This window comes from Vibrio sp. Vb0304, assembly GCF_033338995.1.
GTDB classification, from domain to species: Bacteria; Pseudomonadota; Gammaproteobacteria; order Enterobacterales; family Vibrionaceae; genus Vibrio; species Vibrio alginolyticus.
In genome coordinates, this window is sequence record NZ_JAWOTT010000019.1 from 1 (window position 1) to 57,671 (window position 57,671).

The following is a 57,671-nucleotide window of genomic DNA, read 5'->3' on the forward strand; positions in this document are numbered from 1 at the left end:
GCTTAGCGGAAAGTTCTTTTACCCTCAGCCGAAATGCCTGCCGTTGCTAGACATTGCCAGCCAGTGCCCGTCACTCCCACTCGAATATCAACGGGCACAAAATACATCGAAATAACAGCTAGTTAGAAATGTCACCTTTCTCGATACCATTATCTATACCATGCGCAGAATTTTTTTGATTTTTTGCTACTCGTCTACGTTTTAGTTCTGCTTTGGCCCAGGCAGAGGATTCTTGCATATCACGACGAAGCTCTTGTATCTCTTCAACACTAAGCCGTCGCGGACCTGAGGTAATTCTATCCATATTGTTCCTCCAACTTGTCGCAGTACATTTTTAAAACGCATCAAAACATGAGTTACCAGCAAGAGACCTTAGGGATATTTTTAGATTGTTTTTCATACACATCTTGAAAGCCATCAATACCGCCCAAAGGTTATACAACGAGGAATAACCTCGTTAAATAAAAGGATCAAATCATGGGTTTGAAACCAGGGCCAAAACCAATAGCCAAGTCGACTGGTAAACCAGATCAACGTCGACGTGACAACAAAAAAACTCCAGGAAACACTCCGGGCTTAAAGCCGAGTAAATCCTCGACCAAGTAACTCATCCCTAATGCCGAGTCAGTGTAAGTGGTACTGACTCTTGTTCTAAATATTTTTATACCAAAACAGCTTCTAACATTACAACTTTGACGCGATACAGTTGTCATCAGTTAACCAACTTCGTGCAATAATCAATCATGCCCCTAGCCCAAATAAAATACTTTTAATACAATTACTTAAAAAGGGAAACCAAAAATAGCTCAATAAATAATGTCAAACTCTAGCGTCTATACGCGCTCTAACACCTATTGATTGAGAGTATGATATGCTATGTATGGAGTAGTGTATTGATTTCAAATAAGTAATATTTTGCTAAGGGGTGGCATAGTGAGCATTCTTGTTGACAGAGTTCGCATCAGCGGATTTAGAGGTATATCGAATTTAGAACTTTCATTACCGAAAACGGCTGTTCTTATTGGTATGAACAATGCCGGTAAAACTTCAGTAATCAAAGCATTACAGCTATCCCTTGGCGACTACTCTCGCTACCTTACCGATGAAGACTTCCATATAGATTCGAATGATAAACGCTCCGATGCAATTGTAATAGATATCAGGATTATTCCTGTAGATACTTCGGGGAAAAGAGAGACAATATTCGACGATATATGGTTAGAGGAATTTGGAGAAAAGATTCAACAAGAAGCAGCTGGGAATCAGTTTTTTGCAATGAGAACAATCGCCACTCAGGATACAGTACGGGGTGGTTTCCAGCTCGAAAGGTACTCTCTAGAGCAATGGGTTGCAGAAAACTGGATAAATGAAGCTGTTGCAAATAAAAATAAAATAAGAAACCGTATACGCTCTATGCCATATGTACCCATAGATGCTCAGCGAGATTTACATAATGAGTTGAAAGAGCGCTCTTCATTTGTTGGAAAGGTATTATCAAGCGTTGAGTACAACCCTGAGGATGTCGAAGCACTCGAGGAACTTATATCAGAAGTAAACCAACAAGCCATAGATAAAAGTCAACCGCTAACAACTTTAAAAGGACATCTAGACTCTCTGAGTCAGTCTTTTGATGGCAAAGGAAAAGCAGAACTGTCACCATTTCCTAAAAAAATTAGAGATCTATCTAAAAGGTTCAGCATCCATTTCGGAGAAGAAGGCGGCAACTCATATTCAATGGAGTATCACGGCATGGGTACTCGAAGTTGGGCATCAATGCTTACAGTAAAAGCAATGGTTGAGCTGATGGCAAAAAGTCATGAAAACGAAGCCGAACCATTTTTTCCAATAATAGCAGCTGAAGAACCCGAAGCTCACCTTCATGTTAATGCTCAGAGAACACTATTTCAGCAATTATCTGAGATTGATGGTCAAGTTATCGTAAGTACACACTCACCATACCTCGCATCTATGTCTGAACTTTCTGATCTAAGAGGATTATATCGGTCAAGGGGAGCTATATATTCAACCCAATTAATTAGCGGCTTAGATAGAGAAGATATAAATATCTTACGTAGAGAGGTTATGAGAGTCCGTGGCGATATACTATTTTCCAAGGCTATAATCCTTTTCGAAGGTGTTTCCGAAGAACAACTAATACCTGCAATGTTTGAGAAACACTTTGGCTACTCACCTTTCTCTGTTGGAATAAGTTGTATAAGTGTTGCTGGGAAAAATTATAAGCCATTTTTGAAAATGGCGTGCAGTTTTGCTATACCGGTGTTTATCGTTAGTGATAATGACGGAACTACAAAAGATGAAGTTGAATCTCAATTAAATAAAGTTCGAGACGAAACACCTATAAAGCTGACCGCAGATCAATTTGGCATTAGTTACTTAAATGAAGGGAATGATATTGAGGCTGAACTTGTTAGCCTCGATATGCGCGAAGAAATTAACCGTGCAATGGTACTTGCCGAAACTAGAGGCCGTGATATACCAGGCTGGGTAGCCGCAAAAACTCAAGAAATTTCATCATTAGATTCAAATCAAATTATTGAAAAAATGAGGGGTTCAAAAGCTTCTTACGCTGGTTTTTTATCCGAAGTTATCTCTTCCAATCCAAATGGTAAGCAGTCTGAACAACTAATTCCTCAAGCAGTTATCGATGCATTTAATAAAGTTAAGGAGTGGGCACTAAATGATTAATCTTTCATCCGCACAATCAGAAGTTGTACAAGCTCCTATTAATTCTGCACTTCAAGTTTTAGCGTCCGCAGGTTCTGGAAAAACTAGGGTTTTAACAGAAAGAGTTCGTTTTCTACTAAATAGCTCACCCAAAGGAAGTGTAATAGCCTTAACTTTTACTAATAAAGCAGCTGAAGAAATGCAGCAACGTCTGTCAAACTGCGATTTGGCAGAGAATAGGACTTGGATATCTACAGTTCATTCAGTAGCACAGCGTATTTTAGAACAATATGGGCATACTATTGGCTTACCAAGTGAACTACATATTTATGAGAGAGATAAAGATCGTATGGAGGTCTTTCTCCAGTCATTACGTGAAGATGGCATCGATATCGATAATTACCTTAATGTTTCCGACCAAAAAGAATTGAAGAGCAGAGAACAAGTTCTATCTAATTACATGGAAGCTTTTTCGATTATAAAAAGAGAGTTGATGACGGAGGATGAAGCCAATAATCGATTTTCAAATAACGTAAGTATATGGAAGTACTTTGAAGATTATCAACGAGCTTTGTTAAACAGTAATGGCATTGATTTTGATGATATTCTTGTTTACGCACATAGAATATTATTAACTCAAGATTGGGTTGGTAAGATATATAGAGCAAAGTATAAATACGTTTGTGTTGATGAAGCTCAAGATCTTAACAGAGCTCAGTATGAGTTTATTAAGGCCTTCTGTGGCGATCAGATAAAAAGCGTGATGATGGTTGGTGACCCTCACCAAATGATTTATGGATTTAATGGTTCATCATCAGATTATTTAACAAAATACTTTGTTAACGATTTTTCTCCTCTCAGATTAGAACTAAAAGAGAACTACAGAAGTACAAAAGCTGTCATTGAAGTTGCAAATAGGCTTAAGCCAGGAACACAAACTGTAAATAATTTAGCTCTGAACGGTATATTTCAAATTCAACGATTAAGTGATGAGAATGAAGAAGCTCAATGGATAGTTGATAATATCAATAACCTCTTAAACCTAAAGAATCATCCTGAGATTGAAGGCGAAATATCGCTGAATAGAATTGTAGTTATAGCTAGAAATAGATTTGTATTCAAAAAGCTTGAAGAAGTTCTTGTTGGCGAGAATATTGACTATCATCTAAGAAAGAGCGAAAGAGGGAATGAGCCAACATCATTATTTGGTAAAGTTCTAGATTACTCTATAAGACTAAAATTAAACTTCAAAGATTGGGTTGACGGAAATAAGCTTTGTAAAATTTTAAACGTAGAAGCTCCTAATAACTGGGATAATAAAGAAATTCTAACATCCCTATCAGAAAAGGTAATATCTGGAAAATTACATAACAAAGATCTATTATATCTAGTTTTGAAAGAAGTTTCTTCTCTTGATGTATCCGCTCCTAATATACGAAAACTTGTCAGAGATTTGGGAGAAAAAATCCAAGATATTGCGAAAAAAGAAAGCAATAATAGTGCTAAAATTGAGGATCTAAAACTAAGCATGGAGGAATTAGAAGAGTTTCGACATTCTTGGACAAAATTCAAGAAAAAGGGGTTGGGAGAAACATTATTAGCATATAGAAATGCAGTATCTCTTGGACAAATAACAGAAGAACATGAAAAAACAGGACTAACATTAAGTACAGTTCATACAATGAAAGGTCTAGAGAAAGACATTGTATTTCTCATGGGAATGTGTGAAGGCGTTTTTCCCGATTACAGAGCAAATTCCGAAAAGAAAGTAAATGAAGAACGAAATAGTGCATTTGTTGCTGTAACAAGGGCTAAAAGATGGCTTTATGTAAGCTATCCTCAATATAGATTAATGCCTTGGGGAGATACAAAATACCAAGCGCCATCTAGGTTTATTAAAGAAATGCAAGGATCGTGAACATATTGGCGACTGGACTTCACGGCGGGCGAAACCTACAGGGCGACTTCCTGGTCGATGAGCTCTAGGACGGCCAGCCTGATAGCTGCCTGACGCATTGCTTGCTGAACTTCGATATTATATGTGGTTGTCATGTGTCAACTCTCTGACAGGTGGTATGTGAAAATGCGGGCTGGTGCACCATCACCGGCCCGTGTGCTTTCTAACTACTTGTGTCGGCCAAACCGCCAGCGTCTCATTTTGTCGATTTGATCGATCGATCTCGTCATGTCCTTGTAAGCACGCCCGGCCAACCTGTTTTGGAATACCTCCATTTTGTCGGCAATGGCTTTCATCTTCGGGCCGTGTCCGGTGCTGTGCAGCCACTGCCCAAAAAAATAGAAGGCCAGCATCACAATGAACATCACTGCGAAGAACCCAATTACCTCCGCAAGGTTTTGAGGTGGAAAGTTAAACTCCATAATCAGTAATCCTTATTTAGTTAGGCCATGCGACCTTTTTAACAAAGCTGGCAACCTCTTCGTTACGCTCCTGCTGGCGTTCCTGGGCATATGAAACGTAGTCCTCAACATCGAAGGTGTGCTTTTCCGGATCGCGCTCTTGCCATTCTACGTGTGCTTGACGGGCTTCTTCCTGGTCCTCACTGGATAGGTCATCAAAGCCGCCGGTTTGATTCATCCAGCCAGTACCGCCACCGCCTAAGCTATCGTTGTCAAATGCAGGTGAAGCGTCGTCAGTCGCCCTCCTGGTCATCACTATCCCCGTCATCTTTCGTATTGTTTCTGATCGAGCTGGCTAAACGGCCTCCGGTAGTGCCACTGATTCTATCCCCGGCTATATCACCCATTCCCTTCATCAAATTCGCACCGGTATCCGCTGCAATACGCCCCGCTTTTACAGCGCTGCCTTTAAAGCCGCCAGAGGATTCGCCACCACTAGAAGATTGACCGGAAGCTTGGGAAAAGGAGCCAGCTTCATCAGAATCGCTGCCACCGCTAAATGCTCCGCCCAGGCTCGACATAACGTCAGTATTGTTCGCTACGTTCTCACCCGCTTTTGCAAATGCAGCTTGAATAGCAGACGCACCGCCGGCGGTAGCCATTGCTGCACCGGCAGCCATACCGCCAGTGGCAACAGCCGCTCCGGCCATCGCTCCGGCACTGATACTGCCAGCACCTGCCGCCGCGCCGCCTCCAGGAACTAGGCTGGCGACCACATTGGGAACCGAGTGAATGAGCATCACAAGAACCAGTGAAACGACAAAGATCACCAGCAGTTCACGCATAGGGGCATCATTGGATAGATCGGCATAGAAACCGTCCATGATCGACATGGCAATGCCAATGAGCAACGTCATTGTCATCAACTTCAAAGCAACGCCCAATACGCTTTTGAAGTAGTTGATTGCTATATCTGAAGTCCAGCGCGAACCACCAAAACCCAGTACGAAGACACCGGCATAGATCAATATCCAAGCCGTCACCAAGGCCAACAACACATTGGCCGCCACTACCGCCATACATGCCAAAATTGCCAACGTGATTAAGAAGATAGACAAGTTATCTATCGGGCTTGTGATGCTGTAGGACTCACCAGCTTTCACAATAATGTCGAACGCAATACTAATAGGCTCTGACGGGGTTAGATCTCTCGGAAGGCCACCGGCTTGAGCACCGATCATTCTCAACGAGTCGATGATTGATGTCGCAAAATCTGGGCCGTTTCTGAGCAACCAGAGAAAGAAGCCAAACGTCAGGATGAAGCGCACGAACTCGGCAAAGAACTCTCTTATATCCGCTTGTTTAAGGATTAAGGTCCCGCCAGTCCAAACAAGGGATATAGTACCCAGCGTCCAGAACAGCCAGGCGGCATAGTTTGTAATTACCGTGCCCCAAGTAGCACTGGCCGTCATGAAACGCACGGCCACTTCATCCAAGACACCATTAGGCTCAATGGCCGCTGATGCTGTTTTCGAAGTCAGTAAAACGATCAGAGTCATCACAAGTCGAATGAATACCTTGCTCATGATTAGAACCCCTTGTTCTTGGAGCGGTCAGTGGGTTCGCCCATATCCCAAAAGCAATGTCCTTCTTCCCTCCGCTCTTTCGTTAGGTTTGGGTTGTCACAGTTGATCGTTGCAGGCTTTGGCCCGTCATCTTCACCGCACCCCACCAGAACGAAAGAGGCCAGCGCACTAACGATAAAAACTCGGGTGATATTCTTCATGATTAAAACCCCCTGTTTTCTGAGCGGTCGGTTGGCTCGCCCATATCGAACAACCTTTCACGGGACGCTTGATATTGAGCTTCGCGGTCAGCATCCGCCTGCATTCGAGTGCCAACGGCATTCTGCTGAGCAATCAGCAGGCTACGGATTTGAAGGAGCTGGTTAGCCTGGTTGCTGGCGAGCTGATTGGCGTAGCCAATAGCGGCCAGTTGGCCGTCTGCGCCCTGGGCAGCAGATTGCAGGCGGTTAAGTTGTCGGGCGTCAGCTTCAAGATTGTCTTGCTGCTGCTCCAGTCCCTTAAACAGCGCGTCGTTGGCCTTCTTCTGCGATTCAGACGCCAGGCGACGGTTCTCAGCCATCGCGGCTCGTTCGGCATCACTGCATCCCACCGCCGAGAAACAAGGAGAGCTGCGGTAATAGGCCACGTCCTGGAACTTGCCCAGGTAAGCATCGAGGCTGCCAAGCTGGTTCTGGTAATAGGCGAGCGTGTTGGTCGCCTGGTTCAGATCGTTGATGGTGCGCTGCGCCTGGTCCCAAATATAAGAAGCCGGGGCCATTGAGTTTTGCAGCATATTTTCGTACTGCTGCAACTGGGTTTGATATTGCTGAATTTGTTTAGCAGTCTGTGTAACAGCTTCCATTGCCGACATTATGTTTTGTACTAAATTCGTACCGTCAGCAACCGGAATCCCCGCATATACAGGATTGGAAAAGTTTAACGCCAAGGAGATAGCAAGCACGGGAATTTTAGCCGCTAAAATTTTTCGTTTTAGCATAATCAATTACTCTTAGTTGTTATGACTAAAAGTTGCATTCACCAACCTGTAGGGCTCGATCCCTACTCCTGCCGTTTCCAGCGGTGAATGTGGGCCTTTTCAGAGATAGCTCGCCACTTACTATCCCGGCGCCCGACCTGCGCGACACCGTAAAACGCGCGGCCAAATAGGGTTAAACATCGGTGTTATTACCAACCGAAGCGGTTAGGGCTTCCGTCGATTCCTTTGCCATCACATCAACGTGATCGGCTCTTATGTTGTCGTTTCGCCTTTTTAGCAGCCTGCTCAGCTTGGAGCTTAGCTTTACGCTGCTCTAGTGCTGGCATGACCACAGCTTTTTCAGGTACAGGACCTGACTGTATCGCTAAGACCTCTAACTGAGATAGGTTTTGCAACCAGCCACGGCGTGAAGGTGGCACTTTGCCAATCGGTAACACGCCAAGCTTATCAGACCGCTTGGCCCTGTTATTCTGGGCCATTAATGCCTGACGACGGCGTTCAAGTCCTTGATCGGCAAATTTGATAGACAGATTGCCATCTACCGCCGCCTTGATTACTCGCGCCTTGAACTCAGGCGAACCATTCACGGTAATACGATTACCGTAACGCTCTATTGCTACCTTTAGTGCAGCTAAGACACAGGTTTGGTTGGAAGCCGTCAACACTTGTAGACGCTCACCATCATCACGCACGGCGCTGTTACCTGCTCGATAAATAATGGTGCCTTTTTTCGTAATCGTATCGACCGTTGCTTTGAGATCTGCCTGAACTGCATCCCCGTTCAGTGTGTTGCCTTTAAGCTTTTGTGCAGCCTCTCGGCTACGTAGCGCTTTGAGGGCTTCTCTATCTCCCTGTAATGCCTGGCTCTTTAACCAATCCGCCCAGGCTTGGCGTTTATTGCTTTGATATATCGTTTGCCGTTGCTCTTGGTAACGCTTGTGAATGCGCTCAAGCTCGCTTTTCAATGCATTGCTGGCCTGTTTGTACAAAAGCTTCTTTGTAAGCTTATTGCTACCGGTTAACTTAATCGCTGCGCGACGGCCACGCCCTTTCCTCTTGGCGTTATCAACCTGTCGATCTTTATCACGACGAGCCTGTTCAAGGGCTTGCGTTTTACTCTCTTCGGCACGTTTCTGCTCTGCTTGATAACGGGCATATAGCTCGGTGGTATTCACCTTCAAGCGAACAGGTCGGTGTGTATATTGGCGGCTCGGCTTAACAGAATCCGATGCAGTCGCTTCAAAGGGACCAAGGCGCGCTTCGAGTTTGGGTTTAGAAAACTCACGTCCCAAGGTGCTTGCTTTGATGATCGCTTCACCGTCGGCAACGATCACTAGACCATTTCCTCTGGTTCTTAACTGCAAACCATTGTCCTGCATGACCTGGTGCAACGCCTGCCAGCTATTGGCTAATTTAATCTCGTCCATGCATTCGCGCTTCACCCACCCCACTAAGCTTTCAATACCCGAATGCCGCTCCATATCCATCGCACGTGATTCGGCCCCGCGCTTGCGCGGTATGTGATTATCCGGCTGCAAACCAAAATCCTGCTCGATGGCCTCGCACATTTCCGCTAGCTTTTTATGTGGGTAATAAGGCTCATGGATTGTATTTCGCGTGGGATGGATTTTATTGATCGCGATATGGATATGTTGATTGTCCGTATCGTTGTGCACAGCACTGACACGCTGATGTTCTCCATAACCTAAGCCTTGGCAAATGAGCTCTTCTATCGCGGCTAAAGTATGCGCTTCTAACTGTTCACCATTAGGGAGGCTCACTATGAGGTGGTAGGTTTTATCACTCTTCGCTCGGGTGTTCGCGAATTGAGTTGCTAACACTTCGCTGATCGCATCGCGCACGGTTGTCGCTTCACAGTTATTTAAACGAACGTTACCAAGTCGATGCTCTTTGCTCTGGTGATCGGTGATGTAATTCACCAAGCCCGCAAAGTCAGACTTACCTTGCGAACGCATCGGTACATGCTTGGCGATCATTGGTCCGCCCCCGGGCGAAGAATAGACTCCATAAGTGAACTCATTTGATCTTGCGTCGCCTCGATACGATTAAGCACTGCCAAGACCGTATTGGCCCCAACATGTGCCACCTTGGCATCATTACTAAGCCATAACTTCAGCAATCCACCCAGACGTCCTAAGTCACCATTAACCCGCACTAACTCGCGTACATGCTCTGCATCGGTAATTCCCTGGATACGATAGCCTTGGCCGACTTCGCGCAAATAGGTCGAAGCACTGAGCCCTGCCTGTGCTGACATGGATTCGATCAACGCACGCTCTTCCGGTAAGCAATAGACCTTAATCGGTGGGCTATTCTTTCGAGTGATCTTGTTCGTGTTGTTCGCCATGCTTGTCTCCTCTTTCAGGCCCCGCAGGGCAGGATCAACGTTGAGTGCCGAAGGTGCGAATAAGTCATAAGTGAAGAGGCTTCGCCATGCTTGCATGGAGGGCCTACTTCACACATCCTGCCCGCATTTCAACTTTGGTTTTATCACGGAAAGTTATGCATGCCCTTGTGCATTTCTCTGCATTTAACTGTTTATTCCCGTGTAAACCATGTTTACCCGATAAGTCCGATACTTATAGCGATATGACAGCGCACTTATAATGATTCAATAGCGCTAAAATAGCGGTCTACAGCGATTTATGCGTGTTGGCTTTACTCCAATATCACGACACAGAAAAACACAGCTTTCCTAACACTTTCCGCTCTAGGCTAAATTCAAAGCCTTCGTGTTTAACTGCCCCTCAAGTGTCAATGAATGTTTAGACGCCAAGAAAAAAAGAATAAAAAACATTTTATTTTCATGTAATTGAAAATACATAACTTCCCAAAAAATGATTTCATTGACAGTTTTAAGCAGTTTATTTTTATAAATCTTATCCACAATATTTGTTTGCTTAACTACAGGTTAATTTTTATATAGGTATACCTACAGGAAAGTACTATAGGGAGTTCTACAACCACCTGTTATTAAAAAACTTTTTGGCACTTTGCGGGACAGAACATGCGCACTCCGGGACAAAACATGCGTAAGCCGGGACAGAACATGCGCAAAATACCCCCTTTAAAGCGGGACAGAACATGCGTGGATAACTTTCTAAATACCCAGGCTTAATAACATCTAGAATGGTGCGTACATACTGTTTCATACCGTTCACTCTATCGCTTTGTCCGTCGAGGTACTTGTGGAGCACTTGGTTTCAAAAGCAATCCTTTTTCGGTTGAAGTAGCATCTAGCTCTGGCCATGCATACTGAACCTTTTTAAGCCCATCGAGAAACCGTTTTCTGAAATCTCGATGTCCCTGAGGAGTATTAGGGTAATTGGCTCCTATTTGGTCCATTAGTCCTTCCCAGGGAATGACTGTTGAACGTTTTAAATAGCTGACTCGGTATGTTGCCCAGCAATATATATCGAGAGCCATAGGAGAACGCTTAATCAACCGTAATACCCTCATATCTAGAGGAACTGGTTTATCTGTTATCAGTTGAAAAAACTTTGGCGACAGATCTACCCAAGAGCCCCATAATGAATTTTGATCTGGATGCTTTGTGCTCCACCATATATGTGAAACATCCGCTACTCTGGCACCAATCTCATCCTCAGAAATATATTCATCACCTTCATTATGTTCCGTAAACATAACGCTAATGGTGGTTTTAAAAAGTTTGCTCATCTGCTCACGCAAACGCGGAATAGAACCATCTTTCCCCCCAGTTCCCGATAACCCTAGTTCGGCCATAAAGCTTCTCTGAGAATTCCCTAATTCAAGCCTACGCGCCTCTGTCTCACCGATATAACCCTTATCCAATCTGGACTTATTTCTTACTGCTTGAGTAGTCATCCAAACCAGAAGCAAACGTGCATAGCAACCATAAGGCAAACCTACCGATGAGGGGGCCATCATGTGCATTGTGAAATTACCATTCTTGCGACTCCACTCATTCGATTTGGGTTTGCTATGCGGAATGGTTGCTTGAATCAAAAGCCGAGCAATAAAGCCGAGTTCATTAGCCTCCTGAGCACTGTACTCCTGGATTGCTATGATGTTGTCGATATATTTCGTGCTTAGCTCTAGCTTACCGGTGGCACCCGAGGCACTTTTTTGCCGAGTGGTTCCCCTAGCCTGAACATCCGTTACATCTTTAAGCGTCATGTGGACTCAGACTTACCAAATAAAACCGGGTCTTGCGGCTTTTAACGCAGACCTGCGCTTTTCTTCTATCCAGTTCTCCACTTCAGCTAGGTCCCAAGCAACACTTCGGCTGGTCAGAACAATACGACGAGGAAACTCACCACGCTGTTCCAGGTTATAGATGGTTCGATCAGACAAAGGGATCATGCTGAGTAAGGTCTTGCGATTTATCAGCGTTTTGTTTGTCATTGATGGATTCATAACCCTCTCCTTTTCAACATTCTTGGGTTGATAATGCCAGGAGCTGCCTGTAGATTAGACTAATCATTGGACAAAAAAGTTGGATATGAAAAGATTTGAAACTGAGGTAGATGCGTCAGAACGACTAGGTCAGTTTTATATCCCTGTATGGGAGAATTCTGACAAGTCTGTGGCAAATGCCATTCGCATTTTTAGGGAGAAATGGCATTCATACTCGAAAGAGTCTAAAAGCCACAACATCATAAACTTGATTAAACAGGTAATTGATCCCGTGATATCGGAATACTTGAGTAGCCTTCCAAACCAGTATTTGTCCTTTTGCCCTATCTCAAGAGAAAAGTGTAACTATAGTGACCTCATCAAGTTGAGAGGTTTTCGTTATACGGCCGACCAAATTCACTTTTATTTACGCGACTTTGTTGATAAGAGTTCCCATACAGAGCAAGACATACTGTTCATATCGACTCAAGATATGCTCAAATCATTGTTTATGATTTGTGAAGGAAAGAAACCTAATAGATCAAAACTAGCGCCTGATATCAGTTTAAAGTCGGATAAAAAAACACGACTGTGTGCCTTGTGTGGAAGCCCAACAGAGTTTTCACAGTTCATGCATACATGGACGAAACACGGATATATTGAGAGAGAAAACAATGATCGTGACAATGATGAAAAAGACGGAAAGAAAAAGCGACCGGATCTGAGTACGAATTACTGTCTAAACCATCGTCCCAAGCTTCATGATGGTTCTTGGAATTCTCTATATAAGCAAGCCAGACGCTCTGCAGAACAATTTGAGCAAGAAGTCTTGAGATTACGACGCCAAATCGCGCATCCAGACCGTCATAACGCTAAGTCCGGAGATAGATTAATTGATGAGTACTTTTACCACTTCATGCTGGACTCTTCACTGGACCCAACTAATGTGCCCGAGCTGCGCAACTTAGCACGCAAGATGGTAGATTCTCGGCTAACGGACAATAAAAAACGCATGTTGGTTCTTCGCAAACAGAACAAATCTAATGAAAATATTGGTATATTGCTGGGTAAAATCACGGGTAAGCCGTTGTCAAATCAAGCTGTTTCGAAAGCGATAAAATCAATTCGAGAAGAGTTTCTACTATCTGGTTCGAAGACCTAAAAGATTTAGCGGCTAAAATCAGATTACATATCCACTCACCCGGTATGACTTAACACTTTGAGATACGCTTCACTTAGTCATGCTTTCTGACTCGAAAAAATGGCGTCTATAGTGATACACTATACAAAACAAAATGTTATCGCATAATTTTATGGCTATCTTTCACTAATGGTAGTATCTCCAAATGAGATACTACCATTAGTGAAAATTATGAGTTGGTTTGGAGGGCTTGTGAGTTATATAAAGGATTATAATGGTGCTAGCTAAAAGGCTTATTGAAGTTCCTCAATCGGAGCGAGGTGGAGAAATAGCTCAAAGAGGGTTTGATTTTCAAGCCTGCTGGGCTCTTTCTCATATGTTTGAATATGAACTACAAGGAAAAGAGTATGTTTTCGTTTTTGAGTATCATGATGACGTACTTATCCTTGACTCTGCAACAAACCCTCAAAAAGCTACCTTTGCTCAGGTTAAAACTAATGAAAAGCCTTGGACATTGAATAAATTAATTACTGCTACTAAGGCAAAACCAATTTCTTTTATCGGTAAACTTTTTGAGCAAAAAAGAAAGTTTGATAATTCAGACGTTGAATTGATGTTTGTGTCTAATGCCTATTTCAGTTTCGATAAGAGAAATCACTTTAAAGCCACTGATCTCAAAAAAGGAGATCAGGATAATTTAATAGAAAAAGTATCTAAACAGTTATCTAGTACCAACAATTTGGAACTGGCCAAACTAACATTCCTAACTTCCGACTTGAGTTTAGAAGGTCACTCTTCGCACTTAAAAGGTAAAATTTGCGATTTTTTTGAAAGTTATTTTGATGATAATATTGAAATTAATCCATCATCATTTGCTAGAACCCTAGAGAGTGCGTGCAGAGATAGAGCTAAAGTAAGATCATCTGATATTAGAAGTTTTGATGAACTTATTAAAAAGAAAGGGTTTACTTCTGACTTCGTAAAAGAAACTCTTGAAAATATCTGCGCTACAAAATCACTACAACCAGATTGGGAAAGTGCTAGACAAATACTGGCAGAAATGGGAAAAAATACCATTCAATTACTTTCTCTAAAATCAATATTTACTCGTATAAGCATTTCAGTAAAATCATCCAATAGTGTTGAAAAGATGTATTTAGATCAGGCTGATTTACTTTTCGATAAGCAAGCAGCAGAAACATCCATGCATGAGTGTATAGTGAATACGGTAAAATCATTAGAACTTTCCATTCCTGATTATTCCTTGGCGTTAACTGGCCCTCAAAAAGAGTGCATCATTATCTACTCGATAATTAAAAATATCGTAGGAGGAGAGCAATAATGAACCTCATACATTTTAAAAGTATATCTATTATTTCAAGAAGAGATAAAAAAGGGTTTAACTTTGAGTTCTCACCTAAGGTTAATATTATTTTTGGTGAAAACGATACAGGTAAATCCAGTCTAATAAAATCTTTATATTTTACATTAGGCGGAGATTGTCGGATTGATAAAGATTGGAAAGATGACGATGTCATTACCAAAGTATGCATAAGCGTTAAGGGTAAATTATATTCATTTATACGACATAATAAAAGAATATCAATATTTTCAAATTCCGAAGACACAAAGCCTATTGTAACATCTAGTCATATGAGTGCGATCGCAAAGAAAGTAAGAGATATTTTTGATTTCAATCTACAGCTTTCTTATAAAAAAACAGGCAAACAAACTCAGGCCAACCCTGCTTGTTTATATTTACCTTTTTATATTGATCAAGATAATGGCTGGCATACTGTATTATCATCATTTACAGGATTAACCATGTATGATGATTGGCAAAAGAATTCTCTTCAATTTCATTCAGGAATAAAACCTAAAGAATACTACGAACTCGTTGGTGAAATAAAAACGATACAACTTGAACTAGAGGAACTGAGCGCAACACTGAAAGTAGTTCTTGCAGCAAAGAAAAGATTTGAAGAATCTTTTGGACGCGTATTGTTTGATATAGATATTGACTATTACCAAGAGTTACTAAACAAATTTTTAGGAAAGTGCCAGGAACTGAATAGTAAAGAATCAGAGTTCAGGTTACAGCTTCTAGAACTACTTAATAATAGAGACTCAATAGCAAGTGAAATAGAAGTATGCAGAGACCTATTAGATAATTTTGGTGATCACACAAATGATGATGCTGTTGAAAAATATCACATGTTCGAAAGTCGAGAGCAGATTTTAGAAATTCTCCCTCAAATGTATGACGAAAAACAAATTTTAGACAATAAAATCAATACAATTAAGGAAGAATTACGTCAATCTCAAGCCTTAAGTTCAGAATTAAATCTAATGATGAAAGAAGTTCGAGGTGAATTGACCCTACACGATGTAATTAAGTCACAAGCAAGTAAGGAAGTAGAATTCACTTTCGATGAACAAATAAAGAACCTCCATGAAAAAATCGGTGCTCAAACTACGGCTTTAGAATCATTAACAAAACAACAAAATGAGTTTACCGATAAAAAAAGAACACAAAGTATAAATGATGATTTTAAATCATTTTTAGCTATAGCTCAGGATAGATTAGGAATAGGTTCACCTATTATTGCCCCTTTAATACAATATGGAAAAATTACTAAGAGTAAGACAGGAAGCCGAAGTCCGAGATCTATTTTCGCATATCATTATGCTTTACTAAAAACAATGGAAAAACACTCTACAGTAAGTATGTTGCCAATTGTAATCGATTCTCCTAAACAACAAGATTTAGACAAAGAAGGTACAGAAAAGTTAATTTCTTTATGTACAGAAGATCTAGGTGTAAATAATCAAGTTATTATTGGAGCTGTATCACTAGAAAGCAATATGCATGGTTATCATCAATTAGAACTTACAGAAAAGTATAGTCTCCTAAAATCAGATGGTTATGAAAAAGCATATGACGAGATAATGCCTTACTATGAAAAAGGATTATTCTACTGAAACCTTAAAAAAAAGTACCTAATAATGGAATAAAACTTAAGCAGTCCACTCGTCAATCATGTCAGCCCAATCCTGCAACATGGCCGCGCGCTGTTCTCGGTACTCGGCTTTGTTGTAAACTGCCCTCACCCCTTTCTGTTCGTGCGCCAGGCATTTTTCTATCCAATCCGTATTGTATCCAGCTTCATGCAGCAGTGTACTCGCTGTTCGTCGCAGGTCATGCGGCCCAAACTTACTTAGTGACTGACCTTCCTTTTGCGCGGCCTTGTATGTCAAATCCATGACTCGGTTCATCGTCGCACTACTCATTGGAGCATCAGAGTCATAACGGGAAGGAAGAATGTAATCAGACCCACCGGCAAATGTCTTCAAGGCGATCAGAATATCCATAGCCTGGCGTGACAAAAATACCAGGTGCGGGTTACGTCGTTTCATTCTCTCCTTGGGGATCGTCCACAGCGCTTCACTGAAGTTAATTTCATTCCAGGTTGCATTTGTTAACTCGCTTTTGCGTACCATAGTCAGCAACAGCAGCTTTACCGAAGCACGAATCGAAGGGGTTGTACCTACCTTTTCCATATAGCGGTACATCAAACCAATCTCAGCCGGTGTTAACGTTCGGTCTCTTGGCTCAAACCGCGCGATACTTGCGGGCCTCACCAGATCTGCCGGATTCTCAACTTTCTGCCCTCTCTCAATTGCCCACCGATACACCTGGAGTACAATATCACGCGTGTGTACAGCCGTTGCGGGCGCGCCACGCTCTACTATCGCATCAGTCAGTGCTCGCAGATCTTCATGGGTGATTTCGGTAAGCTTCTGATTGCCAAATTTGCCCTCTAACTCTCGTGCATAGACTGAGCGACGCATATCCCGGGTAGAATCGGCCATCTGATAGCCACGCAGCCATTTCTGGGCCCAGGCACCAAAGGTTTCAGCATCTTTCGTTCTCGCCTTAGCACGTGCTTTCTCTTTAGCTGGTGACTTTCCATCAGTAACCATTCTCTTCGCTTCATTGAGACGCTCACGCGCTTCTGCTAGCGTGATGCCTCCTACTCCGTAGCGACCAAAGGTAATGGTTTCTTGTCTACCATTGATCGAGTAGTTGTAGCGAAAAGAGATAGAGCCTGCGGTAGTGACAGCAACATAGAGGCCATCACGGTCATTGACCTTGTAAAGTTTATCTTTGGGTTTGAGATTGCGTAGCTTGGTATCAGTCAGCATGTTTCGACCTATTATTCTTGTTTGATACCATGCTGAAAAACCTCTAAAAAAATAGAGATTAATCTTTACAAAACAGATAGATATATAAATTTAATACCATGCCCCATCAAAAACACTCAGCATGGTATCGGGCGTAATCCATGGCATTACCGATGAATCATACCCATCAAAATACCACGGTCAAACCGTGCTTGGCGTTGCCAGACATTGCCAAAAATGACTAAGCCAAAAACAAAAAAAGTCCGCAATTACGCGGACTTAGATATGATTTAGTGCCTGTTAGTGCCAGACCTTGCTTAAAGGAGCATTATTCCCACTCGATAGTCGCTGGTGGCTTACCTGAAATGTCGTAAACAACACGAGAAATGCCATCAACTTCGTTGATAATACGGTTAGATACCTTACCTAGGAAGTCGTATGGTAGGTGCGCCCAGTGTGCCGTCATAAAGTCGATGGTTTCTACCGCACGTAGAGACACAACCCAATCGTACTTACGGCCATCGCCCATTACACCAACAGAACGTACTGGTAGGAATACCGTGAACGCTTGAGATACTTTGTTGTATAGATCAGCTGCGTGAAGCTCTTCAATAAAGATAGCATCAGCACGACGTAGCAAATCACAGTACTCTTTCTTGATTTCACCAAGAACACGAACACCTAGACCAGGACCCGGGAATGGGTGGCGGTAAAGCATGTTGTAAGGCAGGCCTAATTCTAGACCAATCTTACGAACTTCATCTTTGAACAACTCACGTAGTGGCTCAACAAGACCCATTTCCATGTCATCTGGAAGACCGCCCACGTTGTGGTGCGATTTGATCACGTGCGCTTTACCAGTCTTAGATGCAGCTGACTCGATTACATCAGGATAAATCGTACCTTGAGCTAGCCATTTCGCGTTTTTCAGCTTCTTAGACTCTTCATCGAATACATCTACGAATACGTGACCGATAGTCTTACGCTTCTCTTCTGGGTCAGACTTGCCTTCAAGTGCTTTTAGGAAGCGTTCTTCAGCGTCAACCTTGATGATGTTCAAACCAAATTGGTCGCCGAACATATCCATTACTTGTTGACCTTCGTTTAGACGAAGTAGACCGTTATCAACAAATACACACGTTAGCTTGTCGCCGATTGCGCGGTGAACCAGCATCGCAACTACCGATGAATCAACACCACCAGATAGACCTAGGATAACTTCGTCGTCACCCACTTGCTCTTTAATGCGAGCAACCGCGTCTTCGATGATAGATTCCGAAGTCCATAGACGCTCACAGCCACATACGCCAAGAACAAAGTTCTCAAGCATTTGTAGGCCACCTTTTGTGTGTGTCACTTCTGGGTGGAACTGAACACCGTAGTATTTCTTCTCTTCGTTCGCCATCGCAGCGTAAGGACAAGTGTCTGTCTCACCAACTTTTACGAAATCGGCTGGGATCTCTACTACTTTGTCGCCATGGCTCATCCAAACGTCTTGAGTTGCTTCAAGGTCTTTAAATAGAGCACATTCACCAGAAACTTTAACCTGAGCGTAGCCAAACTCACGTTCGTTAGAGCCCGCTACTTTGCCTCCTAACTGTTCCGCCATGGTTTGCATGCCGTAACATACGCCAAGCAAAGGAACACCGGAATCAAACACATATTGAGGCGCGCGTGGAGAGTTCTCTTCCGTTACGCTTTCTGGACCGCCAGATAGGATAATGCCATCTGGGTTGAATTCGCGAATATCCGCTTCTTCTACATCCCAGCTCCATAGTTCACAGTAAACGCCGATTTCACGTACGCGGCGTGCTACTAATTGAGTGTACTGAGAACCGAAGTCCAAGATCAGAATACGTTGGTCATGGATATTTTTAGTCATTTTGAGCAGTCTTTTTAAGGCTAAGTGATTAAAACCGAGGCGAGTGTACTCGCCTCTTCTTAATGCTTCAAGGAAAAAGCAAACGTTTCCGTTAGGTGATTAGTTCCCTAGACGGTAGTTCGGCGCTTCCTTAGTAATTTGAACATCGTGTACATGAGACTCTTGCATACCTGCACCAGAGATACGTACAAATTCAGCTTTCGTACGCATATCTTCGATAGTTGCAGAACCAGTTAGACCCATGCTTGAACGTAGACCACCCATTTGTTGGTGTACGATCTCTTTTAGACGGCCTTTGTATGCGATACGACCTTCAATGCCTTCTGGTACTAGCTTGTCCGCTGCGTTGTCAGACTGGAAGTAACGGTCAGAAGAACCTTGAGACATAGCACCAAGAGAACCCATGCCGCGGTAAGACTTGTAAGAACGGCCATTGTATAGAATCACTTCACCCGGCGCTTCTTCAGTACCAGCAAACATAGAACCAACCATCACACATGATGCGCCAGCTACGATTGCTTTACAGATATCACCTGAGAAACGGATACCACCATCAGCAATAACCGGAATACCATAATCATTAGCCACTTCTGCCGCATCTGCGATTGCAGTGATTTGTGGAACTCCCACACCCGTTACAATACGAGTTGTACAGATAGAACCAGGGCCGATACCAACTTTCACTGCGCTTACGCCAGCTTCGATTAGTGCTTTAGCACCAGCACCTGTTGCTACGTTACCACCGATGATGTCTAGATCTGGGTAAGCAGCGCGAGTTTCGCGGATGCGGTTTAGTACACCTTCAGAATGTCCGTGTGAAGAGTCGATAAGTAGAATGTCAACGCCTGCTTCAACTAGAGCAGCAACACGCTCTTCGTTACCAGCGCCAGCACCAACGGCTGCGCCAACACGTAGGCGACCACGCTCATCTTTACATGCGTTTGGTTTACGTTCTGCTTTGTGGAAGTCTTTCGCAGTAATCATACCGGTTAGTTGGAACTCATCATTCACAACCAATACTTTCTCTACACGAGCTTCGTGCATTTTCTCTTGCACTTCTTCTCGTGTTGCACCTTCTTTAACTGCTGCCAACTTCTCTTTTGGCGTCATTACTGAAGATACTTTCTTAGAAAGGTCCGTCACAAAACGAACGTCACGACCAGTGATAATACCAACAAGCTCATTGCTCTCAGTGACAACAGGGAAACCTGCAAAACCATGCTTTTCAGTGAGTGCAACAACATCAGCGATGGTCGCGTCAGGGTTTACAGTAACCGCGTCAGTTACCATACCAGCTTCGAACTTCTTAACTTTACGAACTTCGGCTGCCTGCTGCTCAATAGACATGTTCTTGTGGATAAAGCCAATGCCACCCTCTTGCGCTAGCGCAATTGCTAGACGAGCTTCAGTAACAGTGTCCATAGACGCTGAAATCATTGGGATGTTTAGGGTGATGTTCTTAGTTAGCTGAGTGCGAAGATCAGCTGTGTTTGGGAGAACGGTGGAGTGTGCTGGCACAAGTAGTACGTCATCGAATGTCAGCGCTTCTTTGGCAATTCTTAGCATTTGCAATATCTCACAATTAGAAGAGTAAAAAGAACAATCCAATCTCATCGTTTCGCATAATGAGGGTAACCTGTGTTAGCAACAAGCTACATTTGGATTAGATATTGCGGAGGGATTATACGGTTAACGCAATCGCTTGACCACAAATTTTTTAATTTTTTTCTTGCAATTACCCCCTTGCTATGTATTATATTGCCGCTAATTTCCATACTCACGTCTAAGAGATTAGCTGTGCTCTCCAAGACCAATCAAAACATCTTTACTGTTTCTCGTCTCAACGCAGAAGTTCGTTTACTCCTTGAAAACGAAATGGGGATCGTTTGGCTCGTCGGAGAGATATCCAACTTTTCAGCTCCTGTCTCTGGTCACTGGTACCTCACTCTTAAAGACTCTCGCGCTCAAGTTAAATGTGCCATGTTTCGTGGTAACAATCGCCGCGTTACTTTCAAACCCGCTAACGGTAATCAAGTCCTAGTAAAAGCTCGTCTGTCTCTTTATGAGCCTCGCGGTGACTACCAATTGATCATCGAAAGCATGCAACCGGAAGGTGACGGCCGTCTTCAGCAAGAGTTTGAAGAGCTGAAAATGAAGCTTGCAGCAGAAGGGTTGTTCGCGCAAACCAATAAGCAATCTTTGCCTGAGCACCCTAAACGTGTTGGCGTCATCACATCGAAAACTGGTGCCGCGCTTTACGATATCTTAGACGTATTGAAACGTCGTGATCCTTCCCTACCTGTTGTGATTTATCCGACAGTGGTACAAGGTGAGGACGCAGCCATTCAAATTGCACAAGCCATTGGTCGCGCTAACAGCCGTGATGAATGTGATGTGCTAATTGTGGGCCGAGGTGGTGGTTCATTAGAAGACTTATGGTGCTTTAACAACGAGATATTAGCTCGCACGATTGCAGCAAGCCAAATTCCTATTATTAGCGCCGTTGGACATGAAGTTGACGTGACAATAGCTGATTTTGTCGCCGACGTACGCGCGCCTACTCCATCAGCAGCCGCTGAGCTAGTAAGCCGTGATAACAGCCACAAAGATCAAGCTTTAGTTACCCGCCAGCATAAGTTAGCGAGCGCGATGCGTTACTACCTAGCACAACAAAAGCAGCAATCTGCTCAATTAGTGCACCGTCTAGAGAGACAGCACCCAAGCTATCGCTTGCAACGTCAGACGCAACAGTTAGATGAGTTGGACATGCGCTTACAGCGAGCGATGAGTCGTTTTATTGCCTTGCGTCAACAGCGAATCGAGCGTCAACATTATCGGCTGCAATTAAATTCTCCTGTAACACGCCTTGCCGAGCAGAAGTCGAAGCTAGAACGTGTTGAGCAAAAGCTCATGGATGCAATGGATCGCAAGTTACTGACTATGCGCCATCAACTCGCGATTGCTGCAGAGAAGTTAGACACCGTCAGCCCACTAGCGACATTGAAACGAGGTTACTCAATTACTCAAACTGAGCAAGGAAAAGTAATTACTCAATCTTCAGATGTAAAATCGGGAGATGTATTGATTACTCGATTAGCCGAAGGCGACGTTCGCTCTACCGTTAACTGAATACAAACTCTGGTTAACTGATTTTCTGGAACTCAAATCGGACACGTGATTTTGACTTGAGTTCATTACACACATTGCAAAAGTAACTCGCAGCACCGCATGCTTGCAGCTTCTCCAGCTCCGCCTCACAATCAGGGCAAAAACCTACTTTTTTAAAATCCGATTCACACTGTGCACAATGGTATTGTCCTGTCCATTCCAGTTCGACATTGCAAGTCGGGCAAATGTTCTGCTGCATATCCCGTTCCTCTCTCTAAACTAAGCAATTTCGAGTAACGCATGCTACTCAAAATAACGAACAAGTATGTTGATCTTCATCACCGCCCCAACAAGTTTCACGAGGCGTTAACCATACTTGATACGTAGGATCTTATACTGATCGTCTGATATTTACTCCTTGATCAGCGATCACCCCTTAAAAGAATATTTATATAACCACACACCGAAAGCATAAGTTACATATTCTGCATTCCAATTTAAGACAGAATAAAAAACCTTAGATAGATTTAATTAAACGAAAAATCAGAATTTAATAAAAAGATCTTATTCAGAAAGCAGTGTTTACATTGGTGTGCATTTCGATAGTTTGAGCGTCGAGCTCAACGAGTTTAACTTGGATAAAAGCAAACTCATTTAAATGGCTCGCATGCGTTCCACCACAAGGGATTACCGCTAATTGACCTTCCCCTAAATCGCACTTCCAATAGCGAGAATCCGTTAATCTATCGCCGTGGCATTCCATGGTGATCATCGCATCTCTTTGAAGCCATTCAACCAGTTGGCCATTCACTTTTTCTGCAATCGCCTGGAGGTCATTCAGCATATCTGCACTGTTTAATCCTCTTTTACGGAGTGTTTTGCCTAAACGGTACGTATCGAGGCACTTGTCTGGAGTGACATAACTCATGACTTGCGCATAGCTATTAAAGTCATAATAACCATGTGGGTCTTTGCGGTCTGCGTCTTTTCGCCAATAGTCTTCCGCTAGTACTTTATTCAACGCCAAATACGCTAAGTGTCCTGCTGTGTGGCCTCGACTCAAAGCGCGTTGGTAATCCTTATCTACCGCCAATGTCACCAAATCATCAGTAACAAGTGATTCCGTACGTGATAAAACATGCACGACGACAAACACCCAACCTTCAGCATCACGCTTTACAGGGATGTCACTACCCACATACAAAGCACCACTCTCCTGCTCCACTGCTCCAACTTGGCAATCTACTACGTCATGCTCAGCCCCATTCACCTTCAACGTTCCTTTGTCTGCAGGGTGATCCGGCCATATGTGACTAACGGGATGGAACGGCGTGACATCTGTAATAACGTAAGTCACTTCTTCCGTAGATTGAACGAGCTGTATTTGTGCTTCTAATTGCCATGTTTGATGACAAAAACGAGTCTTTGTTGCTGTGATAGTCATTTTTACGATTACTTTTGATAAAAAAATACCCAAGTAGAAACTTGGGTATTCGAATTTCATTATTTATTGCGGTTTTTCACCATCGACATCATACGCTTACGTTTACGCTCTTGTGATAGCGTAAGCTTATTCGTACGGTTCTCGTATGGGTTATCACTGTTGTGGAAGTTAATGCGAATCGGTGTTCCCATAATTTCCAGAGACTTACGGAAGTAGTTCATCAGATAACGTTTATACGAATCTGGTAATTCACGAACCATGTTACCGTGGATAACAACGATCGGTGGGTTGTAACCACCTGCGTGTGCGTATTTGAGTTTGATACGACGACCACGAACCATTGGCGGCTGGTGATCATCCACTGCCATCTTCATGATACGCGTCAGTACTGACGTACCCACACGCGTTGTCGCCGAGTTATATGCTTCTTGAATAGATTCAAATAAGTGACCAACGCCAGTACCGTGCAGCGCAGAGATAAAGTGGATACGCGCGAAATCGACGAATCCTAGACGGCGGTCCAGTTCTTTCTTCACGCTTTCTTTCACGTCACTGTCTAGACCATCCCACTTGTTAACGGCGATGACAATTGAGCGGCCAGCATTCAGTGCAAAACCAAGCAAGCTTAGGTCTTGGTCTGAAATATTTTCACGTGCATCAATCACCAGTAGAACGACGTTTGCATCTTCTACCGCTTTCAGCGTCTTAACAACAGAGAACTTTTCAACCGTTTCATTGATACGACCACGACGACGAACACCTGCGGTGTCAATTAGTACGTATTCGCGTCCATCACGTTCCATCGGGATGTAGATAGAATCGCGCGTTGTACCTGGCATATCGTATACAACTACACGTTCTTCACCCAGAATACGGTTAGTCAGTGTCGATTTACCTACATTCGGACGACCGATGATCGCCAACTTAATCGGCTGCTCTTGAAGGCGCTTGAATTCAGCTTCTGCGTCTTCTTCAGTGTAATCTTCAACAAGAGGCTCTTCGTCTTCGAATCCAGTCAGGTCTTCAATCTCACCTTCTTCAGATTCACTTGTTAATAGATCATCAAAGAATGGAGATAAAGCACGCTCAAGCAAAGCGGTCACACCACGGCCATGAGCAGCCGCAATCTGGTACATATCATCCACTCCGAGCTGCCAAAAATCAGCACACGCCGCATCGGCATCAATACCATCGATTTTGTTTACTACCAGCATCGCTGGCTTTTCAATTTTACGCAGATGCGCAGCAATTGCTTCATCTGAAGGTGTCAGACCAGCACGACCGTCAACAAGGAACAACACAACATCAGCCTCATCAATCGCGGCTAATGACTGTTCTGCCATCTTTGTTTCCACGCCTTCTTCTGTGCCATCGATACCACCGGTATCAATCACAATGAATTCGTGCTCTTCACCAAGTCTCGCCTGGCCATATTTACGGTCTCGCGTTAGGCCTGGAAAGTCCGCAACCAACGCGTCACGAGTGCGAGTCAATCGGTTAAATAGTGTAGATTTACCTACGTTCGGACGCCCTACTAGAGCTACAACAGGTACCATAACAACCTCTACAATAATCTTTCTTCTGTAGTTATAGGTAACGACTTGCTCGATGCCAAATCAAACCAGATTTTTACCTATAACCACGTCAGGGTTAATAAATTCAAACAACAAAACGGCTCCTAGCTGTCACCAGCCAGGAGCCGAATGTGAATTATATCACGATATTATTCGTTAATGGTTAGTTTCTTTACATCGCCGTTGCGAGTTGTAATCACATAACCATCCGACAATAACGTTGGGCCAACTGCCAAGCCACTATCATCGACAAACTGCTGCGCAACAAATTCGCCCGTTGAACGATCCATCCAGTGAAGGTAACCAAGCGTGTCACCGACAACGAGATAATTGCCAACAATAACTGGCGCTGTAAGTTGTCGGTGCTCAAGCAAGCTGTTTTCCCACAACTCAGTCCCGCTTCGTGAATCAACGGCAACAACATGATCTTTTTCCGTTATCACAAAGATGCGACTACCATCTGTAGAAATGTCTGTCGCAGATGAGTAATTACGCTTCCAAATCGGGTTCGCTGAACGCAAGTCAATGGCGATAAGTTGACCATTGTATCCAATGGTGAAAAGAGTACCGCCTAGCACAATTGGCGATGAATCAACGTCAACCAAACGATCAATTTCTGTCGCGCCTTTTGGCGTACCAACAGGCTGTTGCCAAATCAACTGACCACGCTCAACGATAGCAGCTGCGAGTCGGCCATTTGCCGTTCCCCAAAATACACCGCCGCCAATTGCAGTCGGAGTACTGTCGCCACGTAAAGTTAAGTTCGGCACTTCTGTGCTCAATGCCCAGCGTTGCTCACCTGTACTCTCATTAAGGGCAATCAGCATGCCTCGGCTAGTATTGATGATAATAAGGCCTGAATCTGCAACTGGCTTCGCCAGTACCTCACCACCAACTTTTACACGCCAAACAATTTCACCTGTTTCTTGGTCAAGAGAGATGACTTCACCATTCTCAGAGCCAATGTAAAGGTTTCCGTATGCCGCTGTGATACCACCAGAGAGACGAGCAATGACATCTTCTTCTAGGTCCGTTTGCCAACGTTGTTTACCATTCTCAGGATCCAGCGCTTTTACTAAGCCATCACGACTTGCCACGAACAATGTATCATTCGCAAATACAGGGGATAGTTTTGAAAAGTAATGACCAACACCATCGCCAACCGATGTGCTCCACTCACTACTGGTTGTAAACTGACTGTCTACCTGAGGTAGTGGCGCCATTACAATGGTGTCTTTCTCACCTGCACAACCGGCAAGTACTCCCATTGTTAACGCCCCTAGCAAGGCTTTCTTAAAGACTCTTTTCATCCAATGCGGTCCTTATTTCGCCAGATCGTCCAATTTCATTTGTAGTGTCGGGCTTGCATCTGCCGCTTGCTGAGCTTCAGTATACGCAGCGTACGCAGCATCTTTGTCACCTTGGCGAATCGCAATATCGCCACGAAGTTCAGCAATACGACCTGTCCATGCTGTATCAGTGACGTTACTTAGCTCTGCCGTTGCAGCGTCGAAGTTACCCATTTCCGTCTCAATACGCGCAATGCGGTAACTAATCAATGGTAACAACGCAGCATCTTGAGTGTTGCTTTGCGCCCACTTCAGTTGCTCCAATGCAGCAGAAAGGTCTTGAGCTTCAACTTGTGCTTTAGCAAGTTGTAGTGCAGCCAATACTGAATATTCTTTTACTTCATTTGACTCAATGAAAGCTTTCACGTCAGCTTGAGCATCAGTGCCTTTGTCTTGCAAAGCATTCATTGCTGTCGTGTAGCTTTGAGAAGCTGCTTCACTCGCCTGAATCACAGAATCCTGGTAGTAACGCCAGCCAAATAGACCACCTAAACCAACAACCGCACCGATGATGACGGCTTTGCCGTTTTCCTTCCACCAGTCTTTAATGGCTTCAACTTGTTGTTCTTCAGTATCGTAAAGTTCCACTTCCTGTCCTCTTAAAACATGTAAATGGCAGCTTAGCTGCCATTATTCCTATTTCGTTTAAAGGCTCCACATTTGGGAGCCTTAGCTTACGAACTAGGATGTAATTTTGTTAGATTACTAAAAGACTTAAATCAGTGCTGCGATCTTTTCTGCAACTTCTGCTTGGTTGTAAGTCTCTTGCTCACCACCAGCTAAGTCTTTCAGTACTACGGTGTTATCCGCAACTTCGTTTTCGCCCAGAACCAATGCTACAACAGCACCAACTTTGTCTGCGCGTTTAAACTGTTTCTTGAAGTTACCGCCACCGAAGTGATTCATCACACGAACGCCTGGAACAGACTCGCGAAGCTGTTCTGCTAGCTTCATTCCTGCCATCATGGTGCCTTCACCCGCAGTGACTACGTACACGTCAACACTGCGACGAACGTCTGTCAGTTCCAACGTTTCTAGCATCAGTACTAGACGCTCTAGGCCCATTGCAAAGCCAACCGCTGGTGTTGGTTTACCACCTAATTGCTCTACAAGGCCATCGTAACGACCACCGCCACATACAGTGCCTTGAGCACCTAGGCTCTCAGTGATCCACTCAAATACCGTGCGATTGTAGTAATCCAGACCACGAACTAGACGTTCGTTAACTGTGTATTTGATACCTGCAGCGTCTAAAAGTTCACATAGACCTGCGAAGTGTGCTTTAGATTCTTCACCCAAGTAATCTGAAAGGCGAGGCGCATCACCTAAAATAGCTTGAACGTCTGGGTTCTTCGTATCCAGAACACGCAGTGGGTTCGTGTGCATGCGACGCTTACAATCTTCATCTAGCACATCAATATGTTGCTCAAGGAATGCAACCAGTGCAGTACGGTAGTCTGCGCGGTCTTCTTGAGAACCGATAGAGTTCAGCTCAAGACGGACATGTTCATTGATACCTAGCTCACGCCATAAACGCGCCGTCATCATGATAAGCTCTGCATCAACATCTGGACCATTTAGACCAAACACCTCAACACCACACTGGTGGAATTGACGGTAACGACCTTTCTGCGGACGTTCATGGCGGAACATAGGTCCCATGTACCACAGACGCTGTTCATCACGGTTGATCAGGCTGTTTTGGATACATGAACGTACACAACCCGCCGTACCTTCAGGGCGAAGTGTTAGGCTGTCGCCGTTACGGTCATCAAAGGTGTACATTTCTTTTGAAACGACGTCTGTTTCTTCACCAACAGCGCGGCTGAATAGGTTTGTTTCCTCAACGATTGGCATGCGCACTTCGTTATAACCGTATGCGCTAATTACATTTTTCACTGTGTTTTCTAATTTTTGCCACAGTGGCGACTGAGTTGGGAGGCAATCGTTCATGCCTCGAATTGCTTGAATTGTTTTTGCCACAATACTTACCGTAATTCTCGTTGAGATTAATCTTGTACTTTAACTTCGATGCGGTTTTCGCCATTCATCATAGCTGCTTTCGCACGGATCTTAGCTTCTAGCTTATTCACAAGGTCATCGTTATCAAAGCGCTCTTTCTGGCGTTTACCATCTTCGTAGAATGCGCTCTTCTTGTTACTACCTGCTAGACCTAAGTGAGAAACTTCTGCTTCACCAGGGCCGTTTACCACACAACCGATGATAGACACATCCATTGGCGTGATGATGTCTTCTAAACGTTGCTCCAGTGCATTCACCGTACCAATCACATCGAATTCTTGGCGTGAGCAGCTTGGGCACGCAATAAAGTTGATGCCTCGAGAGCGAATGCGCAGAGATTTAAGGATGTCGAAACCGACTTTGATTTCTTCAACTGGATCGGCAGCCAAAGAGATACGCAGCGTATCGCCTATCCCTTCAGATAACAGCATACCTAAGCCAACAGATGACTTAACAGCGCCAGCTCGAGCACCACCCGCCTCTGTGATACCTAAATGAAGAGGCTGATCGATTTTCTTCGCCAGCAGACGATATGAATCCACAGCAAGAAAAACGTCTGAAGCTTTCACGCTAACTTTAAATTGGTCAAAGTTAAGACGATCGAGATGATCTACGTGACGCATCGCCGATTCAACCAAGGCTTCTGGCGTTGGTTCACCGTATTTCATCTGTAAATCTTTTTCCAAAGATCCACCATTGACGCCAATACGGATCGGGATGTTTTTATCGCGAGCGCAATCAACAACAGCGCGAATACGCTCTTCATTGCCGATGTTACCTGGGTTGATACGTAAACAGTCAACTCCGTACTCCGCAACTTTCAGCGCGATACGATAGTCGAAATGAATATCAGCCACTAATGGTACAGAAACTTGCTGTTTAATCAGTTTGAAAGCTTCTGCTGCGTCCATCGTAGGTACAGAAACTCGAACGATATCTGCGCCGACTTTTTCTAGTGCTCGGATTTGAGCGACTGTCGCTTCTACGTCAGTCGTGCGAGTGTTAGTCATTGACTGTACTGCAATTGGCGCACCATCACCAATTGGCACATCACCCACATAAATACGCGTCGATTTACGACGAATAATTGGAGATTCGTGTTGCATAATTTTTTATAACGGTAGAGTGAATCTAGCTACTTTGCCTGAAGTATACCCAGAAAGGTCGACAGGTTCACTTGCAAATGTCATTGTAACCCCTTCCGGTGCGCCCAATATCACTTTAAATGGCGCTTTTCCGGTAAGTTCTACATCTTGTCCTGGCTTATGAGTACCACTTACCAGCGTTTTACCATTGGTGTCTTTTACTTGAATCCAACAGTCCGCTTTAAACTTCATAGTAAGAAGTGTCATGCCTTCAGGTACTACTGGCGCAGGCTGTTCCTCTTCCGCCGCTTCAATCACGGCAACAGGTTCTTCAGAATCTACGCTTGTTGTATTTTCAGTTTCAGTCAGCAAAGGATCCGCCCCTTGCTCAACGGGTGCTTCAGTCGATTCAGCAACGCCTTCATTAGTTGAAGCAACTTCTTCAGGAGTGCTTGCGATTAACTCTTCAGCCGTCATCAAATCGATATCAGCTAATTCTTGAGCAGTGGGCTGCGGCGCTTCAACACTTGAATCCGTTACTTCCTTAGTTAGGCTATTCTCTTGTTGGTTTTGCCACCACCATGCCGCTGAAATGCCAATAATGACCAGCCCGATAACCCAAGTAAGGAGCATAATACGGCTATTGTGCTTCTCGTCTTTTGTTTTACGAGAGAAGCTTTGCATTTCAATTTCTTGCTCTTGAGGCTGAGCATCGGCAGTCTGCTCTAACGCCGTCAAAACCACCTTCTCATCAAGACCTACGAATTTAGCGTAAGAGCGTAAGTAACCACGCGTAAATGTCGCGACTTGTTGAGATTCAAATCGGTTATTTTCAATATCTTCAATCACAGAAATGCGAAGCCTCAGGCGATCGGCAACTTGCTTTTGGCTCATTCCCAAGGATTCACGTTTGTTTTTCAGTAATGTGCCAGCTTCAATAGAGAGTGGCACTTCATTCGTATTTTCGTGTTCTGTCATAATGGCGGTATTTAATCTGTTTTAGTGGCTAACGTGGTCATGTATTTTCGTTATTGTTCTTAAGCCTCTTTAAAGATAGCTAGCCTAAACGCGTTAACCAAAAATAATAATTTTAAGAAACTCTCAGCGATCTGAGTGCGAATACCCGTTTTGCAAAAATCAGCAAAACGTATGTGAGAAAGTGCTGAGAATTATCGGTGTCATCGTTAGTGTTACATATCATGATAAGCGAATGCGCAACGAAGACAAAAACTCTTTACACTCAAACTAACAGATAGCTCAAGCTTTTGTCCAAACTTTGACAAAGGAATTCGAAATTATACCCAAATAACCTTAAGTTGAAGAGTGATAGTCACAAATCTTGGCGAAAATGTCCTAAACAATAAACAAAATAGCCAGAGCGAATGGCTCTGGCTATTTTTGAATTCCGGTCGTTTATACAGCTTTCACTTCAATGGTATCGGCACCGCGTGACGCTTTCAGCATTGCCGTACGTTTAGTTCGGTCAATTACATCACCGACCAACTGACCACATGCGGCATCAATGTCATCACCACGTGTTTTACGAACCGTAACTGTGTGCTCGTATTGCATCAATGTTTTTTGGAAGCGATCAATACGTGAGTTACTTGGTTTCTTGTAAGGTGAACCTGGGTACGGGTTAAACGGAATCAAGTTAATCTTACATGGTGTGTCTTTCATCAATTCAGCCAGCTCGCGTGCATGGTCCATGTCATCGTTCACATGATCAAGCAACACGTACTCGACTGTTACCTTGCCACGGTTTGCATTCGATGAAGCAATGTAACGACGAACGGATGCTAGGAAATCTTGAATATCCCAACGATCGTTAATTGGCATGATTTCACTACGCAGCTTATCGTTTGGCGCATGAAGAGAGATCGCCAACGCAACGTCGATTTTGCCCGTCATCTGATCAAGACCAGAAACCACACCTGATGTTGATACGGTTACGCGACGCTTCGACAAACCAAAGCCAAGGTCATCCAGCATTAACTCCAATGCAGGAATCAAGTTCTTCATATTAAGAAGCGGCTCACCCATGCCCATCATCACGACGTTCGTAATTGGGCGACGGCCTGTTTCTTTCTCAAGACCAATTTCACGTGCAGCACGCCACACCTGACCGATGATCTCTGAAACTTTCAAGTTACGGTTAAAACCCTGCTGTGCTGTTGAGCAGAACTTACATTCCAATGCACAACCTACTTGAGAAGATACACAAAGCGTTGCGCGATCATCTTCTGGAATGTAAACCGTTTCTACATCCTGATCACCAACCTTCATTGCCCACTTGATCGTGCCGTCTGAAGAATGCTGAGCTTCTGCTACAGTTGGTGCTTTAATTTCACACTTGTGTAAAAGCTTTTCGCGCAGCTTCTTGTTGATGTTTGTCATTTTTTCGAAGTCATCTACACCGAAATGGTAGATCCACTTCATAACCTGATCGGCACGAAACGCTTTCTCGCCAAGTTCTTCCGCGAAAAACTGACGCATGCCTTTGCGATCAAAGTCGAGTAGATTGATTTTTTCAGTGGTCATGTTGCCTCTCAATGACTGAAACAAGAATAAGGGCGCGAATTGTACAGCCTTTATGCAGCTACAACAAGGGGTGTAAGACCCTGAGTTTGCTAAGGCATTAAAATAAAAACGATTAAATTTTAATCAGGCTTTACGGTGAGAATAATGATTAGACAACCGACAACAAAAGCGTAGAAGTGGTACAGAGAAAACAGTGAGAACAAACACACGTAACTAAGCTTTCACCCCTGTAAGATGCTCAGATTAGCCAACATCTTCGCGAATAATTACGAATGAACTCGCCGGTGAAATGGAGAATGCGGAATAAAAAACCTCGGACAATTCCGAGGTTATTACGAACTAGATCATCACGCAAAAGTGATGCATGAACGAGTTAGCGAGAGAAAACTTCTGATTCAGGGAAGAAAAACTCAATTTCACGAGCGGCAGACTCAGGGCTATCTGAACCATGAACTGAATTGTGACGCATGCTGAGTGCGTAATCAGCACGCAAAGTGCCACATGCCGCGTCCTCTGGGTTGGTTTTACCCATTAGCTCGCGGTAACGTGCAATCGCATTTTCGCCTTCCAATACCTGAACCATAATAGGACCAGATGTCATGAACTCTTTTAGAGGAGGGAAAAACTCTTTACCTTCATGCTCTGCATAAAAGCCACTTGCCTGATCTTCTGTCAGGTGAACCATTTTGGCAGCGATTATACGTAGGCCAGCCTTTTCAATACGATTGTAGATTTCACCAATTAGATTTCGCTCTACAGCATCAGGCTTAATGATTGAAAATGTTCTTTCTAGAGCCATAAAATTTCCTTTCTGTACTTGTAATAATAGTTGTGCTTTTAAAGTGACTTACTGGGTAAGAGCAGCACTCAAACAAGAGAGTGCTGCAATCAATCTTATTTTCCAGCTTGCTCATTGAGGAAACGAGCAAGTGTACGAACACCCATACCCGTTGCTCCCGCAGCCCATTTATCAGAAGCGGCTTTACGATACGTACCCGCACAGTCGAAATGTAACCAGCCTTTTTTGTAGTCCTCAACGAAGTAAGACAAGAATGCAGCTGCAGTACTTGCACCTGGAGAATAATCACCAGAGCTGATATTCGATAAATCGGCAAAATTAGATGGCAGCATTTCTCGATGGAAATCAGCAAGTGGTAGCGGCCACAAGCCTTCTTTTTCCTGGCTTGCCGCCGTAAGCGCTTGATGCGATAGCTCATCATCAAAGCTCATTAGCGCATGGTAATCGTTACCTAACGCATTCTTCGCTGCGCCTGTTAGCGTCGCGCAGTCAATGATTAACTCAGGCTTTTGCTCACTGGCGTAGATAAGACCGTCTGCAAGCACCAAGCGACCTTCCGCGTCGGTATTCATAATCTCAACGGTTTTGCCGTTTTTGTAAGTGATGATGTCGCCAAGCTTAAGGGCACGGCCAGAAACCATGTTCTCAGCACAACACAAGATCAGTTTTACGCGCTTGTTTAAACCGCGCAAGATAGCTAATCCTAGGCCACCAGTGATAGTACCCGAGCCACCCATATCTGCTTTCATTGCACTCATGAAGGTAGAAGGCTTCAAGCTGTAACCACCGGAATCAAAGGTGATGCCTTTACCCACAAGACATGCGAATACAGGTGCGTTTTCGTCACCAGTTGGGTTGTAGTCTAACTGAAGCATCGCAGAAGTACGCTCAGAACCACGGCCTACTGCGTAAATACCTTCCCAACCTTCTGCCAACAAGTCTTTGTCTTTGACGATACGTGCTGTCACCGTGCCTTTCGGCGCAACAGATTTGATGAATTCAGCAGCCATTGTCGCTAGCTGACGAGGAGCAACTTCTTCTGCCGTTTTGTTGATAATATCGCGGGTAAAATCAGTCGAAGTAATACGAGCTTGAAGCTCTGCTTGATCTTCATCAGACAATGCTGCCCACTCAACTGAGCCATGTTTTTTAGGGTTACGGAACCCTTGGTGGAAAGCCCATACGCTCTCTAGATCCCAGTTATCACCAGAAAGAAAAATAGAACGAATTCCTTGGCCATCTAGCTGACGAGCTGCACGTTGAATTGCGCCGAGATCATGACCTTCACCTAAGTGAATAGTTGCGCCGTTTTCAGCGAATGAAAGCAGTGCTTTTTCACCCCAATGTGGTGCTGCCGACTCTTGACTTAAAAATACAGACATCTGTGTAGACATGGTTTCTCCTTGTCTTATAGCAGCGTTGCCTACGCTGCTTCTTTTTAATAACTCACGGATGTTAGCATTATGTAGGGCAAAAATGTCAATTGGATAAAAAAACGGACCTAAAGGTCCGCTTTTTTTAGTAAGAATTGTTAACTAGGCTGTGTTTTACAGACTTAGTCCGCTTCGTCCATCCAGCACATGATAACGGCTTCTAGAATCTTTTCATTAGAACGGTTTGGCTCATCGTCAAACTCATCTAACTCCATGATCCATTGATGAAGATCGGTAAAACGCACTGTTTTTGGATCGACATCTGGAAACTTGTCACAAAGTTCAATCGCGATATCGCGAGAATCTGTCCATTTCATTGCTCATCTTCCTTTTGCTTCTTCCCTATATTGGGGAGATAGTTTTAGTGATCTTCTGAAGCGTGGTTGAGTGTGTATTTAGGAATTTCTACTACCAAGTCTTCATCAGCAATTCTCGCCTGACACCCTAGGCGTGACTCAGGCTCTAGACCCCACGCTTTATCTAGCATGTCGTCTTCTAGTTCTTCACTTTCTTCGAGTGAATCAAAACCTTCACGGATGATTACGTGGCAGGTAGTACACGCACATGACTTCTCACACGCATGTTCAATACCGATACCGTTTTTTAGCGCTACGTCTAGAACGGTGTCACCAGAGTTTGCTTCCAACACTGCACCTTCTGGGCACAAATCGTCGTGTGGTAATACAATAATCTTAGGCATAACTACTTATCTCTTATATATCGTCTACTGATTGACCTGACAACGCAGCTCGAATCGATTTATCCATACGGCGTGATGCGAAATCTTGGCTCGCTTTATCGGTATCTTTAATGCCTTGCTCTATCGCATCTGCATCATCACCATTACGCAGCTCAATCAAGGCTTCGATGGCTTTAATCAAGTTTTGTTTCTCTTGTTCTGATAGTAAGTCATCACCATCAGCTTGCATCGCTGCAATCAAACCTTCTATCACTCGGTCGGCTTCAACACGCTGCTCAGCTAAGGCACGAGCTTGCATGTCTTCTTTTGCGTGCGTCATTGAATCACGCAACATATCCGCCACTTCATTGTCACTTAAGCCGTAAGAAGGTTTTACTTGAATCTCTGATTGAACACCAGTGCTCTTCTCCATTGCCGTAACAGAAAGAAGGCCATCTGCGTCAACTTGGTAAGTCACGCGAATATGTGCCGCACCCGCTGCCATCGGAGGAATACCTTTTAACGAGAAGCGAGCAAGTGAACGACAGTCATCAACCATTTCACGTTCACCTTGTACCACATGAACACTCATCGCCGTTTGGCCATCTTTGAATGTGGTAAATTCTTGCGCACGCGCAACGGGAATCGTAGTGTTGCGGGGGATGATCTTCTCGACCAAACCACCCATGGTTTCAATACCGAGCGACAGTGGAATCACATCAAGAAGCAACATTTCAGAGTCAGGTTTGTTACCCGCTAGGATATCAGCTTGAATACCCGCACCGATTGCAACAACTTCATCTGGGTTAATGCTTGTCAGAGGTGTGCGACCAAAAAACTCGCCTACCATTTCACGAACCAACAATGTACGGGTTGAGCCGCCAACCATGACGACCTCGAGTACTTCATCTGCGTCGACATCCGCATCTTTTAATGCGCGACGACAAGACATCAGTGTTTTCTTCACTAGCGGACGAATCAGATCTTCGAACTGCTCGCGAGTCACGGTGCCTTTCCAGCCAAAAACGTCAACGTCAACACTGTCTTGCTCAGAGAAAGCAATCTTAGCTTCAGTAGCAATGTTCAAAAGTGTACGGTTCTTTTCTGCAGAAAGCGGCGCTTCTAGACCCGCTTGCTCCATTAAATAATCGGCAAATAGATGGTCGAAGTCGTCACCGCCTAATGCAGAATCGCCACCTGTTGCTAATACTTCAAATACGCCTTTCGATAAACGTAGGATAGAGATATCAAAAGTACCGCCACCTAGATCGTAAACCGCAATCACACCTTCTTGACCAGAGTCTAGGCCATAAGCAATTGCCGCAGCGGTTGGTTCGTTAAGTAGACGGAGAACATGAAGACCAGCTAATTTCGCCGCATCTTTTGTACCTGCACGTTGCGCGTCATCAAAGTAAGCAGGAACGGTAATAACTACACCAGCTAACTCACCACCTAACGTATCTTCAGCTCGCTTACCCAATACTTTTAGGATGTCCGCAGATACTTCAATCGGGTTTTTGTCACCTTGAGGTGTTTGCAGAATTGGCAGGCCGTTTTCACTCTCTTTAAAACGATAAGGAAGTGAAGAGTAACGGGACTGAATGTCCTTTAATGAACGACCGATCAAACGTTTTACAGAGATAATCGTGTTCTCTGGTTCAAACTCTGCTTTGGCTTTGGCTTCGTGGCCGACCGTTAACGTTTCCTCAGCGTAATTAACGACTGAAGGTAAAATAGTACGGCCCTGCTCGTCCGCAAGTGGAGTTGCATCGCCGCTACGTACAGAAGCAACCAAAGAGTTGGTAGTACCTAAGTCGATACCCGCTGCTAACTTATGCTCATGAGGTGCCGAGCTTTGGCCCGGTTCTGCGATTTGAAGTAGTGCCATGATAGGTCCTTGTCACGCTTACTAGCCGAGGAGTTTGTCTTCGACTAGCTCAATTTCGTTCTTTAGTTTGGCAATGAATTTTAGCTTACGAACTCGGTCTGCGGCTTCAGTCCATAGACCATCATCAAGCTCTTGCTCGACGCTTGCCAGATGCTGTTTGTACATTTTGCTGACCTTAGAGTCGAAGTCAAAAAGCGCCGATTCAGGATCGGACTTGTCAGCAATCTCTTCCAGTTCTTCGCGCAGTTCCATTTGCTCCATTAAGAACATCGGATCTTGCATTGTTTGCTGTTCACCTCGGATCTCAACACCTTGCTCTGCGAGGATATACTCGGCGCGAGAAATAGGATTTTTCAGAACTTGATAGGCATCGTTGATTTGCGCCGCCTTTTGCACCGCCATCAAACGGTCACGTTCTGAGCCCGTTGCAAAGTTATCCGGGTGGAAGCGTTTTTGTAGTTCTCGGAACTGAGAAGAAAGAAGGCTACCATCCAGCTTAAACTGACTTGGTAGCCCAAATAATTCAAAGTGATTCATTAAGTTCGGGTCCTAGTAAAGCCTTCCGGACTCGTTTGCCCAGAAGGACAATCAATTAGACGTTGAAGCTTTCACCACAACCACATTCACTTTTCGCGTTAGGGTTGTTGAATTCAAAACCTTCATTCAACCCTTCTTTCACGTAATCCAATTCAGTACCATCTAGGTACACTAAGCTCTTTTGATCGATGATAATTTTCACTCCAGAGAGTTCAAATACTTCGTCTTCTTCATTGAGCTCATCAACAAACTCAAGTACGTATGCCATGCCGGAACAGCCAGTCGTCTTCACTCCAAGACGTAAACCGATACCTTTGCCTCGGTTATCTAGGAATGCTCTTACGCGACTTGCCGCTGATTCTGTCATTGTGATGGCCATACTGCACCTTAGTCTGTCTAAATTTCGATTGGAATGGGAGCGTCAAAGCTCCCATTATATTACGGAATAATTATTCTTGGTGTTTTTTCTTGTAGTCAGCAACCGCTGCTTTGATTGCATCTTCAGCAAGAATAGAACAGTGAACTTTCACTGGTGGAAGCTCTAGCTCTTCAGCAATCTCAGAGTTTTTAATTGCTGCCGCTTCATCAACTGACTTACCTTTTACCCACTCAGTTACTAGTGAGCTTGATGCGATTGCACTACCACAACCGTATGTTTTGAACTTCGCATCTTCGATGATACCTTCAGGTGTCACTTTGATTTGAAGCTTCATTACGTCACCACACGCAGGAGCGCCAACCATGCCGCTACCTACTGATGGATCTTCTTTATCGAATGAACCAACGTTACGTGGGTTCTCGTAGTGATCAATTACTTTTTCGCTGTATGCCATGATAAATTACCTCGAATCCTCTATTTCAATCCCTGAGATTAATGGTGAGCCCATTCAACAGTGCTCAAATCAATCCCTTCTTTGTACATATCCCATAGAGGAGACATGTCGCGTAGCTTAGTCACTGCAACGCGGATTTGTTCAATTGCGTAATCAATTTCTTCTTCAGTCGTGAAACGACCAAACGAGAAACGAACCGAGCTGTGAGCCAATTCGTCATCCATGCCTAGGGCACGAAGAACGTAAGAAGGCTCAAGGCTTGCAGACGTACAAGCACTACCAGAAGATACCGCTAGATCTTTAAGCGACATTAATAGTGATTCACCTTCTACGAATGCGAAACTGATGTTTAGGTTGTGTGGTACACGCTGCTCAAAGTCACCGTTTACCGTCACTGCTTCTAAGTCTTTCACGCCATCAAAAAGACGGTTACGAAGCGCTAAAGCATGATCGTAATCTTTTTGCATGTCTTCTTTTGCAATGCGGAATGCTTCACCCATACCTACGATTTGGTGAGTAGGTAGTGTACCAGAGCGGAAACCACGCTCATGACCGCCACCGTGCATTTGCGCTTCAAGACGAATACGAGGCTTACGACGTACGTAAAGTGCACCGATACCTTTAGGGCCGTATACTTTGTGAGCAGAAAGTGAAATTAGATCAACTTTCATCTCTTGAACGTCGATTGGTAATTTACCTGCAGATTGCGCAGCGTCCACGTGGAAAACAATTTTACGCTCACGGCACAGTTCGCCGATCGCTGTAATGTCTTGAACCACACCAATCTCGTTGTTTACATGCATAATAGACACAAGCACGGTGTCATCACGCATGGCTGCTCTAAGCTTCTCTAGATCGATCAAGCCATTTGATTCTGGCTCAAGGTAAGTCACTTCAAAGCCTTCACGCTCAAGTTGACGACATGGGTCAAGAACGGCTTTGTGCTCTGTTTTACAAGTGATTACGTGCTTGCCTTTCTTCGAGTAAAAGTGCGCTGCACCTTTAATCGCAAGGTTGTCTGATTCTGTCGCACCAGATGTAAATACGATTTCGCGAGGATCTGCATTTAGAAGGTCAGCAATTTGCTCACGAGCAGTATCGACCGCTTCTTCTGCCTGCCAGCCGTAACGGTGCGAACGTGACGCTGGGTTGCCAAATGTGCCATCCATTGTCATGTACTGAACCATTTTTTCAGCAACACGTGGATCAACTGGACATGTAGCGGAATAATCAAGATAAATCGGCAGTTTCATTCTCTACTCCAATGTAAAAAGCTGACCGCTAAGAGCGGACGTTTACACCGATGGGCGCGGCGGTTGTATTTTTGTTTGATAGCCCATGGGTTACCGCCAGATCAATGTCCTGACGATCAGAAATTTCGAGTACTTCATTGTCTGTCATCAACTCACCAAGAGTGATGTTATTCAAAAAGTCACTAATGCGAGAGCTTAGGTCACGCCACAGCGTGTGAGTAAGGCAACGTGTTCCACCTTGGCAATCTCCTTTACCTTGGCATTTGGTTGCATCTACTGACTCATCAACGGCAGCAATCACGGTACCAATAGCGATACTGTGAGCGTCGGCACCAAGTCGGTAACCACCACCAGGACCACGAACGCTGGCAACGAGACCTGCTTTACGCAATTTTGAAAATAGCTGCTCTAAGTAAGAGAGCGAGATCCCTTGACGCTCTGAAATATCAGCCAGAGGTACAGGGTTTTGTTGCGAATGCAGTGCCACATCCAGCATGGCTGTCACCGCATATCTTCCTTTAGATGTAAGTTTCATACCACACCGTATCCACATGGTTTGTAATGGTTAAGATTTTTCCATACCTGAGTAATTTGGTCAAGTATTTATTTGACCATTTTACTCAGGTATTCATCCTTACACCTAAAGTGGTTATTATTCACTCAGAACTTCTTTTCTATCGAAGTCAAAACGCCTCGTAGAATATTAAGTTCTTGGGTTTCTGGTCGAGCTCGAGAGAACAAACGACGCAACTTATTCATCACCTGTCCAGGTTGCTCTTTGTTAATAAACTGGGTCTCAACCATCACCTTTTCAAGATGCTCGAAGAACATTTCAAGTTCTCGATGACGCGGGTATTCTTCCGATTCATTTGGGGAAAACTGGCTTTGCTCTAAGTTCAAGTGTGCAACTCGCACTTCGTAACTGAGAGTTTGTACAGCCATCGCTAGGTTAAGCGAGCTGTACTCAGGATTAGCGGGAATACAAACATGGTAGTGGCACTTTTGTAGCTCTTCGTTTGTCAAACCAGTTCTTTCTCGGCCAAACACGAGCGCAACCGGATGCTTTCGGCCTTCAACTGCAAATTTCTCACCGCATTCACGTGGCTCGAGCATTGGCCATTCTAATGTACGAGAGCGGGCGCTAGAACCCACAACAAGGCCACAATCTTCAACCGCTTCTTCTAATGTGCCGACAATCTTTGCATTTTGAGCAATATCACCAGCACCCGCAGCTAAAGCAAAAGTTTGTTCATCCACTTCACATTGTGGATCGACTAATACTAGTTGGTTTAAACCCATCACTTTCATTGCTCGAGCTGCTGAGCCAATATTGCCTGAATGAGAGGTACCTACGAGTACAATTTTTACTTGATCCAACATCTGTGTTTGCTACCTAAATTAAAACCGCAGAATGTTATCATAGTTTTTTAAGACACCCTAGAGGCAAGCAGACCTCTCTTCTCATTCTTGGTTATTGTTCTCGTCCGCAGTATGCTCTGTACACTCAACCAGTCGCATTTAGAACAAAAAATAACCACTTCCCTTTTTAATTATCTCTGGTATACTCGCCGCCGCTTTCATTTGTTCTTTAACATCCGTTGGGAAATTCGTATGCATCCAATGCTAAACATTGCTATTCGCGCTGCGCGAAAGGCTGGCAATCATATTGCTAAATCATTAGAAAACACTGATAAAGTAGAATCTACTCTTAAAGGCACTAATGACTTTGTCACTAACGTAGACAAAGAAGCAGAATACATCATCATCGATACTATCAAGCAGTCTTACCCTGAGCACTGTATCGTTGCTGAAGAACAAGGTCTTATCGAAGGTAAAGATAAAGACGTACAATGGATCATCGACCCACTGGATGGCACCACTAACTTTGTAAAAGGTTACCCAACTTTCGCGGTTTCTATCGCTGTTCGTATTAAGGGTAAAACTGAAGTTGCTTGTGTTTACGATCCAATGCAAAACGAGCTATTCACTGCACAACGCGGTGCCGGCGCTCAACTAAACAGTGCACGTATTCGTGTTGCTCAACTAAAAGACCTTCAAGGTACTGTTCTAGCAACAGGCTTCCCATTCAAGCAGAAACAACACGCTGAGTCTTACATCAAGATCGTTGGTGCGCTTTTCACTGAGTGTGCTGATTTCCGTCGTAGCGGCTCTGCTGCTCTAGACCTTTGTTACGTGGCTGCTGGCCGTGTTGATGGTTACTTCGAGCTAGGCCTAAAACCTTGGGATATGGCAGCAGGTGAGCTTATTGCTCGTGAAGCTGGCGCAATCCTAACAGACTTTGCTGGCGGCACTGACTACATGAAGTCTGGTAACATCGTTGCTTCAAGCGCTCGTGGCGTAAAATCTATCCTTAAGCACATTCGCGAAAACGGTAACAGCGCGATCCTTAAGTAATATTTGAAAGTCATATATAGCCCGTCACGCTGATGACTTTAGAAAGCCCCGCTCATTGAGCAGGGCTTTTTTGTATCTACTGCTTCGTATCGACTTAGCTGTAGCTGAAGGCTCTTCATACAGAGAGGCTCTACAAGCTCACGACTCTATTCAGATACAAAAAAACCGCTGATTGCTCAGCGGTTTTTGTTTTCGGTTCTCAATCTGCCTTATGGCATTTCGTCGAACTCTGCACCTTCTTTTTCTACTTGAGGTGGCATCAAGTGCTCTTTCTGGATACCCAGTCTTAGAGCCAGTGCTGATGCTACGTAGATAGAAGAGTAAGTACCTACAGTGATACCGAGTAAAAGTGCGGTTGCAAAGCCGTGAATCATAGCACCACCCTGCATGAACAGTGCAATTACCACGAACAACGTCGTACCAGATGTAATCAATGTACGGCTCAACGTTTGAGTGATTGAGGCGTCCATAATGTCTGAAGGTTCGCCCTTACGCATCTTACGGAAGTTTTCACGAATCCGGTCAAATACAACGATGGTATCGTTGAGTGAGTAGCCCACAACCGTCAGTAGCGCAGCTACGATGGTCAGGTCAACTTCAATTTGTAGAAACGAGAAGACACCTAGCGTGATAATAATATCGTGAGCCAATGCCATTACCGCACCAGCCGCTAGACGCCATTCAAATCGCATCGATACATAAAGCAGGATACAGATCAGCGATACCAAGATCGCTAGACCACCAGCTTCTGTTAGCTCATCACCAACGTTGGGACCTACGAACTCAATACGACGCATTTCTACGCTTTCGCCAGTACCATCTTTGATAGCACCAATGATTTGGTTACCTAGCGTTTCACCAGAAACGTCATCACGTGGACGAAGACGAACCATGACTTCACGAGCACTACCGAAGTTTTGTACTGTCGCATCGCCAAAGCCTTTTGAATCTAGTGCTGCACGAATCTCTTCAAGGTTTGCTGGCTGTTCAAAACCTACCTCGATAAGCGTACCGCCAGTGAAATCTAGACCCCAATTAAGCCACTTGGTTGACAAAGTGAAGATAGAAGCAGCAATCATTATAATTGAAAAAACGAATGCTACTTTCGACCAACGCATAAAGCCGATCGTCTTCTCTGCTTTTAGAATTTGAAACATATTAATTCCCAGCCTTAGATCGACAATTTATCAACGCGTTTGCCACCGTAGATCAGGTTCACGATACAACGTGTACCAATAATGGCGGTGAACATTGAAGTTAAGATACCGATAGATAGAGTAACTGCGAAACCTTTCACCGCACCTGTACCGACCGCAAATAGAATGATTGCAGTAATTAGTGTTGTGATGTTCGCATCAGCAATCGTGCTGAATGCATTCGCATAACCTTGGTGAATCGCTTGTTGTGGACTACGTCCATCACGAATTTCTTCACGGATACGCTCGAAGATCAGTACGTTCGCATCAACCGCCATACCGACTGTTAACACGATACCGGCTATCCCCGGAAGCGTCATGGTAGCGCCTGGAATCATCGACATAACACCAATGATAAGCACCAAGTTTGCCATTAGAGCGATGTTTGCAATCAAACCAAAGCCGCGGTAGTAAAGCAGCGTAAATAGCATTACGGCAACCATACCCCAGATACATGCTTGGATACCCATATCGATGTTTTGCTGGCCCATTGATGGACCAATGGTACGTTCTTCAACGATAGAGATAGGTGCAATCAGTGCACCAGCACGTAGTAAAAGTGCTAGGTTGTGTGCTTCTGCAGCAGAGTCGATACCTGTGATACGGAAGTTACGACCAAGAGCCGATTGAATCGTTGCTTGGTTGATGACTTCTTCATGCTTATCCAGAATAACTTTGCCTTCAGGCGTACGACGGCCACTGTCTTTGTATTCTGCAAACACGGTAGCCATTAGCTTACCAATGTTCTTCTTAGAGAACGCAGACATCTTATTACCACCTTCGCTGTCTAGCGAGATGTTAACTTGTGGACGACCATATTCATCAACACTTGAGCTTGCATCTGTGATGCTTTGACCGCCAAGAATAACGCGCTTCTTAAGCACAACTGGGCGACCATCACGGTCCATCTTGATTTCACTACCTGCTGGCGCACGACCATTTGCCGCTGCCGATAGGTCAGCTTTATCATCAACTTCACGGAATTCAAGCGTTGCCGTAGCTCCGAGAATTTCTTTTGCACGAGCAGTGTCTTGAACACCAGGCAGTTCAACCACAATGCGACTAGCACCTTGACGTTGAACCAATGGTTCCGCAACACCTAGTTCGTTGACACGATTACGTAAAATCGTAATGTTTTGCTCAACAGCATAGTTACGGATCTCTTGTAAACGTTGCTCAGTAAAGGTTGCAGTAAGAGCGTAACGGCCATTTGAATCAGAATCGACAAAAATCATGTCCGGGTGATTCTTTTCTAGCGTTGCTTTCGCTTCTGCTAATTGCTCTTCGTTACGCAACAACACTTCTACCGCTTCTTTTCCAGAAGGGCGGATTGCACGGTAACGAATCTTGGCGTCACGAAGTTCGCTACGGAAAGCTTCTTCTTGTTGACCAACAAGCTTTTCCATCGCTGCATCCATATCCACTTCCATTAAGAAGTGAACACCACCGCGAAGGTCAAGACCTAGCTTCAATGGTGACGCGCCAATCGCTTCTAGCCAATCGGGTGTAGAAGGTGCAAGGTTAAGTGCAACAATTGTGTCTTTGCCTAGCGCTTCGCTGATGACATCACGAGCACTGATTTGTGTGTCAGTGTCGTTAAAACGAACAAGAATTGATCCATCTTCGAGAGCAATGGATTTATGAGAAAGTTGCTCTTTGTTAAGAGCAGTAGTGACAGCATCCAGCGTTGACATATCTACAGAGGCGCCACGCGCCCCTGTAACTTGAATAGCCGGATCTTCACCGTAGATATTTGGAAGTGCGTATAACGCAGCGGTGATGATGGCAAAAAGCACCATCAAGTACTTCCATAATGGATAACGGTTTAGCACAGCGAGGATCCTTTAGCTGTTTTATAGAGACTTAAGCGTACCTTTTGGTAGCACTGCAGTGATGAAGTCTTTCTTGATTACTACTTCATTGTTCGCGTTAAGCTCAATTGAAATGTAGTCATTGTCTTCAGCAATCTTAGTGATTTTACCCACTAGGCCACCGCTAGTTAAAACTTCGTCGCCTTTGCCCATAGAAGCCATTAGGTTTTTGTGTTCTTTTACGCGTTTCGCTTGTGGGCGGTAAATCATGAAGTAAAAGATCACTGCGAACATGCCAAGCATGATTAGCATTTCAAAACCACCGCCTGCTGGCGCGCCTTCTGCTGCTGCGTGAGCCTGAGAAATAAACATTAAAACATCCTCATTATATTTTATTGATAATCAAACAAATTGGGCTTTCGCATTTTAGATTCAAGTCTGAGAGTAACTAATAGAGATCGCTCTCTCAAAAATAACGTGCGTTAGCCTACTTTATTAGCAAAAGCCTCTGGCGACATGCCAAAGGCTTTAATTCTTTTAGTTTTTCAATTACTGCTCTTTTGCTAGTGGTGGCACTTCACGGCCACGACGCTCATAGAACTCAGTAACAAATTCATCGAAGCGATCTTCATCAATTGCTTTACGAATGCTTTCCATCAGACGCTGGTAGTAACGCAGGTTATGGATTGTATTCAAGCGAGCGCCTAAGATTTCATTACAACGCTCTAAATGGTGAAGGTACGACTTGCTGTAGTTTTGACAAGTGTAACAGTCACAATGCGGATCCAATGGTGTTGTATCCGTTTTATGTTTCGCATTACGGATCTTGATCACACCACCAGTCACAAATAAGTGACCATTACGTGCGTTACGCGTTGGCATTACACAGTCAAACATGTCGATACCACGACGAACACCTTCAACCAAGTCTTCTGGCTTACCTACGCCCATCAAGTAGCGAGGTTTGTCTTCAGGAAGTTGAGGACAAGTATGCTCAAGAATACGGTGCATGTCTTCTTTAGGCTCACCTACTGCCAAACCACCAACCGCATAACCGTCAAAACCGATTTCCGTTAGACCTTTTACCGACACATCACGTAAATCTTCGTAAACACCACCTTGAACAATACCAAATAGGTTGTTTGGGTTTTCTAGCTTCTCGAAGTGGTCACGTGAACGCTGTGCCCAGCGTAATGACATTTCCATCGATTTCTTCGCTTCATCATGTGTCGCTGGGTATGGCGTGCACTCGTCAAAAATCATAACAATATCAGAGCCCAGGTCTTTTTGAATTTCCATCGACTTTTCTGCGTCCATGAAAATCTTGTCACCGTTTACTGGGTTACGAAAATGTACACCTTCTTCAGTGATCGTACGCATCTTACCAAGGCTGAATACTTGAAAGCCGCCTGAATCAGTAAGAATAGGACCGTGCCAGTTCATAAAATCGTGCAGGTCACCGTGCATTTTCATCACTTCTTGACCAGGACGTAGCCACAGGTGGAACGTATTACCTAGCAGAATTTCTGCACCAGTACCTTTTACTTCTTCTGGTGTCATACCTTTAACGGTACCGTAAGTACCTACTGGCATGAACGCAGGAGTTTGAACAGTGCCGCGTTCGAAAGTCAGTTGACCACGACGTGCATTGCCGTTTTTCTTCTTAAGATCGAATTTTAATTTCACGATGCCTCCGGGTGTCAGAGAAACAGTCTGACTGAGTGTTTAGGGCTCTACCCTACTTTAAGGAGCGGTCGCTTTTCCTTGCGAGAGACAAAGCAATGGATGCTTTATTTCCTAGCTTACTGCTAGCACTCGTAAATCTATTTTTAACTACGCCGTTTTCTTCTTGATGAACATTGAATCGCCATACGAGAAGAAACGGTATTTGTTTTCCACCGCATGTTTGTAAGCATTCATGGTGTTCTCGTATCCAGCAAATGCACTCACCAACATGATCAATGTTGATTCAGGCAAGTGGAAGTTTGTGATCAAGCAATCCACTAGCTGATATTCGTAACCAGGGAAAATAAAGATTTCAGTATCGCCAAAGAATGGGGCCAGCTCAGTCCCTTTTTGCAATGCGTCTTGCGCTGCACTTTCAAGTGAACGCACAGATGTGGTACCAACAGCAATAATTCGTCCGCCACGCGCTTTCGTCGCTTTAATTGCGTCGACGACTTCTTGTGGTACTTCTACGTACTCGGCATGCATGTGGTGATCGTTGATATTTTCCACTTTTACTGGCTGGAATGTACCCGCCCCAACGTGCAAAGTAACGTAAGCAAACTCTGCACCTTTCGCTTTGATTTTCTCCAAGAGAACATCATCAAAGTGAAGGCCCGCCGTCGGTGCCGCAACCGCACCTGGCTTTTGATTATATACCGTTTGGTAACGCTCTTTATCTGCATCTTCGTCTGGACGGTCGATGTAAGGAGGAAGCGGCATATGGCCGATTTCTTCCAGAATTTCTAGTACCGTCTTATCAGAACTAAATTTCAGTTCAAATAAAGCATCATGGCGTGCAACCATTTCTGCTGAATATTCATCATTCTCGCCAACAATAATGGTTGTACCTGGTTTTGGTGATTTAGAGCAACGAACGTGCGCGAGGATGCTTTTCTCATCCAACATGCGCTCCACCAGCACTTCTAATTTACCGCCCGATTCCTTGCGGCCAAAAAGACGAGCAGGAATAACACGAGTATTATTAAACACCACTAAGTCACCGGGTTGAACTTGGCCCAATACATCAGTAAATGTGCCATCAATGAGCTCTCCGGTATTGCCGTCCATTTGCAGCAGTCGGCTAGCGGTACGCTCTGGTTGAGGGTAGCGAGCGATGAGTTCATCTGGAAGGTCGAAATGGAAATCTGATACTTGCATGTTACTTGTCTTATCTATTGGTCAAATCACGTCTAGGCGACGATAAAATTGCGACGAGTTTTTCGCAGCAGACTAGTATATGTTTACATGCTGCAATAGCAAGCAAATCACCAGAATATAGCAGTAAAAGCCATGGTAAAGAGTGTAATAAAACGTGAAAAGCCTCGATTACTTGGCACTATTTTTAATTTGAGCCCAAAAGAGAGAACATGAAAAAAGCAAAGCAGCGTATACCGCTGCTTATTAGTTTGGCATTCCAATCGCCCTATCAAACCTCACGCTTTCGCCACAAGAATAACGGCACGAATAAACCCAATAACCAAAACCCTAGACTGCCACCTTCATCATCTGAGCCTTTGAAATCACAGTTATTGGTCGCAATGCCATCGTGACACTCTTTATTGTCACCACTTTCATTGTTAGCACTTTTGATAAAATTCGGCGCAATGATGTAACGACTTGGTGGCGCATCGGCAGTGATGTAAGACTGTACCCAGTCGTAATAGTGGCTCACCTTGGTGTAGAAACTTGGGATCGTCAAAGAGCCACACGTTGGTAGAATAAGGGGGCCGCCACTAACAATACCAATTTGTTTGCCGGTCGCCACATCGACCAACGGGCCACCACTGTCACCTTTACATGCAGAGTTGCCATATTGAGTATGGCTATCTGGCTCCAATACATGGTTTTGTGTTGGTAGCGTACAAATTTTGGTTTGGTTGTCTCTTGAATCAATGATCCCCGGAAAACTGCTGCCAATTTCTAAACGCTCATAACATTTGTCGATGGGTAAAAATGTGCTAATGGTGGTTTTGAGCGTATTAGAAGGTTCAGAAGCATCCGGCTGAGTAGCCCCCCATCCAAACACTTGCACATTTTCGACACGTTGATTGGTCAGGTAATTATCGTTCCAATCCGCCACCAAACGTGCTTCGATACTCTCCATGTCAACTTTACTCGCTAGGTCAGCAAAGTTCGCGTTTGCCACTGGGCGCGTGAGATACAGCAACGCGATGTCTGAATCTAAACCGGTTTGGATAGGTTTCACGTTGCCATTACTGTCGGTCTCAGCTTTTGAAATCCGAGTGTAATCCGGATGAACCACAACGTGAGACACCGGATAGAAGTTATCAAGCCCTGCAGAATTAAGTTCATACACATTCGCATTCACCGACAGCTCACCCGGCGGGGTCACATAGTAGGTTGCTTCATTGGTTCCTTGTCCCATCACCGCACAGTGCGCCGCAGTCAGTACCCATTGCTCTGTCAGCATCGTTCCACCACACAGCGGAAACTCTGCCATATTACTTGCTCGCAAAGTAACGCGGTCAACAGGATCGGTTTGTTCATCTCCTAACACAATCGCCTGTGTTGATGGCACACTGAATGCCGCCACTGCCAGCGCAATAAGTTTGTTACACGTTGTTCGTTTCATCTAGGTTGCTGTCTTCAATTTGGTAAGCCTGGACGTATCTTCTTCGAGAGAAGAATCTTGGAAAATCCAGCGAATAAAAATGTGCGATTCAATTCATTGGATTACCTTGGGAACACATTCAATATCAACTAAAAATGCCAACTGACTCGCACACAAACCGACTTATTCAAATTAATAAAAACACCAATAAAACACAGATTACGCAGCCCATCAGCATTGTGCTATTTAATTGATGAAAAACGAGTTAGCTCCCAGATATACAGAAAAATATTCTCTATATTTAAGAGAAGGACAATGCTGCTGGAGGTCTCTATGATCAAGGTTGAAGACATGATGACTCGTAATCCTCATACCTTACTGCGCACGCACACCTTGCGTGATGCAAAAAGCATGATGGATGCGCTTGATATTCGACACATTCCGGTTGTTGATGCCAATAACCACTTACAAGGCTTGGTGACTCAACGCGACATTCTTGCTGCTCAAGAATCGAGCTTGCACCCAGACGAGGCTGAACAATCTTTTACTTTAGACACACCGCTCTACGAAATGATGCACACCAATATCATGACGGCAGAGCCTATCGCGGGGCTCAAAGAGAGCGCTATCTATATGCAAAAGCATAAAGTTGGCTGTCTACCTGTTGTCACCAAAGGTCGATTGGTCGGCATCATTACTGACAGTGACTTTGTGACCATTGCGATTAACTTATTGGAACTGCAAGAAGAAGTGGAACCTGAAGAAATCGAGCAGGAAGAGTAGTACGCAAGCGTATTCTCTTTGTTGTAAGTTTCGTTTTTACACCGGTTAAACGAAAAAAGAGCGGCAGGGTTGCCGCTCAAAATGCCATTACTGACGCTGATTAAGGAAGTGTTTCTCTGCCAATTAGAATTGGTCTTCTTCGGTCGAACCTGTCAATGCTGTCACTGAAGAGTTACCACCTTGGATAGTATTGGTCATTCTATCGAAGTAACCTGTACCTACTTCTTGTTGGTGCGCAACAAACGTATAGCCTTTTTCAGCTGCTTGGAATTCAGGACGCTGAACTTTCTCAACATAATGACGCATACCTTCACCTTGAGCGTAAGCGTGCGCCAGTTCAAACATGTTGAACCACATGTTGTGAATGCCTGCTAGCGTGATGAATTGGTACTTGTAGCCCATGTCTGCAAGCTCTTGTTGGAACTTAGCAATAGTTTCTGCATCTAGGTTTTTCTCCCAGTTGAATGAAGGCGAGCAGTTGTACGCCAACAATTGATCTGGGTATTCAGCGTGAATTGCTTCTGCAAACTTACGTGCTTCTTCCAAACATGGCGTAGCCGTTTCACACCAAATCAAGTCTGCATATGGTGCGTAAGCCAGGCCGCGAGAGATAGCTTGGTCGATACCCGCGCGAACGCGGTAGAAACCTTCTTGAGTACGCTCACCTTCGATGAAGTCTTTATCATATGGGTCGCAATCTGAAGTAATGAGATCCGCCGCATTCGCATCAGTACGAGCAATAACTAATGTTGTTGTACCCGCTACGTCAGCAGCCAAACGAGCTGCAACGAGCTTTTGTACCGCTTCTTGCGTAGGAACTAATACCTTACCACCCATATGGCCACACTTTTTCACCGATGCTAACTGGTCTTCAAAGTGAACGCCCGCGGCACCGGCTTCGATCATCGATTTCATTAGTTCGTAAGCGTTAAGCACACCACCAAAGCCCGCTTCAGCATCCGCTACGATAGGTAGGAAGTAATCAATACCACCTTCATCTTCAGGCGTCTTACCAGCAGCCCACTGAATTTGGTCTGCACGACGGAATGAGTTGTTGATGCGTTTTACTACTGACGGTACAGAATCTACTGGGTAAAGAGATTGGTCTGGATACATCGTCGAAGCGGTGTTGTTATCCGCCGCTACCTGCCAGCCTGACAAGTAAATCGCTTCAATACCTGCTTTAGCTTGTTGAACCGCTTGACCACCCGTTAGCGCACCAAGACAGTTTACGTAACCTTTTTTCGCACTACCGTTGACCAGTGACCAAAGTTTGTCTGCACCACGTTGTGCAATTGTGTTTGCAGGCACCATAGAGCCACGCAGTTCCACCACTTCCTCGGCAGTGTAAGTACGCTTCACATTTTTCCAGCGTGGGTTAGTTGCCCAGTCTTTTTCCAGAGCTTCAATTTGTTGGCGGCGAGTTAAGTTAGTCATTGGTCTATCCCTCTTTCTAATTTGCACTTTATGCGTGTGCGTTGAGTTTCCGTTCTCAGGCAGTACTTCCCTATCTGCCTTGAAAATCCTTCACGTTATTGGTGTTACAGTTATTCTTTATTAATCCAGGTAGTCATAACCAGGAACTGTCAAAAAGTTGGTCAGTTCATCGCTCGTCGTGAGCCTTGCCATTAAGTCTGCTGCTTCTTCAAATCGACCCGCATGGTAGCGCTGCTCGCCAATTTCTTGCTTCACGACTTCAATCTCTTCTTTTAGATAGAGCTCGAACAGCTCTTTAGTGACCTTTAATCCGTTGTCTAGCGACTTGCCGTGTTGAATCCATTGCCAGATAGAGGCGCGTGAGATTTCTGCCGTTGCTGCGTCTTCCATCAGTCCGTAAATCGGCACACAACCATTGCCAGAAATCCAAGCTTCGATGTATTGCAGCGCAACGCGAATATTGTGGCGCATTCCGCCTTCAGTGCGCTCGCCTTCACAAGGCTCAAGCAGTTCAGCTGCTGTAATAGGCGCATCCTCTGCACGGCTCACATCCAACTGGTTGGTGCGCTGCCCCAGTGTGGCACTGAATACTTCCATTGCGGTGTCTGCCAAACCTGGGTGTGCAACCCAAGTGCCGTCATGACCGTTGTTAGCTTCTAGCGATTTATCGTTGTGGATCTTATCCAGTACTTTTTGGTTTTCTTGTGGGTCTTTAGCCGGAATAAAGGCTGCCATGCCGCCCATCGCAAATGCGCCACGTTTATGACAAGTACGCACCAACAATCTTGAGTAAGCGTTGAGGAATGGCTTGTCCATAGTCACTACTTGGCGATCCGGAAGTACGCGATCTGGGTGGTTTTTCAGTGTTTTGATGTAGCTAAAGATGTAATCCCAGCGACCACAGTTCAAACCAACGATGTGTTCTTTAAGCGAGAACAGAATCTCGTCCATTTCAAATACCGCTGGTAAGGTTTCAATCAGCACAGTCGCTTTGATGGTGCCTGTATCCAAACCGAAATAGTCTTCCGTGAAATGGAACACTTCGCTCCACCACTTCGCTTCGTGATGCGATTGCAGTTTTGGAAGGTAGAAATAAGGGCCGCTGCCTTTTTGAAGTAACGCTTTGTAGTTGTTATAGAAATACAGAGCGAAATCGAATAGCGCACCTGGAATGATCTGACCGTGCCACGTAACGTGTTTTTCTTTTAAATGAAGGCCGCGAACACGGCAGATCAACACCGCTGGGTCATCTTCCAGCTGATAATGTTTGCCATTGCCAGGATTGGTGTAACTGATGGTGCCATTAACAGCATCGCGCAAGTTAATTTGACCATCTAGCACTTTACTCCATGCAGGAGACATTGAATCTTCGAAGTCTGCCATGAACACTTTTACATTCGCATTCAGTGCGTTAATCACCATCTTGCGGTCAGTTGGTCCGGTAATCTCCACACGGCGATCTTGCAGATCTTGTGGGATTCCTAGGATCTTCCAACTTCCTTCACGGATGTCTTGTGTCTCTGGTAGAAAATCTGGTAGCTCACCAGCATCAATACGTGCTTGCTTCTCTTCTCTTGCTTCCAGCAACTGTTCAACACGTCCGGCAAATTTTTCACACAGTAGAGATAAAAAGGTTTGGGCTTCAACAGGGAAAATTGCTTGATGTTCTGGAGCAACGACTCCATTCACCTCAAGCATGCCTTGGGTTTGCTTTAGTTGTTGTGTTTTTTGTTCTGTCTGAGCAAGCATAATCATTCATCCTTAACGTGCTTTATCAATCTTGGGCAGTCAGCGTAAAGCTACATTTGTAAGTTATGAACAACAAATTACATCCTTTAACTTTGTGTTCAACTCGTCTAGCTATGTCGATAGATTGCGTAATGCTACGTGTATTTTCAATCTAGACATAAGTCGTATCGCCTTTGAATAAGCTATATCAACAAAGGGTTTAGTGAAACCCCCAATATAAACAAAACAGAAAATTCAAAGTTTTATTCCGCAAGGTAAAAACCATCTATCAAGCACCTTATTTTGTAAGTTATTACGTAATAAAATTACATTAAATTTAAAGTCGTTTTATCATTTCAAACAAGCGTATGAATATAGACTGATAAACAAACACCTTGTATTCACAAGGGCTGAAGAGATGGATTTAAACAGGGGTCAAACAAGACATGCAGGGCTTTGTGTAAAATTAACATTGTGAAATTTCACTATTTTATGAAAGCTTCATCAAAGAAGAGCTGTAAAATTTTACAAGTCAAAATTTACCAACAGAATAAAATACTAGAAAGCGCACTGTTTCCAGTGCGCTTTTAGATAAATAATGGAGAAGTAAGGGCTAATACTAATAGCTAAAGCAGCTCTGAAACGACTTCTGCAAGTTGATTAAATGTTTTCGTTCTTGACGAGCTCGGACGCCAAACTAAGCCGATTTCGCGATAAGCTTGTTTACCTGGAGGATCGATCACGACTAAATTCTGGTTATGCAGCAAGCCATGGTCGATAGCCATTTGAGGAATGAACGTTGTTCCCAAACCATTCGCAACCATTTGCACCAGTGTATGGAGGCTGGTTGCCGTAAACGGATTGATTTTTTCTTTGTCTGTTAATTTACACGCTGATACCGCATGTTCCGTTAAGCAATGTTCTTTCTCTAGTAGAAAGACGGATTCGTCAGGTAAATCCGCGTAACGAATCGGCACAGGGACCGATTGGGCTTGATTAGCGCTTATAACCATTCGAAACGGATCCTTACCCACTACTCGGCTTTCCATGCCATCAATTTCGACTGGTAACGCTAAAATAAGCACATCCAGCTCACCATGTCTGAGCGCTTGAAGTAAGTTTGTCGTCGTGTCTTCTCTTAATAAAAGATTCAGTTGTGGAAAACGGTAGTTCACCTCTTGTACCAAATCACACAGTAAAAACGGAGCAATTGTTGGTATGCATCCTACTTTTAGCTGGCCTTGCATATCGTCGCCTTGGCACATACGTCCAAGCTCGACCAAATCTTGCCCTTTTGCTAACAGCTCTCGCCCCTGCTTTACTACCATTTCTCCTGTTTGGGTAAAAACCAGTGGACTTTTCTTGTCTTTCTTTTCATATAATGGACAGCCAATCAACTCCTCTAAGTTTTGAATACCCTTACTTAAAGTCGACTGACTGACAAAACAACGCTCTGCAGCGTCACTAAAATGTCTTGTTTCATGCAGTGTGACTAAATAGTGTAACTGCTTCAAACTGGGCCATTTATTCATAATTGTATTTGTATCTACCGCCGTTCCAGTGATCGAGTTAAGAGTTTTGTTATTATCGTTTTTTTCGATTAACTCAATCTATTTATTTCGCTTTTTTCAATACTACAATCTGTACTATAGTTTGTCTCGTACAAACACGAACCAAACCGACACAACTGAATTCGGTTTGGAGCTAACCATACTTTTTAGGAGCAAAAAAATGGTACTAGTAGGTCGTCAAGCCCCTGATTTTACTGCAGCAGCTGTTCTAGGTAACGGTGAAATCGTTGAAAACTTCAACTTTGCAGAGTTCACTAAAGGTAAGAAAGCAGTAGTATTCTTCTACCCACTAGATTTCACTTTCGTTTGCCCATCTGAGCTAATCGCATTCGACAACCGTCTAGCTGACTTCCAAGCTAAAGGTGTTGAAGTAATCGGTGTTTCTATCGATTCTCAGTTCTCTCACAACGCATGGCGTAACACTGCTATCGAAGATGGCGGTATCGGTCAAGTTAAGTACCCACTAGTTGCTGACGTTAAGCACGAAATCTGTAAAGCTTACGACGTTGAGCACCCAGAAGCAGGCGTTGCTTTCCGTGGTTCTTTCCTAATCGACGAAGAAGGCGTTGTACGTCACCAAGTAGTTAACGACCTACCACTAGGCCGTAACATCGACGAAATGCTACGCATGGTTGACGCTCTTAACTTCCACCAGAAGCACGGCGAAGTATGTCCTGCACAATGGGAAGAAGGTAAAGCAGGTATGGACGCATCTCCAAAAGGTGTTGCAGCGTTCCTATCTGAGCACGCAGCTGACCTAGGCAAAAAATAATAGACCTTCACCCTAGCTCAACGGGTGTGATGGTTGGATGTATATAAAGCAATAAGCTAATGCGGAAAACCGCAAACGCCAATCAGTCTAAGTAAAGTCCTATCAAAGCCCAGAGCCTCTGCTCTGGGCTTTCTTTTTCCTTCAGATAAACCGCCAAAATGAGGTAACGCTTTAGCGTAAACTTTACCTCTATTTATCATCCCCTCCATACAGATTCTGCTTACTGGCCCTGTTAATATCTTAGCCACAACACTTATTTGTAACGTTAGCAGGATGAATGAACGTGGTTACTCACCTAGAAGTCTGTATTGATAATATTGAATCTCTGCACTACGCCATTGCTGGCGGCGCCACTCGGATTGAACTTTGCTCCTCTTTGGCTTTAGGCGGACTAACACCCAGTTATGGCTTTATGCAGCAAGCGGCTAAGCTTTCTAGTGTTCCAGTTTATGCCATGATCCGCCCACGCCAAGGTGACTTCTTCTACAATGAAGAAGAGATCGAAATGATGCGTTGGGATATTGAAGCGGCTCACCAATCAGGCTTGAGCGGTGTCGTGTTCGGCGTGCTCACTCAAGACGGTGATATTCATATGCCTTACGCGGCTGCGCTGTGTGAATTTGCTCAAGCGCTTGGCTTAGGCGTGACCTTCCATCGTGCCTTTGACCAGTGTCGTGACGCTGAAAAAACTTTGGAAGAAGTGATCAGCTTAGGTTGTGAACGTATTTTAACCTCCGGTCTTGCGCCTTCAGCACCACAAGGGATCGATGTGCTTAGAGCTTTGGTTAAGCAAGCCCAAGGGCGCATAGCAATCATGGCGGGGGCTGGCGTTAATGCGAGTAACGTACGTGCGTTAGTAGAAGACACTCAAATTCCTGAAATCCATCTGTCAGGCAAAACCACACGCCCTAGCCAAATGACCTTTGTTGCTGAACAAAGCAAAATGGGCGCATCCGATGTCGATGATTTTTTAATCCCCATCACAAGTACACAAGCCATTACCGATGTCGTAGCAGCTCTCAAATAGACCACCGTAACCTCACGCGCATAGCTTTTGAGTGCTAACATATTGTTTATCAAGGAGTGAGGAAATGTGTATGTCTAAATTGAAGAAAAAGGAATACGAAAAGGAGCTCAAAAACCTTCAAATTGAGCTCGTAAAACTTCAAGAGTGGGTCAAACACAAAGGGTTAAAAGTGGTGGTTCTGTTTGAAGGACGTGATGCTGCGGGCAAAGGCGGAGTGATAAAGCGAATTACAGAAAAGCTAAACCCGCGTGTTTGTCGCGTAGTGGCTCTGCCTGCACCGACAGAAAAAGAAAAAACGCAATGGTACTTCCAACGTTACGTCGCTCATTTACCATCTGCTGGTGAAATCGTTTTATTTGACCGAAGTTGGTATAACCGAGCAGGTGTCGAAAAAGTCATGGGGTTCTGTACTCCAGATGAATACGAGGAGTTTTTACGCTCTTGCCCTGAATTCGAGAGAATGTTGCAACGCTCTGGGATTATTCTGATTAAGTATTGGTTTTCGGTTTCAGACGAAGAGCAGGAAAAACGTTTTCTAGGTCGAATTAATACGCCGATCAAACGTTGGAAATTCAGCCCCATGGATTTGGAGTCACGTCATCGCTGGGCGGAGTATTCGGAAGCAAAAGATAAGATGTTTGCCTATACAGACACGAAAAGCTGCCCTTGGTGGGTCGTCCCTTCAGATGACAAAAAGAAAGCGCGCTTGAACTGTATCAGTCATTTACTAAGCCAGATTGACTACAAAGCACTTGAGTACTCACCCATCGAATTACCTGAACTCAATAAAGAAGGTTACGTCAGAGCGCCCATTGATGATCAGACCTTCGTTCCTGATAAATATTGACGTGCTTTCCTTCTCTCTAATAAATAGG

55 protein-coding genes are annotated in these 57,671 nt (G+C 44.3%); 12 read left to right on the forward strand and 43 right to left on the reverse strand.

The annotated features are described in order from the left end of the window. Window positions 1-118: 118 nt before the first annotated feature. Window positions 119-304, reverse strand: coding sequence for a hypothetical protein (locus R7P35_RS18480; RefSeq protein WP_044366088.1), 186 nt, complete (start codon window positions 302-304; stop codon window positions 119-121). Window positions 305-477: 173 nt separating this feature from the next. Between R7P35_RS18480 and R7P35_RS18485 the strand changes: the two genes are divergently transcribed. The 3 genes from R7P35_RS18485 to R7P35_RS18495 all read left to right on the forward strand — a co-directional run bounded on the left by R7P35_RS18485 (window position 478) and on the right by R7P35_RS18495 (window position 4,603). Continuing rightward, window positions 478-606: a hypothetical protein gene (locus R7P35_RS18485; RefSeq protein WP_004395831.1), complete on the forward strand. Its 129-nt coding sequence runs from the start codon at window positions 478-480 to the stop codon at window positions 604-606. A 327-nt stretch (window positions 607-933) separates the two neighbouring features. After that, window positions 934-2,706 carry an ATP-dependent nuclease gene (locus tag R7P35_RS18490; protein WP_044366140.1) on the forward strand — a complete coding sequence of 591 codons (1,773 nt, stop codon included), beginning with the start codon at window positions 934-936 and terminating at the stop codon, window positions 2,704-2,706. After that, window positions 2,699-4,603 carry an ATP-dependent helicase gene (locus R7P35_RS18495; protein WP_044366090.1) on the forward strand — a complete coding sequence of 635 codons (1,905 nt, stop codon included), beginning with the start codon at window positions 2,699-2,701 and terminating at the stop codon, window positions 4,601-4,603. Before R7P35_RS18490 ends, R7P35_RS18495 begins: the two co-directional genes overlap by 8 nt. Before the next feature lie 35 nt (window positions 4,604-4,638). On the opposite strand, the gene R7P35_RS18500 is transcribed toward R7P35_RS18495, so the two are convergent. The 10 genes from R7P35_RS18500 to R7P35_RS18545 form a co-directional block, all read right to left on the reverse strand. Continuing rightward, window positions 4,639-4,737, reverse strand: coding sequence for a type I toxin-antitoxin system ptaRNA1 family toxin (locus R7P35_RS18500; RefSeq protein ID WP_080871256.1), 99 nt, complete (start codon window positions 4,735-4,737; stop codon window positions 4,639-4,641). Window positions 4,738-4,809: 72 nt separating this feature from the next. Beyond that, the gene (locus R7P35_RS18505) at window positions 4,810-5,064 is read right to left on the reverse strand and encodes a hypothetical protein (protein ID WP_044366092.1); all 255 of its coding nucleotides are present in this window, start codon (window positions 5,062-5,064) and stop codon (window positions 4,810-4,812) included. 16 nt (window positions 5,065-5,080) lie between these two features. Further along, the gene (locus tag R7P35_RS18510) at window positions 5,081-5,356 is read right to left on the reverse strand and encodes a conjugal transfer protein TrbL (RefSeq protein ID WP_080871257.1); all 276 of its coding nucleotides are present in this window, start codon (window positions 5,354-5,356) and stop codon (window positions 5,081-5,083) included. Then, window positions 5,337-6,629, reverse strand: coding sequence for a P-type conjugative transfer protein TrbL (trbL, locus tag R7P35_RS18515; protein WP_044366094.1), 1,293 nt, complete (start codon window positions 6,627-6,629; stop codon window positions 5,337-5,339). Before trbL ends, R7P35_RS18510 begins: the two co-directional genes overlap by 20 nt. Before the next feature lie 2 nt (window positions 6,630-6,631). Then, complete coding sequence (locus R7P35_RS18520) at window positions 6,632-6,829, reverse strand: hypothetical protein (protein WP_044366095.1); 198 nt, start codon at window positions 6,827-6,829, stop codon at window positions 6,632-6,634. 2 nt (window positions 6,830-6,831) lie between these two features. After that, window positions 6,832-7,605: a P-type conjugative transfer protein TrbJ gene (gene trbJ / locus R7P35_RS18525; protein ID WP_044366097.1), complete on the reverse strand. Its 774-nt coding sequence runs from the start codon at window positions 7,603-7,605 to the stop codon at window positions 6,832-6,834. Window positions 7,606-7,841: 236 nt separating this feature from the next. Next, window positions 7,842-9,602 carry a TraI/MobA(P) family conjugative relaxase gene (gene traI, locus R7P35_RS18530; protein WP_044366099.1) on the reverse strand — a complete coding sequence of 587 codons (1,761 nt, stop codon included), beginning with the start codon at window positions 9,600-9,602 and terminating at the stop codon, window positions 7,842-7,844. After that, window positions 9,599-9,973, reverse strand: a complete 375-nt coding sequence (traJ, locus tag R7P35_RS18535) for a conjugal transfer transcriptional regulator TraJ (RefSeq protein WP_020433683.1) — start codon at window positions 9,971-9,973, stop codon at window positions 9,599-9,601. The genes traI and traJ overlap by 4 nt, the downstream gene beginning before the upstream one ends. A gap of 815 nt (window positions 9,974-10,788) precedes the next feature. Then, a complete protein-coding gene (locus R7P35_RS18540) occupies window positions 10,789-11,784 on the reverse strand; it encodes a replication protein RepA (RefSeq protein WP_020433675.1) in 996 nt (331 codons plus the stop codon). 12 nt (window positions 11,785-11,796) lie between these two features. Next, window positions 11,797-12,024: a helix-turn-helix transcriptional regulator gene (locus R7P35_RS18545; RefSeq protein WP_001069954.1), complete on the reverse strand. Its 228-nt coding sequence runs from the start codon at window positions 12,022-12,024 to the stop codon at window positions 11,797-11,799. A 610-nt stretch (window positions 12,025-12,634) separates the two neighbouring features. Between R7P35_RS18545 and R7P35_RS18550 the strand changes: the two genes are divergently transcribed. The 3 genes from R7P35_RS18550 (at window position 12,635) to R7P35_RS18560 (ending at window position 16,126) form a co-directional block, all read left to right on the forward strand. Further along, on the forward strand, window positions 12,635-13,165 hold the full coding sequence (locus R7P35_RS18550; RefSeq protein WP_225466716.1) for a hypothetical protein: 531 nt from the start codon (window positions 12,635-12,637) through the stop codon (window positions 13,163-13,165). 253 nt (window positions 13,166-13,418) lie between these two features. Next, entirely contained in the window at window positions 13,419-14,486 is a 1,068-nt protein-coding gene (locus R7P35_RS18555) for a DUF4297 domain-containing protein (RefSeq protein WP_023622716.1), read from the forward strand. Then, window positions 14,486-16,126, forward strand: coding sequence for an ATP-binding protein (locus tag R7P35_RS18560; protein WP_023622715.1), 1,641 nt, complete (start codon window positions 14,486-14,488; stop codon window positions 16,124-16,126). Before R7P35_RS18555 ends, R7P35_RS18560 begins: the two co-directional genes overlap by 1 nt. 36 nt (window positions 16,127-16,162) lie before the next feature. On the opposite strand, the gene R7P35_RS18565 is transcribed toward R7P35_RS18560, so the two are convergent. The 3 genes from R7P35_RS18565 to guaB form a co-directional block, all read right to left on the reverse strand. Then, complete coding sequence (locus tag R7P35_RS18565) at window positions 16,163-17,350, reverse strand: tyrosine-type recombinase/integrase (RefSeq protein WP_020433652.1); 1,188 nt, start codon at window positions 17,348-17,350, stop codon at window positions 16,163-16,165. A gap of 307 nt (window positions 17,351-17,657) precedes the next feature. After that, entirely contained in the window at window positions 17,658-19,211 is a 1,554-nt protein-coding gene (gene guaA, locus R7P35_RS18570) for a glutamine-hydrolyzing GMP synthase (protein WP_005381685.1), read from the reverse strand. Between the two features lie 99 nt (window positions 19,212-19,310). Further along, window positions 19,311-20,777 (reverse strand): IMP dehydrogenase, encoded by a 1,467-nt coding sequence (gene guaB / locus R7P35_RS18575; protein ID WP_017633908.1) that lies wholly within the window; start codon window positions 20,775-20,777, stop codon window positions 19,311-19,313. 231 nt (window positions 20,778-21,008) lie between these two features. On the opposite strand from guaB, the gene xseA reads away from it, so the two are divergent. Further along, window positions 21,009-22,340 (forward strand): exodeoxyribonuclease VII large subunit, encoded by a 1,332-nt coding sequence (xseA, locus tag R7P35_RS18580; RefSeq protein WP_054729200.1) that lies wholly within the window; start codon window positions 21,009-21,011, stop codon window positions 22,338-22,340. A 13-nt stretch (window positions 22,341-22,353) separates the two neighbouring features. Here xseA and R7P35_RS18585 read toward each other — a convergent pair whose 3' ends face one another. The 20 genes from R7P35_RS18585 to trmJ all read right to left on the reverse strand — a co-directional run bounded on the left by R7P35_RS18585 (window position 22,354) and on the right by trmJ (window position 41,136). Beyond that, a complete protein-coding gene (locus tag R7P35_RS18585; RefSeq protein ID WP_012842112.1) occupies window positions 22,354-22,578 on the reverse strand; it encodes a zinc ribbon domain-containing protein in 225 nt (74 codons plus the stop codon). Between the two features lie 309 nt (window positions 22,579-22,887). Continuing rightward, a complete protein-coding gene (locus tag R7P35_RS18590; RefSeq protein ID WP_213904959.1) occupies window positions 22,888-23,763 on the reverse strand; it encodes an alanyl-tRNA editing protein in 876 nt (291 codons plus the stop codon). 59 nt (window positions 23,764-23,822) lie between these two features. Continuing rightward, complete coding sequence (gene der, locus R7P35_RS18595) at window positions 23,823-25,319, reverse strand: ribosome biogenesis GTPase Der (RefSeq protein WP_017820569.1); 1,497 nt, start codon at window positions 25,317-25,319, stop codon at window positions 23,823-23,825. 167 nt (window positions 25,320-25,486) lie between these two features. Continuing rightward, window positions 25,487-26,647 (reverse strand): outer membrane protein assembly factor BamB, encoded by a 1,161-nt coding sequence (bamB, locus tag R7P35_RS18600; protein WP_005381696.1) that lies wholly within the window; start codon window positions 26,645-26,647, stop codon window positions 25,487-25,489. A gap of 12 nt (window positions 26,648-26,659) precedes the next feature. Next, window positions 26,660-27,274, reverse strand: coding sequence for a YfgM family protein (locus R7P35_RS18605; protein WP_005381697.1), 615 nt, complete (start codon window positions 27,272-27,274; stop codon window positions 26,660-26,662). 126 nt (window positions 27,275-27,400) lie between these two features. Further along, complete coding sequence (gene hisS / locus R7P35_RS18610; protein ID WP_005381698.1) at window positions 27,401-28,669, reverse strand: histidine--tRNA ligase; 1,269 nt, start codon at window positions 28,667-28,669, stop codon at window positions 27,401-27,403. A gap of 26 nt (window positions 28,670-28,695) precedes the next feature. After that, a complete protein-coding gene (gene ispG, locus R7P35_RS18615) occupies window positions 28,696-29,814 on the reverse strand; it encodes a flavodoxin-dependent (E)-4-hydroxy-3-methylbut-2-enyl-diphosphate synthase (RefSeq protein ID WP_005381699.1) in 1,119 nt (372 codons plus the stop codon). Window positions 29,815-29,820: 6 nt separating this feature from the next. Next, entirely contained in the window at window positions 29,821-30,771 is a 951-nt protein-coding gene (rodZ, locus tag R7P35_RS18620) for a cytoskeleton protein RodZ (protein WP_136976155.1), read from the reverse strand. Window positions 30,772-31,206: 435 nt separating this feature from the next. Then, window positions 31,207-32,334 (reverse strand): bifunctional tRNA (adenosine(37)-C2)-methyltransferase TrmG/ribosomal RNA large subunit methyltransferase RlmN, encoded by a 1,128-nt coding sequence (locus tag R7P35_RS18625; protein WP_017633913.1) that lies wholly within the window; start codon window positions 32,332-32,334, stop codon window positions 31,207-31,209. A gap of 373 nt (window positions 32,335-32,707) precedes the next feature. Next, window positions 32,708-33,133 (reverse strand): nucleoside-diphosphate kinase, encoded by a 426-nt coding sequence (gene ndk, locus R7P35_RS18630; protein WP_005381702.1) that lies wholly within the window; start codon window positions 33,131-33,133, stop codon window positions 32,708-32,710. A gap of 95 nt (window positions 33,134-33,228) precedes the next feature. Further along, window positions 33,229-34,527, reverse strand: coding sequence for an aminopeptidase PepB (gene pepB / locus R7P35_RS18635; protein WP_151514537.1), 1,299 nt, complete (start codon window positions 34,525-34,527; stop codon window positions 33,229-33,231). A 161-nt stretch (window positions 34,528-34,688) separates the two neighbouring features. Continuing rightward, the gene (iscX, locus tag R7P35_RS18640) at window positions 34,689-34,883 is read right to left on the reverse strand and encodes a Fe-S cluster assembly protein IscX (RefSeq protein WP_005381711.1); all 195 of its coding nucleotides are present in this window, start codon (window positions 34,881-34,883) and stop codon (window positions 34,689-34,691) included. 44 nt (window positions 34,884-34,927) lie between these two features. Next, window positions 34,928-35,266: an ISC system 2Fe-2S type ferredoxin gene (gene fdx, locus R7P35_RS18645; protein ID WP_005381713.1), complete on the reverse strand. Its 339-nt coding sequence runs from the start codon at window positions 35,264-35,266 to the stop codon at window positions 34,928-34,930. Window positions 35,267-35,279: 13 nt separating this feature from the next. Further along, window positions 35,280-37,133: a Fe-S protein assembly chaperone HscA gene (hscA, locus tag R7P35_RS18650; RefSeq protein WP_017820567.1), complete on the reverse strand. Its 1,854-nt coding sequence runs from the start codon at window positions 37,131-37,133 to the stop codon at window positions 35,280-35,282. A 21-nt stretch (window positions 37,134-37,154) separates the two neighbouring features. Beyond that, window positions 37,155-37,670 carry a co-chaperone HscB gene (gene hscB / locus R7P35_RS18655; protein WP_005381716.1) on the reverse strand — a complete coding sequence of 172 codons (516 nt, stop codon included), beginning with the start codon at window positions 37,668-37,670 and terminating at the stop codon, window positions 37,155-37,157. A gap of 55 nt (window positions 37,671-37,725) precedes the next feature. Continuing rightward, window positions 37,726-38,049, reverse strand: a complete 324-nt coding sequence (gene iscA / locus R7P35_RS18660; RefSeq protein ID WP_005381717.1) for an iron-sulfur cluster assembly protein IscA — start codon at window positions 38,047-38,049, stop codon at window positions 37,726-37,728. Between the two features lie 70 nt (window positions 38,050-38,119). Continuing rightward, on the reverse strand, window positions 38,120-38,503 hold the full coding sequence (iscU, locus tag R7P35_RS18665; protein ID WP_005381718.1) for a Fe-S cluster assembly scaffold IscU: 384 nt from the start codon (window positions 38,501-38,503) through the stop codon (window positions 38,120-38,122). Between the two features lie 38 nt (window positions 38,504-38,541). Further along, on the reverse strand, window positions 38,542-39,756 hold the full coding sequence (locus R7P35_RS18670) for an IscS subfamily cysteine desulfurase (protein WP_005381719.1): 1,215 nt from the start codon (window positions 39,754-39,756) through the stop codon (window positions 38,542-38,544). A gap of 28 nt (window positions 39,757-39,784) precedes the next feature. Then, a complete protein-coding gene (iscR, locus tag R7P35_RS18675) occupies window positions 39,785-40,291 on the reverse strand; it encodes a Fe-S cluster assembly transcriptional regulator IscR (protein WP_005381720.1) in 507 nt (168 codons plus the stop codon). Between the two features lie 125 nt (window positions 40,292-40,416). Then, on the reverse strand, window positions 40,417-41,136 hold the full coding sequence (gene trmJ / locus R7P35_RS18680) for a tRNA (cytosine(32)/uridine(32)-2'-O)-methyltransferase TrmJ (protein WP_115385749.1): 720 nt from the start codon (window positions 41,134-41,136) through the stop codon (window positions 40,417-40,419). A 231-nt stretch (window positions 41,137-41,367) separates the two neighbouring features. Between trmJ and suhB the strand changes: the two genes are divergently transcribed. After that, window positions 41,368-42,171: an inositol-1-monophosphatase gene (gene suhB, locus R7P35_RS18685; RefSeq protein WP_005381722.1), complete on the forward strand. Its 804-nt coding sequence runs from the start codon at window positions 41,368-41,370 to the stop codon at window positions 42,169-42,171. A 209-nt stretch (window positions 42,172-42,380) separates the two neighbouring features. Here the strand turns inward: suhB and secF are convergent, their stop codons facing one another. From secF to R7P35_RS18715, 6 genes are all read right to left on the reverse strand, one after another. Further along, window positions 42,381-43,328 carry a protein translocase subunit SecF gene (gene secF / locus R7P35_RS18690; protein WP_025768860.1) on the reverse strand — a complete coding sequence of 316 codons (948 nt, stop codon included), beginning with the start codon at window positions 43,326-43,328 and terminating at the stop codon, window positions 42,381-42,383. Between the two features lie 14 nt (window positions 43,329-43,342). Continuing rightward, the gene (gene secD / locus R7P35_RS18695; RefSeq protein ID WP_005381724.1) at window positions 43,343-45,199 is read right to left on the reverse strand and encodes a protein translocase subunit SecD; all 1,857 of its coding nucleotides are present in this window, start codon (window positions 45,197-45,199) and stop codon (window positions 43,343-43,345) included. A gap of 21 nt (window positions 45,200-45,220) precedes the next feature. Next, a complete protein-coding gene (gene yajC / locus R7P35_RS18700) occupies window positions 45,221-45,550 on the reverse strand; it encodes a preprotein translocase subunit YajC (protein WP_005381725.1) in 330 nt (109 codons plus the stop codon). 177 nt (window positions 45,551-45,727) lie between these two features. Next, entirely contained in the window at window positions 45,728-46,864 is a 1,137-nt protein-coding gene (gene tgt / locus R7P35_RS18705) for a tRNA guanosine(34) transglycosylase Tgt (RefSeq protein ID WP_005381727.1), read from the reverse strand. 147 nt (window positions 46,865-47,011) lie between these two features. Further along, the gene (queA, locus tag R7P35_RS18710; protein ID WP_025768859.1) at window positions 47,012-48,064 is read right to left on the reverse strand and encodes a tRNA preQ1(34) S-adenosylmethionine ribosyltransferase-isomerase QueA; all 1,053 of its coding nucleotides are present in this window, start codon (window positions 48,062-48,064) and stop codon (window positions 47,012-47,014) included. A 268-nt stretch (window positions 48,065-48,332) separates the two neighbouring features. Beyond that, window positions 48,333-49,499 (reverse strand): trypsin-like serine protease, encoded by a 1,167-nt coding sequence (locus tag R7P35_RS18715; protein ID WP_213904956.1) that lies wholly within the window; start codon window positions 49,497-49,499, stop codon window positions 48,333-48,335. 312 nt (window positions 49,500-49,811) lie between these two features. Here R7P35_RS18715 and R7P35_RS18720 point away from each other — a divergent pair, with 312 nt between their 5' ends. Then, the gene (locus R7P35_RS18720) at window positions 49,812-50,261 is read left to right on the forward strand and encodes a CBS domain-containing protein (RefSeq protein WP_017820562.1); all 450 of its coding nucleotides are present in this window, start codon (window positions 49,812-49,814) and stop codon (window positions 50,259-50,261) included. 123 nt (window positions 50,262-50,384) lie between these two features. On the opposite strand, the gene aceA is transcribed toward R7P35_RS18720, so the two are convergent. From aceA to R7P35_RS18735, 3 genes are all read right to left on the reverse strand, one after another. Further along, window positions 50,385-51,698 (reverse strand): isocitrate lyase, encoded by a 1,314-nt coding sequence (gene aceA / locus R7P35_RS18725; protein ID WP_005381733.1) that lies wholly within the window; start codon window positions 51,696-51,698, stop codon window positions 50,385-50,387. A gap of 120 nt (window positions 51,699-51,818) precedes the next feature. Beyond that, on the reverse strand, window positions 51,819-53,447 hold the full coding sequence (gene aceB, locus R7P35_RS18730; RefSeq protein ID WP_085569933.1) for a malate synthase A: 1,629 nt from the start codon (window positions 53,445-53,447) through the stop codon (window positions 51,819-51,821). Window positions 53,448-54,052: 605 nt separating this feature from the next. Further along, a complete protein-coding gene (locus tag R7P35_RS18735) occupies window positions 54,053-54,958 on the reverse strand; it encodes a hydrogen peroxide-inducible genes activator (protein ID WP_005383681.1) in 906 nt (301 codons plus the stop codon). A gap of 199 nt (window positions 54,959-55,157) precedes the next feature. On the opposite strand from R7P35_RS18735, the gene R7P35_RS18740 reads away from it, so the two are divergent. The 3 genes from R7P35_RS18740 to ppk2 all read left to right on the forward strand — a co-directional run bounded on the left by R7P35_RS18740 (window position 55,158) and on the right by ppk2 (window position 57,643). Beyond that, complete coding sequence (locus tag R7P35_RS18740; protein ID WP_005381738.1) at window positions 55,158-55,769, forward strand: peroxiredoxin C; 612 nt, start codon at window positions 55,158-55,160, stop codon at window positions 55,767-55,769. 283 nt (window positions 55,770-56,052) lie between these two features. Further along, window positions 56,053-56,796, forward strand: a complete 744-nt coding sequence (locus tag R7P35_RS18745) for a copper homeostasis protein CutC (RefSeq protein WP_104979997.1) — start codon at window positions 56,053-56,055, stop codon at window positions 56,794-56,796. A 70-nt stretch (window positions 56,797-56,866) separates the two neighbouring features. Continuing rightward, window positions 56,867-57,643, forward strand: a complete 777-nt coding sequence (gene ppk2 / locus R7P35_RS18750; RefSeq protein ID WP_169628880.1) for a polyphosphate kinase 2 — start codon at window positions 56,867-56,869, stop codon at window positions 57,641-57,643. Window positions 57,644-57,671 lie beyond the last annotated feature (28 nt).

What these genes read in the sequence shown, in the direction of transcription:
- R7P35_RS18480 (WP_044366088.1), bottom strand. Translation starts at nt 304, where the DNA reads ATGGATAGAATTACCTCAGGTCCGCGACGGCTTAGTGTTGAAGAGATA.
- R7P35_RS18485 (WP_004395831.1), top strand. Translation starts at nt 478, where the DNA reads ATGGGTTTGAAACCAGGGCCAAAACCAATAGCCAAGTCGACTGGTAAA.
- R7P35_RS18495 (WP_044366090.1), top strand. Translation starts at nt 2,699, where the DNA reads ATGATTAATCTTTCATCCGCACAATCAGAAGTTGTACAAGCTCCTATT.
- R7P35_RS18500 (WP_080871256.1), bottom strand. Translation starts at nt 4,737, where the DNA reads ATGACAACCACATATAATATCGAAGTTCAGCAAGCAATGCGTCAGGCA.
- R7P35_RS18505 (WP_044366092.1), bottom strand. Translation starts at nt 5,064, where the DNA reads ATGGAGTTTAACTTTCCACCTCAAAACCTTGCGGAGGTAATTGGGTTC.
- R7P35_RS18510 (WP_080871257.1), bottom strand. Translation starts at nt 5,356, where the DNA reads ATGACCAGGAGGGCGACTGACGACGCTTCACCTGCATTTGACAACGAT.
- trbL (WP_044366094.1), bottom strand. Translation starts at nt 6,629, where the DNA reads ATGAGCAAGGTATTCATTCGACTTGTGATGACTCTGATCGTTTTACTG.
- R7P35_RS18520 (WP_044366095.1), bottom strand. Translation starts at nt 6,829, where the DNA reads ATGAAGAATATCACCCGAGTTTTTATCGTTAGTGCGCTGGCCTCTTTC.
- trbJ (WP_044366097.1), bottom strand. Translation starts at nt 7,605, where the DNA reads ATGCTAAAACGAAAAATTTTAGCGGCTAAAATTCCCGTGCTTGCTATC.
- traI (WP_044366099.1), bottom strand. Translation starts at nt 9,602, where the DNA reads ATGATCGCCAAGCATGTACCGATGCGTTCGCAAGGTAAGTCTGACTTT.
- traJ (WP_020433683.1), bottom strand. Translation starts at nt 9,973, where the DNA reads ATGGCGAACAACACGAACAAGATCACTCGAAAGAATAGCCCACCGATT.
- R7P35_RS18540 (WP_020433675.1), bottom strand. Translation starts at nt 11,784, where the DNA reads ATGACGCTTAAAGATGTAACGGATGTTCAGGCTAGGGGAACCACTCGG.
- R7P35_RS18545 (WP_001069954.1), bottom strand. Translation starts at nt 12,024, where the DNA reads ATGAATCCATCAATGACAAACAAAACGCTGATAAATCGCAAGACCTTA.
- R7P35_RS18550 (WP_225466716.1), top strand. Translation starts at nt 12,635, where the DNA reads ATGCATACATGGACGAAACACGGATATATTGAGAGAGAAAACAATGAT.
- R7P35_RS18555 (WP_023622716.1), top strand. Translation starts at nt 13,419, where the DNA reads ATGGTGCTAGCTAAAAGGCTTATTGAAGTTCCTCAATCGGAGCGAGGT.
- R7P35_RS18560 (WP_023622715.1), top strand. Translation starts at nt 14,486, where the DNA reads ATGAACCTCATACATTTTAAAAGTATATCTATTATTTCAAGAAGAGAT.
- R7P35_RS18565 (WP_020433652.1), bottom strand. Translation starts at nt 17,350, where the DNA reads ATGCTGACTGATACCAAGCTACGCAATCTCAAACCCAAAGATAAACTT.
- guaA (WP_005381685.1), bottom strand. Translation starts at nt 19,211, where the DNA reads ATGACTAAAAATATCCATGACCAACGTATTCTGATCTTGGACTTCGGT.
- guaB (WP_017633908.1), bottom strand. Translation starts at nt 20,777, where the DNA reads ATGCTAAGAATTGCCAAAGAAGCGCTGACATTCGATGACGTACTACTT.
- R7P35_RS18585 (WP_012842112.1), bottom strand. Translation starts at nt 22,578, where the DNA reads ATGCAGCAGAACATTTGCCCGACTTGCAATGTCGAACTGGAATGGACA.
- R7P35_RS18590 (WP_213904959.1), bottom strand. Translation starts at nt 23,763, where the DNA reads ATGACTATCACAGCAACAAAGACTCGTTTTTGTCATCAAACATGGCAA.
- der (WP_017820569.1), bottom strand. Translation starts at nt 25,319, where the DNA reads ATGGTACCTGTTGTAGCTCTAGTAGGGCGTCCGAACGTAGGTAAATCT.
- bamB (WP_005381696.1), bottom strand. Translation starts at nt 26,647, where the DNA reads ATGAAAAGAGTCTTTAAGAAAGCCTTGCTAGGGGCGTTAACAATGGGA.
- ispG (WP_005381699.1), bottom strand. Translation starts at nt 29,814, where the DNA reads ATGCAACACGAATCTCCAATTATTCGTCGTAAATCGACGCGTATTTAT.
- rodZ (WP_136976155.1), bottom strand. Translation starts at nt 30,771, where the DNA reads ATGACAGAACACGAAAATACGAATGAAGTGCCACTCTCTATTGAAGCT.
- R7P35_RS18625 (WP_017633913.1), bottom strand. Translation starts at nt 32,334, where the DNA reads ATGACCACTGAAAAAATCAATCTACTCGACTTTGATCGCAAAGGCATG.
- ndk (WP_005381702.1), bottom strand. Translation starts at nt 33,133, where the DNA reads ATGGCTCTAGAAAGAACATTTTCAATCATTAAGCCTGATGCTGTAGAG.
- pepB (WP_151514537.1), bottom strand. Translation starts at nt 34,527, where the DNA reads ATGTCTACACAGATGTCTGTATTTTTAAGTCAAGAGTCGGCAGCACCA.
- iscX (WP_005381711.1), bottom strand. Translation starts at nt 34,883, where the DNA reads ATGAAATGGACAGATTCTCGCGATATCGCGATTGAACTTTGTGACAAG.
- fdx (WP_005381713.1), bottom strand. Translation starts at nt 35,266, where the DNA reads ATGCCTAAGATTATTGTATTACCACACGACGATTTGTGCCCAGAAGGT.
- hscA (WP_017820567.1), bottom strand. Translation starts at nt 37,133, where the DNA reads ATGGCACTACTTCAAATCGCAGAACCGGGCCAAAGCTCGGCACCTCAT.
- hscB (WP_005381716.1), bottom strand. Translation starts at nt 37,670, where the DNA reads ATGAATCACTTTGAATTATTTGGGCTACCAAGTCAGTTTAAGCTGGAT.
- iscA (WP_005381717.1), bottom strand. Translation starts at nt 38,049, where the DNA reads ATGGCCATCACAATGACAGAATCAGCGGCAAGTCGCGTAAGAGCATTC.
- iscU (WP_005381718.1), bottom strand. Translation starts at nt 38,503, where the DNA reads ATGGCATACAGCGAAAAAGTAATTGATCACTACGAGAACCCACGTAAC.
- R7P35_RS18670 (WP_005381719.1), bottom strand. Translation starts at nt 39,756, where the DNA reads ATGAAACTGCCGATTTATCTTGATTATTCCGCTACATGTCCAGTTGAT.
- iscR (WP_005381720.1), bottom strand. Translation starts at nt 40,291, where the DNA reads ATGAAACTTACATCTAAAGGAAGATATGCGGTGACAGCCATGCTGGAT.
- trmJ (WP_115385749.1), bottom strand. Translation starts at nt 41,136, where the DNA reads ATGTTGGATCAAGTAAAAATTGTACTCGTAGGTACCTCTCATTCAGGC.
- suhB (WP_005381722.1), top strand. Translation starts at nt 41,368, where the DNA reads ATGCATCCAATGCTAAACATTGCTATTCGCGCTGCGCGAAAGGCTGGC.
- secF (WP_025768860.1), bottom strand. Translation starts at nt 43,328, where the DNA reads ATGTTTCAAATTCTAAAAGCAGAGAAGACGATCGGCTTTATGCGTTGG.
- yajC (WP_005381725.1), bottom strand. Translation starts at nt 45,550, where the DNA reads ATGTTTATTTCTCAGGCTCACGCAGCAGCAGAAGGCGCGCCAGCAGGC.
- queA (WP_025768859.1), bottom strand. Translation starts at nt 48,064, where the DNA reads ATGCAAGTATCAGATTTCCATTTCGACCTTCCAGATGAACTCATCGCT.
- R7P35_RS18715 (WP_213904956.1), bottom strand. Translation starts at nt 49,499, where the DNA reads ATGAAACGAACAACGTGTAACAAACTTATTGCGCTGGCAGTGGCGGCA.
- R7P35_RS18720 (WP_017820562.1), top strand. Translation starts at nt 49,812, where the DNA reads ATGATCAAGGTTGAAGACATGATGACTCGTAATCCTCATACCTTACTG.
- aceA (WP_005381733.1), bottom strand. Translation starts at nt 51,698, where the DNA reads ATGACTAACTTAACTCGCCGCCAACAAATTGAAGCTCTGGAAAAAGAC.
- aceB (WP_085569933.1), bottom strand. Translation starts at nt 53,447, where the DNA reads ATGCTTGCTCAGACAGAACAAAAAACACAACAACTAAAGCAAACCCAA.
- R7P35_RS18735 (WP_005383681.1), bottom strand. Translation starts at nt 54,958, where the DNA reads ATGAATAAATGGCCCAGTTTGAAGCAGTTACACTATTTAGTCACACTG.
- R7P35_RS18740 (WP_005381738.1), top strand. Translation starts at nt 55,158, where the DNA reads ATGGTACTAGTAGGTCGTCAAGCCCCTGATTTTACTGCAGCAGCTGTT.
- ppk2 (WP_169628880.1), top strand. Translation starts at nt 56,867, where the DNA reads ATGTCTAAATTGAAGAAAAAGGAATACGAAAAGGAGCTCAAAAACCTT.